Below are 56,027 nucleotides of genomic sequence, written 5' to 3'. Positions count from 1 at the left end.
TGGTTCATTCGGATCAGGGCAGTCAGTACACAAGCCATGAGTGGCAGTCGTTCCTGAAATCACACGGCCTGGAGGGTAGCATGAGCCGTCGCGGTAACTGCCATGATAATGCGGTTGCAGAAAGTTTTTTCCAGTTGTTGAAACGTGAACGGATAAAGAAAAAGATCTACGGAACGCGGGAAGAAGCCCGCAGTGATATTTTTGATTACATCGAAATGTTTTATAACAGTAAGCGTCGGCATGGTTCTAGCGAACAGATGTCACCGACAGAATATGAAAACCAGTATTATCAACGGCTCGGAAGTGTCTAGATTATCCGTGGCGATTCATTGTGGGCTTTCTATACATGGTGTGGCTATTTCGTCTGGGCAATGGCGCGATACATCTGGGTGATGAGCCGGATCCCCGATGCCCCCGTGTCGGGATTTGAAAGTGATTTAGGATCTACCGCGGGGAAGTGGTTAGGAGCATTGGTCGGATTTCTGTTTATGGCCCTGGTTGGTGCCTTGTTAGGCGGCATTGCATGGTACACCCGACCTCGTCCCGCACGTTGCAGACGCTATGAATAAAAACTGCTAAGGTTGAGACTCTTTGGCAACGGAGCGCGTATGGAGTTACAACACTGGCAGGCATAGTTCGAGAACTGGTTGAAAAACCATCATCAACATCAGGACGCGGCGCATGACCTGTGTCATTTTCGCCGTGTCTGGGCTACGGCACAGAAACTGGCGGCAGATGACGATGTCGATATGCTGGTGATTTTAACCGCCTGTTATTTTCACGATATCGTGAGCCTGGCGAAAAATCATCCGCAACGGCAGCGTTCTTCAATCCTGGCGGCAGAAGAGACGCGTCGCCTGCTCCGTGAAGAGTTCGTGCAATTTCCGGCGGAGAAAATTGAGGCCGTTTGTCATGCCATTGCCGCTCACAGTTTCAGCGCGCAAATCGCCCCCTTAACAACGGAAGCTAAAATCGTCCAGGATGCGGATCGGCTGGAAGCCCTGGGGGCGATTGGCCTGGCGCGCGTATTTGCCGTTTCAGGGGCATTGAGCTTGGCGCTGTTTGATGGCGAAGCTCGGTGCCGAACTGGCGGGGGAGAATGAAGGTATCGATCACAAGGTGATAGATGCGTTTTCACCCGCTGGCTGAGCGCGTGGCCCTAAACGGCAGTAATTATGTTAACCTGTCGGCCATCTCAGATGGCCGGTTAAATCTATGCAGGAAAATATATCAGTAACCGATTCATACAGCACCGGGAATGCCGCACAGGCAATGCTGGAGAAACTGCTGCAAATTTATGATGTTAAAATGCTGGTGGCGCAGCTTAATGGTGTGGGTGAGAATCACTGGAGCGCGGCAATTTTAAAACGTGCGCTGGCGAATGACTCGGCATGGCACCGTTTAAGTGAGAAAGAGTTTGCCCATCTGCAAACGTTGTTACCCAAACCACCGGAACATCATCCGCATTATGCGTTTCGCTTTATCGATCTATTTGCCGGAATTGGCGGCATCCGTCGTGGTTTTGAATCGATTGGTGGACAGTGCGTGTTTACCAGCGAATGGAACAAACATGCGGTACGCACTTATAAAGCCAACCATTATTGCGACCCGGCGACGCATCATTTTAATGAAGATATCCGCGACATCACCCTCAGTCATCAAGAAGGCGTGAGTGATGAGGCGGCGGCGGAACATATTCGTCAACACATTCCTGAACACGATGTTTTACTGGCCGGTTTCCCTTGTCAGCCATTTTCGCTGGCTGGCGTATCGAAAAAGAACTCGCTCGGGCGGGCGCACGGTTTTGCCTGCGATACCCAGGGCACGCTGTTCTTTGATGTGGTGCGCATTATCGACGCGCGTCGTCCGGCGATGTTTGTGCTCGAAAACGTCAAAAACCTGAAGAGTCACGATAAGGGAAAAACGTTCCGCATCATCATGCAGACGCTGGACGAACTGGGCTATGACGTTGCCGATGCAGAAGATAACGGGCCGGACGATCCGAAAATCATCGATGGTAAACATTTCCTGCCGCAGCACCGTGAACGCATCGTGCTGGTGGGTTTTCGTCGCGATCTGAATCTGAAAGCCGATTTTACTCTGCGTGATATCAGCGAATGTTTCCCTGCACAGCGAGTGACGCTGGCGCAGCTGCTGGACCCGATGGTTGAGGCGAAATATATCCTGACGCCGGTGCTGTGGAAGTACCTCTATCGATATGCGAAAAAACATCAGGCGCGCGGTAACGGCTTCGGTTATGGAATGGTTTATCCGAACAATCCGCAAAGCGTCACCCGTACGCTGTCTGCTCGTTATTACAAAGATGGCGCGGAAATTTTAATCGATCGCGGTTGGGATATGGCCACGGGTGAGAAAGACTTTGACGATCCGCTGAATCAGCAACATCGTCCACGTCGGTTAACGCCTCGTGAATGCGCGCGCTTAATGGGTTTTGAAGCGCCGGGAGAAGCGAAATTCCGCATTCCGGTTTCGGACACTCAGGCCTATCGCCAGTTCGGCAACTCGGTGGTCGTGCCGGTCTTTGCCGCGGTGGCAAAACTGCTTGAGCCAAAAATCAAACAGGCGGTGGCGTTGCGTCAGCAAGAGGCACAACATGGTCGACGTTCACGATAAGGCCACCCGCAGCAAAAATATGCGCGCGATTGCCACGCGTGATACGGCGATTGAGAAGCGCCTCGCCAGTTTGTTAACCGGGCAGGGCCTTGCGTTTCGCGTTCAGGACGCCAGTCTGCCCGGACGCCCGGATTTTGTCGTTGATGAATATCGCTGCGTGATATTTACCCACGGCTGCTTCTGGCATCATCATCACTGCTATCTGTTTAAAGTGCCTGCGACTCGAACTGAGTTCTGGCTGGAGAAGATAGGTAAAAATGTTGAACGCGATCGCCGCGATATCAGTCGCTTGCAGGAGCTCGGCTGGCGCGTACTGATTGTCTGGGAGTGTGCGTTACGTAGGCGCGAGAAGCTGACGGATGCGGCGCTTACCGAGCGTCTGGAAGAGTGGATCTGCGGCGAAGGTGCCAGCGCGCAGATCGACACGCAGGGGATTCATTTACTCGCTTGATGCATCCTGAATAACTGGCGCGACAACGGGTTTGGCCGGGAAGAGATATTTTCCCAACGTGACCAGTACCACCGCGAAAACAATTACGCCGAGCGCCAGCCATTCAATCTTCGACAGCGTTTCGCCACCCAGTCCCGTACCCAGCAAGACCGCGACCACCGGGTTAACGTAGGCGTAGCTGGTGGCGAGAGCCGGACTGACATTACGGATTAAATACATATAAGCGTTAATGGCGATAATCGAACCAAACAGCGCCAGATAGCCGACCGCAAGGAAGCCTGACAGGGAAGGGAGCGCCGTCAGTTTTTCACCCGCAATCATCGATGCGATCATTAACACCACGCCTGCCGCCAGCATCTCAATCGCACCCGCCATCATCCCTACAGGTAAGGTAATGCGCGAGCCATAAACTGAGCCAAACGCCCAGCTAATCGAGCCGATTAAAATCAGAATCGCGCCCCACGGATTGCCGCTTAAATTTCCACCGCTATTGAGCATGATGATTCCGGCAAGCCCAATGGCAATACCCACCCATTCCAGTTTGCGCGTTTTAATGCCAAACAGGCGACTGAAGCACAGGGTAAAGAGGGGCACGGTTGCAATCACTACGGCGGCGATGCCGGAAGGAACATTTTGATGTTCGGCAACCGTCACCATGCCATTACCGACAGCCAGCAATAACAGGCCAATCAGCGCGGCATTGAGCAGCGGACGTAGCGGGGGAAGTTTGTGTCCGCGCAGTAGCAAAAATGCCAGCAATAAAATACCGGCTGCCTGGAATCGAACGCCCGCCATCATTAACGGAGGCCAGCTTCCCACGCCAATCCGAATGACAAAATAGGTTGAGCCCCAAATGATATACAACGCAAACAGCGCGCCAAAAAGCGGTAACAACTGGCGGAAACGCATAATCCCTCACGGCGGAAATAAAAAGGTGGTTCATAGTAAACGTGAAAATCATTCTGCTGGCGAGAGATATAATTGCACTTGATTGTTAAATAAATGTTGACCTGTGAAGCAAGTATCAGAGCTGCCGTTTTTGCTTCATACTTACACCCTTCAACAATAAAAATGAGAGGGAATGCTTTTGGCCGGGAGTAGTTTACTGACGTTGCTCGATGATATCGCCACACTGCTGGACGATATCTCTGTGATGGGCAAACTGGCGGCGAAGAAAACCGCCGGTGTATTAGGGGATGATTTATCGCTCAATGCGCAACAAGTTTCAGGCGTGCGGGCCAACCGGGAACTTCCCGTGGTCTGGGGCGTGGCGAAAGGATCGCTGATCAATAAAGTGATTCTGGTGCCGCTGGCGCTGATCATCAGTGCGTTTATCCCGTGGGCGATTACGCCACTGTTGATGATTGGTGGCGCGTTTCTCTGCTTTGAAGGGGTAGAGAAAGTGCTGCATATGCTGGAGGCGCGTAAACATAAAGAAGATCCAGCGCAGAGCCAGCAGCGTCTGGAGAAGCTGGCGGCGCAGGATCCGCTGAAGTTTGAAAAGGACAAAATTAAAGGGGCGATTCGTACCGATTTTATTTTGTCTGCGGAAATCGTCGCCATCACGCTGGGGATTGTGGCAGAGGCGCCGTTGCTTAATCAGGTGCTGGTGCTTTCAGGCATCGCGCTGGTAGTGACCGTGGGCGTCTACGGTCTGGTAGGGGTTATCGTTAAGATTGATGACCTAGGGTATTGGCTGGCGGAAAAATCTAGCGCGCTGATGCAGGCATTAGGTAAAGGGTTATTGATTATCGCGCCTTGGCTGATGAAAGCATTATCGATTGTCGGCACGCTGGCGATGTTCCTCGTCGGCGGCGGGATTGTGGTACATGGTATTGCGCCGCTGCATCACGCTATTGAACATATCGCCGGGCAGCAAAGTGCAGTGGTGGCGATGATATTACCGACTGTTTTAAATCTGATTCTTGGATTTATCATCGGCGGCATCGTGGTGCTGGGAGTGAAAGCAGTAGCGAAAATGCGCGGTCAGGCACATTAATACTCGCACTGGCTATTATGCAAAATTCGCCATCTTCAACTAAGGTGAACAAGTTTCACTCGAAAAAAGGAGGCGAGTATGAGCTTTATGGTTAGTGAGGAAGTTACGGTTAAAGAGGGCGGCCCGCGGATGATTGTCACTGGATACTCCAGCGGTATGGTTGAGTGTCGTTGGTATGACGGTTACGGGGTCAAGCGGGAAGCTTTTCATGAAACCGATCTTGTTCCGGGGGAGGGGAGTCGTTCTGCGGAAGAAGTTTGAAAGGGTATCATTAACACCAGGCCGGATCACATCCGGCCTGGTGTCCCAATGCCTGCAATGAATGATAGTCGCGTCTTATCATGCCACCATTATAAAATTATCGCTGTTTTGCGGTACGCTATTGCCGGGTTATGCCAGAATCATAAAAAAGCAGGTTGGGAGTCGTCAGGGTGCAGCACGAGACAAAAATGGAAAACCAGAGCTGGTTGAAAAAACTCGCACGCCGCCTGGGGCCCGGTCATGTCGTTAATCTCTGCTTTATCGTGGTATTGCTTTTTTCCACCTTGCTCACCTGGCGTGAAGTGGTGGTGCTGGAAGATGCCTATATCTCCAGCTAGCGTAATCATCTGGAAAACGTAGCCAACGCGCTCGATAAGCATTTGCAGTATAACGTCGACAAACTGATCTTTTTGCGTAATGGCATGCGCGAAGCTCTCGTGGCGCCACTGGATTTCACCTCTCTGCGTAATGCCGTAACCGAGTTCGAACAGCATCGCGACGAGCACGCCTGGCAAATCGAACTCAACCGACGGCGCACCCTGCCAGTCAATGGCGTATCGGATGCATTAGTCAGCGAGGGGAATTTCCTGTCTCGCGAAAATGAAAGCCTCGACAATGAAATTACCGCTGCACTGGAAGTTGGTTACTTGCTGCGACTGGCGCACAACTCCTCGTCGATGGTTGAACAGGCGATGTATGTCTCGCGTGCTGGATTTTACGTTTCGACGCAGCCGACCTTGTTTACGCGCAATGTACCAACGCGTTATTACGGCTATGTCACCCAACCCTGGTTTATCGGCCATTCGCAACGAGAAAATCGTCACCGCGCGGTACGCTGGTTCACTTCGCAACCGGAACACGCCAGCAATACTGAACCGCAGGTTACCGTCAGTGTTCCGGTAGACAGTAATAACTACTGGTATGGCGTGCTGGGGATGAGTATTCCCGTGCGTACTATGCAGCAATTTTTAAGAAACGCCATCGATAAAAACCTCGATGGTGAGTATCAGCTCTATGACAGTAAGCTGAGATTTTTGACCTCTTCCAATCCTGACCATCCAACAGGGAATATTTTTGATCCTCGTGAACTGGCCTTGCTGGCGCAGGCAATGGAACATGACACGCGGGGCGGCATTCGTATGGACAGTCGCTATGTTAGCTGGGAACGTCTGGACCATTTCGACGGTGTGCTGGCGCGCGTCCATACGCTAAGCGAAGGCGTGCGCGGCGATTTCGGCAGTATCAGCATTGCATTAACCCTGCTGTGGGCGCTCTTTACCACCATGTTACTCCTCTCCTGGTATGTGATTCGCCGGATGGTCAGCAACATGTATGTTCTGCAAAGCTCGTTGCAGTGGCAGGCGTGGCACGACACCTTAACGCGTTTATATAACCGTGGCGCACTGTTCGAAAAAGCCCGTCCGCTCGCTAAATTGTGTCAGACGCACCAACATCCTTTTTCTGTCATTCAGGTCGATCTTGACCATTTTAAAGCGATTAATGACCGCTTTGGTCATCAGGCGGGCGACCGTGTTCTTTCTCATGCTGCCGGATTAATTAGCAGTTCCTTGCGTGCGCAGGACGTTGCCGGGCGGGTCGGTGGTGAGGAGTTTTGTGTGATTCTGCCAGGCGCGAATCTGACGCAGGCTGCGGAGGTCGCAGAACGTATTCGCCTGAAGTTAAATGAAAAAGAGATGCTGATCGCCAAGAGTACAACGATACGCATCAGTGCCTCGCTGGGGGTAAGTAGCAGCGAGGAAACCGGTGATTATGATTTTGAACAACTCCAGTCATTGGCCGACCGTCGGCTTTACCTCGCAAAACAGGCCGGGCGCAATCGGGTATTCGCGAGCGATAACGCTTAACGGGCGGAGAAAAAATGGTCCAGCCCTTCACGCCAGCCTTCCGGTCCTTCACGCTGCGTTCGCCAGACGCGGGCCGGATCCTCATCATGCAGATGTACCCCTTCACGGTTTAGCCCTTTCACAATCACCGCGTAATCCATTACCTCCAGTAAAGGCGCATCGTTTGGCCCATCGCCCAGGCCAAGTGTGGTTGGGCGTCTGCCTGACAATTGTTGATAGGTCGCGATAATCCAGTTGGCAGCCTGATCTTTTCCGGCAGAGGCATCCAGTACGTGCCAGAAGCGCGCACCCTGCATAAACTGCAAGCCCAGTTCGTTCAGACGAGCGATAAATTGTGCCATACGCTCGTCACTGTCGCGCCAGATTAGCGTTACCGACGCCTCATGCAGCTGCGTCAGCGCCGCCTAGCTACGGCTTAATCCCGTCCATTCGGCAATGGTTGCATCGTCGACATCATCAAAAGTCGTGAATTTAAAATGTTCTTTCTCGCGTAGCGTATTTAAAACCTGGCAGATTTCGCCATGGCTAATACCTGAGATGATGCGTGGAAAACCGTCTATATCCTGCCATTGTTCAGCAAGCTGGATCACTGCGCCATTCTCTGCAATCAGCGGTAAGCCTTGTAGCCCCAACATTTTTTGCAAGTACAGCATTTCCGCTAAAGTTTTACTGCTACAGAGAATGACGGGAATATTGGCTTCGTGTAAACGGCTGAGCCAGGGGGCTGCCGGTTGCCAGTCATAACTATGACTGTCCAGCAGGGTGCCATCAAGATCGCTAAAAACCAGTAGTGGTTGTTGAATTGAAAACATGGTCGCGCAGTACTCCCCTTACCAGGATGATTCTCAAAACAGCACAAATAATCAAAGATGATTTTTTCGGGAGCGATCCCGTTGACACCAGAGCCACCAAGGGGTGACGCGCGTCACATTTCTATTCATAAGTAGCGTTAATCATTCATAGCGCGAATATTTTCTTGTCAGCGAAAAAAATTGCAGATAAGGTGATGAACACATCAGATTTCCTGGTGTAACGAATTTTTTAAGTGCTTCTTGCTTAAGCAAGTTTCATCCCGACACCCTCAGGGTCGGGATTTTTTTATTGTGCATTCAACGATTCACTTCAGAGACGCTGAAGTCATGAATATCCAGTTCGAAGGCATCCGCCAATTCACGCCATGTATGATATTCACGTCCATCGACGCTAACGTGTTCAGAATCGTTCTGGCTGCGATGAACTTCGCTTTCGCTAATTTCATTGATCGCCGCCAGCAGGGCATCGACATCGACGCTGACCTCACGTTTTGCGGTATCGCTGTACACTTTTGCGGTTTTCATCATCTTTCCTCGCAACCGTTACTCTGTTGTTGCCGCCAGTCGTTAAGTCCGCCTGGCATCTCTTAAGTATAGACCGTCGAGAAAATCAGCACTCGCGCGCGCTTGGCGCTGCCAGAAAAACGAAATTGTTCTACACTGGCACAAAGCCACAGGAGGAAAACGATGAAGGTGAATGATCGGGTAACAGTCAAAACGGATGGCGGTCCGCGTCGTCCTGGAGTGGTACTGGCAGTTGAGGAGTTTAGTGAAGGCACAATGTACCTGGTTGCGCTGGAAGACTACCCGCTCGGCATCTGGTTCTTTAATGAAGCAGGGCATCAGGACGGTATCTTTGTTGAGAAAGCAGAGTAATCTTATTCAGCCTGACTGGTGGGAAACCACCAGTCAGAATGTGTTAGCGCATGTTGACAAAAATACCATTAGTCACATTATCCGTCAGTCGGACGACATGGTAGATAACCTGTTTATTATGCGTTTTGATCTTACGTTTAATATTACCTTTATGCGATGAAACGGTCTTGGCTTTGATATTCATTTGGTCGGAGATTTGAATGGTTCCCTGACCTGCCATCCACATTCGCAACATACTCGATTCGGTTCGGCTCAATGATAACGTCGGCATATTTAAAAACGAGGTTATCGTTGTCTCTTTTTTCAGAATATCGCCAAGGATATCGTCGAGAGATTCCGGTTTAATCGATTTAGAACTGATCAATAAATTTTTTCTGACCAATAGATATTCATCAAAATGAACATTGGCAATTGCCATAAAAACGATAAATAACGTATTGGGATGTTGATTAATGATGTGCTTGATGCGCTGACTGTTAGAAGCATCGTGGATGAAACAGTCCTCATTAATAAACACCACTGAAGGACGCTGTGAATCACAAGCTATGGCAAGGTCATCAACGGTTTCAATGTCGTTGATTTCTCTTTTTTTAACCCCTCTACTCAACAGATACCCGGTTAAACCTAGTCGGGTGTAACTACATAAATCCATAATAATCGTTGACATGGCATACCCTCACTCAATGCGTAACGATAATTCCCCTTACCTGAATATTTCATCATGACTAAACGGAACAACATGGGTCACCTAATGCGCCACTCTCGCAATTTTTCAGGCGGACTTACTATCCCGTAAAGTGTTGTATAATTTGCCTGGAATTGTCTTAAAGTAAATGTTGCGATATGTGAGTGAGCTTAAAACAAATATTTCGCTACAGGAGTATCCTGGAAGATGTTCGCAGATATTATTTTTCGGATAATCCTTAGGGTAGCATGATAAACGTTACGGAATTATATTAATGGTAATTCACTAATAATATCAGCCAGCAAATTAAAAATTTCACTGAATAAATGTTCGCAAAAAGGCGCAATTAACGGCATTAATGCCGCCATTAAAGAGATGCCGACAGTCAGAGTTAATGGAAATCCAATAACAAAAATGGATAATTGCGGGGCCATACGATTCAGTAAACCTAATGCCAGATTCAGGGTCAGCAACAGAGTAATGAGCGGTAACGCCAGCATCAGCCCGTTAAGGAAAATCAAACTCCCTGCTTTGGTGGGTGCCAGAAACGCATTGCTGTTCAACGGTTCGCTACCAATCGGCAGGGTGTGAAAGGTATCGACCAGCAGTGAAATCAACCATAAATGACCGTTAAATGTCAGGAACAGCAGTAATGCCAGCATATCCATGATGCGCGCTAAAACGGGCATATTGAGATGGCTGCCAGGATCGACAAATGTCGCAAATGACAGCCCCATTTGCAGACCGATAATTTCGCCAGCGGTTCGCACAGCGGCAAAGGCAAATTGCATGGTAAAACCAAGCGCAATGCCGATCAGGATCTGCTGTACGGCCAGCCACAGAGCAAAGAACGAAAAAACAGGAACATCGTTGGCAGGTAATGATGGGGCAATGGCGAACGTGATCATCATTGCCAGACCCAGTTTTACCCGTTTCGGCACGCTGCGTTCGCTCAGAATTGGCGCGGTAGAAATGAGCGCCAGCACGCGCAGTAACGGCCAGAAGTACAGGCTTAACCAGGAAAGCCATTGATCGCTTGTCTCCTGCATCATTGTACGGGCTACCCGATGATATACGGCAGGTTAGTGAACAAGGTGCGGACGTAATCCAGCAACAGATTGAGCATCCACGGTCCGGCAATAATGATGGCGATAAATACGGCGATGATTTTCGGAATAAACGACAGCGTCATTTCGTTAATCTGCGTGGCTGCCTGCAAAATACTGATGATAAGGCCCGTGACCAGCGCTACCAGCAACAGCGGGGCTGCCAGTGCCAGCGCGACTTTCATCGCTTCAGTTCCCATCATCATGACCGATTCAGGTGTCATTTTGCCTCTCTAGCTGTAAAAGCTCTGCGCCAGCGAACCGACCAGCAATTGCCAGCCATCCACCAGTACAAACAGCATCAGTTTAAAGGGCAGAGCAATGGTGGCGGGGGGAACCATCATCATCCCCAATGCCATCAACACGCTGGCAATCACCAGGTCGATAATCAAAAAAGGGATGAAAATCGTGAAGCCTATCTGAAATGCGGTTTTCAACTCGCTGGTCACGTAGGCCGGGAGCAAAATGCGCATCGGCACAGCTTCAGGCCCCTGCAACGGGCCGGTATTCGCCAGTCTGGCAAACAACCCTAAATCTGCCTCGCGGGTCTGACGCAGCATAAACTCACGCAGCGGCTGCGCCCCTTTTTCCAGCGCCTCCTGCATTGAGATTTTCTCTTCGCTGAATGGCTGGTACGCATCGACATAAATTTTGTCGATCACTGGCGACATAATAAAAAAGGTCAAAAACAGTGCCAGCCCCAGCAATACCTGGTTAGGTGGCGCGGAGGGCGTTCCCAGCGCGTTACGCAATAAACCAAAAACAATAATGATGCGGGTGAAACTGGTCATCATCAGTAAAATCGCTGGAATGAACGTCAACGAGGTGATGAACACCAGCGTCTGCACCGGGAGCGACCAGCTTTGTCCACCGCCAGGTAGCGGCTGGCTGGTGATACCCGGCAGTTGCGCGAAGGCGAGGGGCGTAATCAGCCAGAGAAGGACCGGTGCGACAGAAAACAAACGACGCATCAGGATCTCCCGCCACGCTTAAGCAAATTTTTCATGACCGACTGAAAATCGGTCTGCGGTATCTCTTCCGTTGGTGCTGAAGGGGGAAGTTTATGCAGCAGATTGATTTGCCCTGCGGTAACGCCGAGCACCAGCCGTGCATCTTCCACATCGACCACCACGACCCGTTCACGCGCGCCCAGCGAAGCACTGGCGCTAATTTTCAGACCGTTAACGCCAGTGCGTTTAGGGGCAAATCCCAGCCGTTTTACCAGCCAGGCAGCAGCGAGGATCAGGGCAATAATGGCGATGAGTGCGCCGCTCACCTGCAGCAGTGGCTCAGCAGAAACCGGCGCGGAAGATTGCACAGTAGCATGGTTATTCATCACTAACGGCTCAGGCGGCGCATCCGCTCGGACGGGGTAATGATATCGGTGATCCGCACGCCATATTTATCGGCAACAACCACCACTTCGCCCTGGGCGATTAAATAACCGTTGATCAGAATATCCAGCGGTTCGCCCGCCAGACCGTCCAGCGCCACGACTGACCCTTGCGTCAGACGCAACAGCTCTTTGATGGTCATCCGCGTACGGCCCAGCTCGACGGTCAGCTTGACCGGAATATCCATAATCAGGTCGATATCCTGCAACGTTCCGCTGACATCACCACCGCCAAATTGCTGGAACACCGCGTCGGCAGCGCTTTTTTCGCTGGTTGATTTTTGCTCGCTCAACGCTTCAGCCCACAGATCGTCCATTGCGCCGTTGTTGTCATCGGCCGGATTATTCATGTCACTCATTTGGGCTGTTCCTCGTTCAGAGAATTTAAAATCGGGTTAATCAAATGTTCTATCCGTAACGCATACTGACCGTTGAGAGTACCGTACTGACTGGTCAGAACCGGGACGCCGTCAACATGGGCGATGATGCGATCGGGTTTTTCTATCGGCAGGACGTCGCCGGGTTTCAGTTTTAAAATCTGCGACAGGCGTAGCGAGATATCGGCAAAGTTGGCCACCAGTTCCAGCTGTGAATGCTGCACCTGGCGCACCAGGTTATCGCGCCAGTTCTGATCTTCATTACGCGAGTTTTCCAGCGGCGGGTTAACCAACAATTCCCGTAGCGGCTCGATCATGCTGAATGGCAGGCAGATATTAAATTCGCCGGTCAGGTTGCCAATCTCCACATGGAACGGCGTGTTAACCACAATGTCGTTCGGCGAGGTGGTGATATTGGTAAATTCCACCTGCATTTCCGAACGCACGTACTCAACTTCCAGCGGATTAATCGCTTTCCAGGCGTCGCTATAGCCTTCCAGCGCCAGCTTCAACATACGGTTGATGACGCGCTGTTCAGTATGGGTAAACTCGCGACCTTCCACTTTGGTCGGGAAGCGTCCATCGCCGCCAAACAGGTTATCCACGGCGATAAACACCAGACTCGGCGAGAACACTACCAGCCCTGTGCCGCGTAGCGGTTTCAGGTGGATTAGGTTCAGGTTGGTCGGCACCGGCAGGTTGCGGGCAAATTCATGGTACGGCTGAATGCGGATGGCCCCGACGGTAATGTCCGGGCTACGGCGCAGCAGGTTGAACAGCCCCATACGAAAATGGCGGGCAAAGCGCTCATTAATGATTTCCAGCGCCTGCAAACGTTCGCGCACAACCCGTCGTTGGGTATTCGGATCGTACGGACGAATGTCACTTTCGCCGCTAATACTGGCTGTCGGTTCGTCTTTGACTTCGCTGTCACCATTCAACAGCGCATCAATTTCAGCTTGAGAAAGAATACTATCGCCCATGTCGTTATCGCAGAATAAAAGCGGTATACAGCACGTCGGTGACATCCTGTTTCGGTTGCCCGGCAACAAGCGGGGTGGAAAGTGTGGTTTTAATCTCGGCAATCAGGTTTTTCTTGCCTTCTTCTGTCGCCAGTACGGCAGCATCCTGACGTGAAAACAGTAACAGCAAGCGACTACGGACTTCCGGCAAATACTCACTCAGCCGCGAGCGGGTTGCTTCATCTTTCAGTCGCAGGGTTATGCCGATATAAAGCACGCGATCCGCATCGCCCAAATTGACCGTAAAGGTATCCAGCGCATAGAAGACCGGGGAGGGCACGACGCGTTGCTGCGCTTTGTCGTCAGCGGCAACCTGATGCGAATGCCAGTAGCTGTAACCTGCGCTGGCACAGGCCGCGAGGGTAATGAATACCAGAATCGGGATCCAAAGCGATCGCTTGCTTTTCTTGCTTATCGCGTAATCAGTCATGTGTTGCGGTCTTCCTGTGTCGCTACTGCTTATCGGCTAATTATCCTGCGTCTTGAGCGCAACAAAGCGGGGAAAAGACGCGGATTACGGTGCTACCTCTGACGTTAGGCGAAAATATCAACGCCGCTGTTACCTGTTACACGCCCTTGTAAAGAGACGGGAACCGGAAGCGTATCGTCGTCTTCCCCCGCCAGAGGTTCATGGTTTGCTGTGCGTTGGCTTTGCTGTTGCTGGGAAGCGGCCTGCTGCTGACCACTAAAGCTTTCGCCACTAATGTTGCTTTGCCCTAACTGAATGCCACTTTCGGCCAGCTGCGTACGCAGTACCGGCAGCGCTGCTTCCAGGGCGGCGCGTACGTGCTGATGCGGTGAAATCATCTGGATCTGCGCCTGGTTATCATCCACTTTGAGGGAAATTTGCACTTCACCTAAATCCTGTGGGTGCAGACGCAACTCTGCACTTTGTTGCCCCTGGCGGGTGAACAGCGAAATATGCTGGCTCAATGATTGTTGCCATTCGTGAGAACCCAGCGGTGCACTCAAAACAGGCGCGGCGACGGTGGGCAGTGGCTGTGTCTGGTGTGGAGTGATTAGCGGGCTGGCGTCAGCGGTCACCGGCGAAGGCGTGCTGATGACTTCCGCTTTACTCTGGGCTTCTGCTACCAGCGGTGTTAATGGCTGAGCTGGTGTGCCGGGGGCGTCATCAGGCTGTGCTGTAGTGAGTTGCGCAGAAGTCAGTTTTGTGAAGAGCGTTGGTTTCTCTGCCGGTAACACGGTTGACGGTGCATCAGTCACTTTGGGCGTATTGTCAAAACCCGGCAACATCGCAAAAAGGGCGCTCAGACTTGCGGTGACGTCTTCATTAAGATCATCCGCTTTTTCGTCTTTTGTCGTATTTTTGTCAGCCACCGCAGCCAACGTCATCGTCTGAGCGGTGGTTAACGGTGTTGATGTGGATTGTTCGTCGTTGATGACAGGAAGTGTTTCATCCACAGGGATCAGTAAATCCGCTTGTTGCGCATCGGCAAGAATATCGCTGACCAGCGGCTCGCCTTTTGTCGTGGGCTTATCTGTTGCTACCAGCAACTGGGGGGCCGCTTTGTCAGTTGTTGTCTCGCCTGCTAATGCTTCGCTCAACAACGTGAGAAAATCTTGTGCAGCATCGCTGGCTTTGCCGCCAGGCAATGTGGTGGTGTCAACGTCGGCGGTAATCAAGGGCGCTAAGCGAATCATTCAGGTTTCCTCATGGCGGCGCGCTGGGCGAACTCATCCATCTTTTTCTGATCGAGGCGGTTTTCTGCAAGCAGTGCCGCCGTGGATTGCCGTTCCTGCAGTGTCTGCCAGGCCTGCAAACGTTGTTTCTTTTCTCGCCAGCTGTTCAGGGCAATGTCAACTTTCTGCGTCCACTGATTAAGTTGCTGGCGATGCTGAGTAATGGCTTTTTCCAGCGTCTGGATAAACTGCTGATAGTTGATCCAGCGGTTGCTGGTCATCCCGGCACTCATATCGCTATTGAGGTTATTGCGATATTCATTCTGATAATCGATCAACATTTTGAGCTGTTCTTCCGCCATCTGCCGTTATCTCCTGGGTTATGACACTGTCGGGAAAATACGCTCCAGCCCCTGGAGAGACGCTTCCCAGTCCGCGCGTTCAAAAATGCCTTGTTGCAAATAGCCCTCCAGCTGCGGCCACAGGGCGATGGCTTTATCGAGCATCGGATCGCTGCCTTTGGCATACGCGCCGACGCTAACCAGATCGCGGTTACGCTGAAAACTCGACAACAGCTGTTTGAAGGTGCGCACTCGCGCGTAATGTTGCTCACTGATCAACGCCGTCATTGCGCGACTGATCGACGCTTCAATATCGATAGCCGGATAGTGCCCGGCTTCCGCCAGTCGGCGAGACAGCACAATGTGACCGTCGAGGATTGCCCGCGCGGAGTCAGCAATGGGGTCCTGCTGGTCATCGCCTTCGGTGAGCACGGTATAAAACGCGGTAATCGAGCCGCCGCCGCTAATGCCATTACCGGCACGCTCGACCAGTGCCGGTAATTTGGCAAACACCGACGGTGGATAACCTTTAGTGGCAGGTGGTTCGCCAATCGCCAGCGCAATTTCACGCTGGGCCATCGCGTAGCGGGTGAGGGAGTCCATAATCAGCAACACATGCTGACCACGATCGCGAAAATCTTCGGCAATGCGCGTGGCATAGGCGGCACCTTGCATTCGCAGGAGCGGAGAAACATCCGCCGGAGCGGCAATCACCACTGAGCGTGCACGTCCTTCGGCACCGAGGATATTCTCAATAAAATCTTTTACTTCGCGCCCACGTTCACCAATCAAACCCACGACAATGACATCGGCGCGGGTGTAGCGTGCCATCATCCCCAGCAGCACACTTTTACCAACGCCCGACCCGGCAAACAGCCCCATACGCTGCCCGCGTCCGACGGTAAGCAGGGCATTGATTGGGCGCACGCCGGTGTCCAGCACATGTTCAATCGGTGTACGTTGCAACGGGTTAAATGGCGGGGTAATCAGCGCACCGGTTTCCGTCGTATCGGGGAAGGGCAGGCCATCGAGCGGTTTACCGCTACCGTCCAGAACACGACCTAATAACGCCGGACCGAGCGGCAACTGCTTGCCGCTTTGCAGCCCTTCTGCCGAAATGTTTTTGGCATATACACGCGCGCCGGGCAGGACACCTTCCACTTCCTCCAGCGGCATTAAAAACAGCCGTTGACCGTTAAAGCCAACGACTTCGCTTTCTACTTCGTGCGTTTCGCTGCCGTTCTGGCGCTCAATGACACAGGTTGCGCCGAGCGGCAATTGTAATCCGGTGGCTTCCAGCACCAGCCCGGTAGCGCGGGTTAATCGCCCGTAGCGACGTACCGCAGGCAACTGCGCCATTTTGGCTTCAAAGTTATCCAGCGTGGTTAGCCAGCGAGTCAGGCGCGTGGTCATTACACCACTCCTGGTGCTGCCAGACGGCAGAGTTCTTGCCAGCGAGTGGCGACACTGGCGTCGAGATCGCCTTCATCGGCGGAGACTTTACATCCGCCAGGGTGGAGGGTGGGATCGCCCCGCAAGCGCCAGCCATGCAAACTTAAAGTTGCGCCGAGCATATCATCCACACGTTGCAGATCATCCGGGTGTACGCGCAGCTGTGGTTTCCCGCTGAATAACGGTTCTTGCTGCAACAACTGTTGGATCTGTTTGATCAGTGCCGAGTTATCCACCGTTGGTGTCTGACCGATCACCTGACGTGCTGCCTCCAGCGCCATCTGCATCAGGCGCGAAGCTATCACACTATCAAGCGCATCAAGGGTAGTTTGAAATTCGCTGACCAGTTGCTGCATCCGGGCATGAATTGGCGCTTGTTGAGCCTTCGCCTCTGCCAGACCTTGTTCCAGCCCCTGGGCCAGTCCTTCCTGATAGCCCTGTTCGTGACCTTGCTGGCGACCTTCGGCAATCCCCGCCTGATAACCCTGCTCGTGGGCCTGCATTTGCAGTTGCGCCAGTTGCTGCTCAAGGCTGGGTTCGGCCTCTTCAATAATGGTTTCTTCCGACTCGACCATTGGCACAAACTCTGCCGGTGGTGGCGCGAGATCGTCCGGCGTCCAGGTTTTCCACGGCAGATTATCAGACATAGGTATCCTCGCCGCTGCCAATCACCATCTCGCCAGTTTCGGCAAGACGGCGCACAATCAGCAGAATCGCTTTCTGTTCGTTTTCGACCTGCGACAGACGCACCGGACCACGCTTGGCGAGATCGTCGCGCAGAATATCGGCGGCACGCTGCGACATATTGCGCAGGAATTTCTCGCGCAGTGGCTGCTCGGCCCCTTTCAGCGCGATCAGCAGCGATTCGGAATCCACTTCCTGCAACAGACGCTGAATGCTGCGATCATCGACATCCACCAGATTCTCGAACAGGAACATCTCGTCGATGATTTTCTGCGCCAGCTCGCCGTCGAATTCACGCACGGCGGTAATAACGGCTTCTTCCTGCTGCGTTTTCATCAGGTTGATAATTTCGGCTGCCGTTCTCACGCCGCCCATTTTGCTGCGCTTGAGATTCTGACCGTCGAGCAAGCCATTCAGTACTTCGGTCAGTTCGGCCAGCGCGGCTGGCTGCACGCCGCCAAAGGTGGCGATACGCAACATCACGTCGTGGCGCAGACGTTCATCGAACAACGCCAGAATATCGGCGGCCTGGGCGCGCCTCAGATGCACCAGAATGGTGGCGATAATTTGCGGATGCTCATCGCGAATCAGATCGGCGGCGCTCTGCGGCTCCATAAAGTTGAGCGTTTCAATACCGCTGGCGGTATCGCGGGTTTCGAGAATATCTTCCAGCAGGCTGGCGGCACGTTCTTCACCCAGAGCTTTGACCAATACCGAACGCAGATAATCGTTGGCGTTGATATTCAGTGCAGCAAACTGTTCAGCTTCTTGCTCAAACTCCGCCAGCACATCGGTTAGCTGCTTGTTGGAGATCTGCGTGACGTTCGCCATTGCAGCGCTCAGGGTTTGCACTTCGCGCTGGGAGAGGTGCTTGAACACCTCTGCCGCCCGGTCTTCGCCAATGGTCATCAGCAGGATGACGCTTTTATCGGTGCCTGTCAGGTTACTCATGATCGTTATTTATCCACTGGCGAATGACCAGCGCCACCACGCGCGGATCGTTATCAGACATTTCACGGATACGCTGGCTCATGACTTCTGCCCCCAGTCGTTGGTTAGCGCGCCGTTGTTGGAGTTGTTCGTCTTTGCTCAGACGGACTTCCACCGCATCTTCCACTTCCTCGCGGGCCTGCGCCTGTTGCTGCACAGTCTTCACCGCCTCGGCGCGACGTGTTAGCTGCGGGCGTACCGCTTTCCGCCACAGCAACCACGCCACCAGCAGTACCAGCAACCAGCAACCAGCGACCGGCAGCCAGCAACTGATCGATAAACACTTGCTGTTGCCAAAACGGCAGTGCTCCGCCGCTTTCGTCACTGCTATTGAACGGCGAGTTAACAACATTGAGCGAATCACCGCGTTTTTCAGAAAAGCCCATCGCCTCGCGGGTCAGAGCTTCAATTTGCTTCATCTGTTCGTTGCTGAGAGGCAATGGTTTACCGTCTGGCAAGGTTTTGTAATTCACCACTACCGCGACTGACAGACGTTGCACATCGCCCACGTTCATTTTGGTATGACGAATGGTGCGATCGACTTCGTAGTTACTGGTTTCATTCCGCTGTGTGCTACGCGGCCCACTATTGCTGGTGGTGCTCGCCTGCTGCTGGCGGTTATTTTGATTTGTCGGAGGCGTGCTGATTGGCGCGTTATTCGCAGGTGCCGGTTGATTCGACAACGCCCCCGGTACGCCGCCCGGATAACCGGAACCGCTTTGCTCGCTCTCATTAAGCTGGCGTGAACGAAGCGCCGCATGAGATTCATCACCGTTAGGGCGATACTGTTCTTCCGTTTGTTCTTTACTGGCGAAGTCCAGTTGCGCCGTGACCTAGGCGTGAATATTACCGTTACCAACAATAGGTGACAGGATCGCTTCAATACGCTGCTGAATACGGCCTTCGACATCGCTGGCATATTTCAACTGAGCGTCATTAAGATCGCGCCCGCTGGTATTGGACTGGGTTAACAGATGCCCGCCCTGATCCACCAGCGTGACGTTTCCAGGCGGCAGACCAGCAACCGCGCTGGAAACCAGATGTACAATAGCGCTAATTTGCCCTTCATCGAGTGCGCGGCCGGGTAACAGATTTACCGTCACCGATGCAGAAGGGGATTTTTGTTCACGGACGAATAAAGACGGTTTCGGCATTGCCAGATGTACGCGCGCCCCTTTTACCGGGCCGATAGTTTCGATGGTACGAGAAAGCTCGCCTTCCAGCGCCCGCTGATAATTCACCTGTTCGCTGAACTGGCTGATACCAAACTTTTCCTGATCGAGCAGTTCGAAACCGACCGCGCCGCCTTTGGGCAAACCTTGTTGCGCCAGGCGCAGTTCGTGAACTTTATCTGCCGGAACCTCAATAGCGCCGCTGGCTTCGCTGAAGCGGTAAGGAATATTCATTTGCGTCAGTTGGCTGACAATTGCGCCACCATCCTGATCGGAAAGATTGCTGAATAATGTGCGGTAGTCGGGGGCTTTCGCCCACAGGATCAGTGCGACCATGACCGCCACTGCCGCGGAACCGGTAACAATCAATGGAATTTTCGGATTCGCACGCAGGCGATTAAGCCACTCAAGAGATTTTGTCTGGGCTGCAGTCGCATTCATCGCGCACTTCGTGGCTGATTATGGACGGCGTTATTGGCAAAGTGGAACAAGACTCACTCTCGGGTCAGCACACTCGAAAAATTGACGCTCCCATTATTTGTGCTTTCGTTTTTTCTATCCGCCAATAAACCAGTTTTTTTGTTGCTATTTAGCGCCTTTGTCTTATTGACTTACTGGTAGGCTTTGTTACCAGAAATTATCCGGGAGACGAAAATGTCAGCGATACAGGGGATTGAAGGGGTTATCAGCCAGTTACAGGCTACGGCGATGAGTGCGCGTGCGCAGGAATCACTGCCGCAACCGACCATTAGTTTTGCCGGGCAGCTGCACGCCGCGCTCGATCGCATAAGCGATACACAAACAGTCGCCCGCACGCAGGCAGAAAAATTCACCCTCGGTGAACCCGGCGTGGCGCTAAACGATGTGATGACCGATATGCAAAAAGCCTCAGTTTCTATGCAAATGGGGATTCAGGTGCGTAATAAGCTGGTGGCGGCGTATCAGGAAGTGATGTCCATGCAGGTGTAGGTTGTGTAACCTGTTGACTATGCTTGTTTAATTATATCCGATCCCACAGCGTGGGGCATGGATGGGGCAAACTCACTCAATTTCTGGTTTAAAATGGATACCTGATCCTGGTTGTTTTCTGCCATCCACGATCCGTAAACGCGATAACATGTTTTGTCTTCGCTTTGCTCCCAGGAAGAGTGAACTCATTCGTTAGCCTGGGGTTCCTTCTGATCATTATTGTTCCTGCCTTTATCTCTTGCCACGCCAGAGCCCCTTGGATACACATACACCAGGATGAAAACGGTGAGTTGTGTTCAAACTGTAGTACAATTCTCTCCAGTATGAACAGGAAAGAATATGCTATGAACCCTTATATTTATCTTGGTGGCGCAATACTTGCAGAGGTCATTGGTACAACCTTAATGAAGTTTTCAGAGGGGTTTACACGGTTATGGCCCTCTGTTGGCACAATTATTTGCTATTGTGCATCATTCTGGTTATTAGCTCAGACGCTGGCTTATATACCTACAGGGATTGCTTATGCTATCTGGTCAGGAGTCGGTATCGTTCTGATTAGTTTGCTTTCCTGGGGATTTTTTGGTCAACGACTGGACCTGCCAGCTATCATAGGCATGATGTTGATTTGTGCCGGTGTGTTAGTCATTAACTTGTTGTCACGAAGTGCACCGCATTAAAAAATAATTCTCCTTGAGATAACAGGAATCTGATTTGTGCATATTATGGCTAATGTTCGGGGCACCTTTATAATTATGATTGCATTTGCGCGATCATTGCGCCTTTATGCATAATGAGATCAAGGCACATCAAATAAAATAACGATAGGTCACAACAATGAGGTTTTTATGAAAAAACTTATCGTTTCAAGTGTATTGGCATTCATAACATTTTCTGCGCAGGCCGCAGCATTTCAGGTCACTAGTAATGAAATAAAAACAGGAGAGCAACTTACAACGTCTCATGTATTTTCTGGATTTGGGTGTGAAGGTGGTAATACATCGCCCTCATTAACCTGGTCTGGTGCTCCTGAAGGCACCAAAAGCTTTGCCGTAACTGTGTATGATCCAGATGCTCCTACAGGCAGTGGATGGTGGCACTGGACTGTTGCTAATATTCCAGCAACTGTAACATATTTGCCCACTGATGCAGGAAGACGTGATGGTACAAAACTTCCGACTGGTGCTGTTCAAGGCCGAAATGATTTTGGTTATGCAGGATTTGGTGGAGCATGTCCTCCCAAAGGAGATAAACCCCATCATTACCAGTTTAAAGTATGGGCTCTAAAAACTGATAAGATTCCTGTGGATTCTAATTCCAGCGGAGCGTTAGTTGGTTATATGCTTAATGCCAATAAAATTGCAACCGCTGAGATAACACCAGTTTATGAGATAAAATAGGGTAAGAGTATGCTGGCAAGAGATAAGTCTAACCTAAAGATTGAAGAAATACGGATGCATAAACATCATGAGATTCACAGGGTTAAGCCTCTTATGCCAGCTTTATGTCGTATCCGTCAGGGAAAAAAAGTTATCAATTGGGAGACGCATAGTCTAACTGTTGATAATAATCAGATAATATTATTTCCCTGTGGATATGAATTTTATATTGTGAATTATCCAGAAGCAGGTCTTTATCTTGCAGAAATGCTTTATTATCCCATTGATCTAATTGAAAAGTTTCAAAAATTTTATGCGATAACTGATCAAATTCGTAACACGACAGGTTTCTGCTTACCTCAGAACCCCGAGTTAATATATTGTTGGGAGCAACTAAAAACATCTATTTCCCGAGGCTTCTCAACGCAAATTCAGGAACACTTAGCAATGGGCGTTCTACTTTCATTAGGAGCACATCATGTTAATTGTTTACTTTTATCAGATAGTAAACAATCATTAATAAGTCGTTGTTATAACCTAATGCTATCCGAACCTAGAACAAAATGGACAGCAAACAAGGTAGCGAGATATCTCTACATTTCTGTTTCCACATTGCATCGCCGTCTGGCAAGCGAGGGAATAAGTTTTCAAAGTATATTGGACGACGTGAGGTTAAATAATGCGTTGTCCTGCTATACAAACGACAGTAAAACCCATCAGCGAGATTGCCAGGGAAAATGGTTACAAGTGTCCTTCTCGTTTTACTGAAAGGTTCCATAATCGTTTTAATATAACACCAAGAGAGCTAAGAAAAGCGTCCAGAGAGTAAAAGTATTTTATTAAGGAGCAACAGCATCGATTTTTATTTTGGAAAATAAATACGACATACTCAACCTATTGGAGCCTGAACAATCCGGTGACTTCTGTGCCAATCGGGAACGTTTATAAGCACATATAATTGATACTCACTTCCTCCATCACAATTTCAGAGATGCACGTATGATTTTTTTTGCATCCGGCGTTTGGGCTATGTGGAGCTCAAGAGTGGGAAATTTACAAGAGGTTGAGGGGATAATTAAAGGGATGCTTATGACATTAGATATCAGGTTAGGTACGGATATCGTTGTTATTAAATCTAATTGATACGTTAATTGTTCACTGAGTATTATTAAAAATGGGGCGTTGAAACGTCCCAGAAAATAAAGGGTAATTTATATAGTCAGAAGCAAGATAGTGCTTCTAAGGAAAGTGGCTTGAGAGCGCCACTTATATGTTGGGGAGGCAAAGCCTCCCACAACATATCTTTGAGTAATCAGATTAGAACTGGTAAACCAATCCTACAGCAACGATATCATCGGTAGCAACGCCAGATGCTTTCGTGAAATCGCTCTTATCAATCAGGTTGATTTTGTAATCAACAAAAGTGGACATATTTTTGTTGAAGTAATAGGTTGCACCTACATCAATATATTCAATCAGGTCCTGATCACCCCACGCACCCAAGTCTTTTCCTTTAGATTGCAGGTAAGCAACGGACGGACGCAGACCGAAGTCGAACTGATATTGTGCAACTACTTCGAAGTTTTGTGCTTTGTTGGCAATATGGTTATTACCAAAAACAGTCATGTTCTGGGTTTCAGAATAGGTGGTAGCCAGATAGATGTTGTTCGCATCATATTTCAGACCAGCTGCCCATACTTCAGCATTTTGACCAGATGCATTCAGGCTGTTGTTACCGTAGATAACCTGATCATTAGTGCGGTCAGATTTAGCATAGGTTGCACCTACACCGAATCCTTCATACTCATAAGTAGTGGAGAAACCGAAACCATCACCGTTAGCTTCAGTTACGTCAGTGCGGTCATTTTTACCCTGATACTGAGCAGCAAAGTTCAGACCATCAACCAGACCAAAGAAGTCGTTGTTACGATAGGTTGCAACACCTGTGGTGCGACCAGTCATGAACACATCTGTTTGGGTCCAGGTATCGCCACCGAATTCTGGCAGAACGTCGGTCCATGCACCGATATCGTATGCTACACCGTAGTTACGGCCATAATCGATGGAGCCGTAGTCACCGAATTTCAGGCCAGCGAAGGCAAGACGGGTTTTATCTTTGGAAGAACCTTGAGATTCAGCACGGTTGCCTTTGAATTCATATTCCCACTGACCGAAACCAGTCAGTTGATCGTTGATTTGAGTTTCGCCTTTGAAGCCCAGACGAACATAAGTTGTGTCGCCATCATCTGCATCGTTAGAAGAGAAGTAGTGCTTAGCATTAACTTTTCCGTACAGATCCAGCTTGTTACTGTCTTTATTGTAAATCTCTGCTGCCTGAGCAGACATCGCCATCAGTACTGATGCAGCTACAGCAGAAATTGCCACTGTTAATTTTTTCATCGTGAGCCCTTTTATTTGAACTATTATTTAAAAATGATGTCACTGCACTACAAATATTCATCCAATCAATGAGATTATTTCAAGATGTAAGTTTTAGTTTCTCATTTAAATTGTGAAGTAGATCCCTATTTTTATCTGAACTGTTTCTATTGCACACAATGCATGACTATTTTGTGAACGAATATAAATTTGGTAGTCAAATTATATTAAAGGTTGTTATTTATGATTGACTCATAATTTATTTTTTTAATTTAAATAGCCTAAAAATAACCATGGAAATTATTTGCATGATATTTATTTAGATTTATTAATGTAATTGAGGTGGTTTTATTTAATACGCAATATAGCGCCGCTTGATATTAGTTCTATTTTTTTTGCGTAAGATAGATGAGACAAACTGAGACGCATAATGGTTTGCAAGGCTCTAATACTTTGATGTTGAGGATGTGATGGAGCATGTACGGGGCATAGTACAATGATGTCCATGCAGGTGTAGATAATCTCCAGGCTTATCCAGTGCACCGTAAAAGCCCGTCCTTCAGGGCGGGGATATAAGGCTCGTTTTTTCATCTGACCAGGTGTTTGCTGTTGTTCAATGTATTGGCGGATGACGGATATTGGCGCACCTCCGCAGCTACTGGCAAAATAGCCGGGACGCCACAAAACATCTTTGCGGTAATACCTGGCAGCAATATCTGGTCGATCCCGTCGCAGTAACCTACCCGATACGCCTTTGAGGCTGTTTGTTTACCAGACTGGATATCGCCAGTTTGGGGGGATAGTTAATTAACAGATGGACGTGATCTGGTTCGCCATCCATTTCAACCAGTTCAGCTTCAAAATAAGCACATACATTTGAAAAGTAAGTGCGTAGTTTTTCTGTCGCGTCATGGTCAAAAATCTGGCGTCGGTACTTGGTAACAAAGACCCGGTGAGCATGCATCAGGAAAACACAGTGCCTTCCGCGTCGGATATCAGTTTTTTTCACAGACCAAAGTATAATTTGCCCTGTGAAACGACTACAGGTATTCAAATTCCGGTTAAGACCCGGTGGTCAACAGGCGCGTGAAATGAGGCGCTTCGCAGGCGCATGTCGTTTCGTTTTCAGTCGTACTCTGGCACGTCAGAATGAGAATCATAAGGCCGGTAACAAAGACATCCCTTACGCGAAAATGGCTTCCTGATTGGTTGAGTGGAAAAATGCCACTGAAACGCAATGGATTAAAGATGCTCCGTCACAGCCATTGCAACAGTCACTGAAAGACCCTGAGCAGGCCTGCAAAAACTTTTTCCAGAAGCGCTCGGCGTTCCCCTGATTCAAAAAGCGGTGACAGAATGATGCATTCCGCTATCCGCAGGGCGTTAAGCTCGCTCAGGAAAACAGCCGTATTTTTCTGCCAAAACTTGGCTGGATGCGCTACCGGAACAGCCGTCAGGTCACGGGTGTTGTGAAAAATGTCACTGTCAGCCAGTCCTGCGGTAAGTGGTACATCAGTATTCAGGCAGAAAGTGAAGTATCAACTCCGGTTCACCCTTCAGCATCAATGGTCGGGCTGGATGCTGGCGTGGCTAAACTTGCCTCGCTGTCAGATGGCACAGTCTTTGAGCCTGTAAACAGTTTTCAGAAAAACCAGAAGACGCTGGCGAGACTTCAGCGACAGTTAAGCCGCAAGGTCAAATTCAGCAACAACTGGCAGAAGCAGAAACGCAAAATACAGCGACTGCATTCCTGTATCGCAAATATCCGCAGGGACTACCTTCACAAAGTCACAACGACCGTCAGCAAAAACCACGTAATGATAGTCATTGAGGATTTGAAGGTCAGCAACATGTCAAAGTCAGCAGCGGGTACGGTCAGCCAGCCGGGGCGCAATGTCCGGGCAAAATCAGGTTTAAACCGTTCGATACTGGATCAGGGCTGGTATGAAATGCGCCGCCAGCTTGAGTACAAGCAGCTCTGGCGTGGCGGTCAGGTGCTTGCTGTTCCGCCAGCGTACACAAGCCAGCGTTGCGCGTGCTGTGGTCATACAGCGAAAGAAAATCGCCTGTCACAAAGTAAATTCAGATGCCAGGTATGTGGATATACAGCGAACGCCGATGTAAATGGAGCTCGTAACATTTTAGCGGCGGGGCACGCCGTTCTTGCCTGTGGAGAGATGGTGCAGTCAGGCCGCTCGTTGAAGCAGGAACCCACCGAAATGATTCAGGCGACAGCCTGAACGTAGCAGGGGTCCTCGTCATTCAGGGCGTGGAGGATGTCAACAAACAGGTTGAATTAACTCCGCGCCCTGGTTTTTGACATTACCCACCGTGCGCGACACAGGGTGCCAGGTGAACTGGTTTGCTGGCACACAGCTTCTGGTAGCGATTTCTGAGGCTTCTTTACCACCAATGTCTTGCCGCATCCATTCCCGTGCAGCTTCTGGCGACAGAACCAGCGGGCGGCGGTCATGAATATCTACCAGACCTTGATCTGCCGCCGCAGTGACGATCAAAAATCCTTCGGCTTCGTCACCACGCTCAAACGGTATGCTACCTATCGCGGCCATAAAAACAGGTTGTCCGTCAGCGCGATAGATAAAATAAGGCTTTTTTTGTCGCCTTCTTTTTTCCACTCAAACCAGCCATCGGCAAAACAGATTGCCCGACCATGTTGCCAGAGCGGTTTAAACATGCGACTGGTTGAGGCAGTTTCTACGCGGGCGTTAATCAGCGGCGGTTTATCCCACCATCCGGGAGCATATCCCCAGAAAACCGGATCCAGATGAAGGTGTTCATCACGTTCACTGAGCAGAAGAACTTTGGTTCCCGGCGCGACATTGTATCTGCCAATGGGTTCGGGATCGTAGGGAATATCGCGTTCAATATCTTCCGCGAGAAGCGCAAGGTAATCCTCACGCGTTTGGGATTGGGCAAAGCGTCCACACATAGCAACCTCCTGAGATCATACTGAAAAGAATAGGAGAGGGGGCGGGTAAAATCTATGTGTCAGAGGTAACGATGTTCCCGCTGTGGGCCACAGCGGGAATGAGGGATTACTTCTGAATTAAATAACGAATGGTCGGCCCGTCTTGCTGAATATCCAGCACCGTGTAGCCGTGATTACGCGCATCCAGTGGAATATTATTGATCGACTGCGGACAGTCGCTCACCACTTCCAGGATCTCACCTTTTTTTAATTGCGGCATCGCCTCAAGGGTTGCGACTGCCGGATAAGGGCAGGGTTCACCCACCATATCAAGGCGGTAATCAGGAACGATATTTTTCATGCGATCTCCTTAGCAGTCTGCGGTGCCTCACGGCGGAAGAAGCGTTTTTCCCAGCCGATAATCAACATCAGCGCAGCAAACAGCAGCAAATATGTCACCAGCAGGCCTCCCATCGGACCAAAAGTTTTCAGCAGGTTGATTTTGTCCCAGTCGGTGGCCAGCGCCGGAGCGAAATCATCCCAGTAATACGCCAGAATCGTTGAGCCGATCACGTTGCCCAGACCGACCCACCAGTAGTGCACCTGGCCTTCTACCGCGCGGTACATCCAGCCGGTTTCGCAGCCGCCTGCCAGCACGATGCCAAAACCAAAAAGTAAACCACCAATTACCGCATTTGGTCCCGCCCACATGATTTTAGGTTCAACGCCTAACTGTACGTAACTGAAGATCCCGATGGCACTCACCGCCATACCGATAATGATTGCTTTCGCCATATGGGTACGTCCGGTGATCCACATATCGCGGAACGCCGAAGTAAAGCAGATTTGCGCACGTTCAATCAGTAAACCAAAGCCGACGCCAAACAGCATTGCCAGCCCCAGTTTTGGTTGGTTCATCGCCGTGAGCAGCGCCCAGCCCAGCATGCCGAAAAAGACCAGCATCCCGAGACGAAAACGACGCCGCGCCTGATCCGGTTTTTGCGTCAGCGGTGAGGCGGCAGAAACTTTCTGCATTTTCACGGGAATACGGAAGATGGGCAGCAGGGTAAAGCGCGCGCCAAACCATGAACCAATGGCAGTGGCGATGGCAAAGAACCAGGCATGCAGCGAGAACTGAGGAATGCCGGTAAAGAACGCCGCCAGGTTACAGCCCATTGCCAGACGCGCGCCAAAACCGGCGATAATGCCGCCAATGATGGCCTGCATAATGCGGATACGGCTGCGTGGCATGCGTAGTTTGACATTGTTGGCCCACAGCGCAGCAGCAAAGCAGCCGCCAAACATACCGAGGATCATCATGCCGTCGATCCGGGTTAATGGCGATCCTTCCAGATGGATAATTTTAAAATAACCCCACTCTTCAGCATGGACGCCAAACAGCTGCAGGAGCTGACCGCCCCAACGGGTAAATTCACCCGTGACAGCCCAAAAGGTGCCAGTAATGCCAAAATAGTAAGTGGAGAGAATACCCGCCGCGATGACCGCAGGGATGGGTGCCCAGAATTTAATCAACCAGGCGTGTTTGAATTGCTGCCATGACATGAATGTAGCCTCTGAACTCAGAAGGTTTGAAACAAGAGCCGCGAATCATACACCATGCAAATTTATTTTCGGGGTAATAATTCACAAAAATAATAGTTAGATCAAATTTCTCTCTGAACCTGGAAAGGCTGGCGACATCAGAGCTTTAATGCCACAATCCTCTTTTCTTCTCATGCAGGACGAATGATGAAAAAACTCGCAATTGCAGGCGCGCTCATGTTGCTGGCGGGCTGTGCCGAAGTCGAAAACTATAACAATGTCGTGAAAACCCCCGCGCCGGACTGGCTGGCGGGCTACTGGCAGACCAAAGGGCCGCAACGTGCGCTGGTCAGTCCGGAAGCGATAGGCAGCCTGATTGTCACTAAAGAGGGCGATACCTTGGATTGCCGTCAGTGGCAGCGGGGGATTGCCGTGCCGGGTAAGTTGACATTGATGTCTGATGATCTCACTAACGTTACCGTAAAACGTGAGCTGTACGAGGTTGAGCGTGACGGTAACACCATTGAGTACGATGGTATGACGATGGAGCGTGTGGATCGCCCGACGGCAGAGTGTGCCGCCGCGCTGGATAAAGCGCCGTTACCGACGCCACTGCCGTAATGAAATCTCCCCGGCTTGCCGCCGGGGATGGATTTAAATCACCTCTTCGATAACCCACACGCTGACGCTGCCGCCGTTGCAAAAGAAGGTCGCTTCGCCGTTTTCGTCTGTCACTACGCTCTCTTGCCGGTTCCCCAGAAAATCACGCCAGGTTTTATTGCCGTAATTCTCTCCCAGATGAATGGTTTTTTCGCCATCATCTCCGTTCGACATGACCACCACGCAGCCGGGATATTCGTCGGTGCCACTGCGGCTAAAGGCAATGCAGTTCGGATGGTCGAAAAATAATGTCTGTACACCGTGGGCGAAACGCTGACGGGCGAGAATTAACTCATCAAGCTGTTCGATTATTGGCATATCTATCGGATAGGTTTGCCCGTCACCACCGACATCTTCGTAATGTGCACCGTAGAGGTCCGGATAGAACACCGAAGGAACGCCATTTTCCCGCAACAAAATTAAGGCATACGCCAGCGGTTTAAACCACGGTTCGACCGGTGCTTCGAGGGCTTGCAACGGTTGGGTGTCGTGGTTGGCAACGAGGGTTACGGCGTGAAAAGGATCGGCTTCCACCAGCGTCCCAGTGAAGATCTGCGTCATGTCGTAGTCGCGACCCATGCGCGATGCTTCATGGAATTTCATCTGCAGCGGCGCATCAAACAGCATGGTTTTGCCTTCCACCTGATCAATATACGTTTGCAGTTTATCGACTTCATGCGACCAGCATTCAGCCACAATAAACAGCGGCTTTGGCGCAACTTCCTGTACGTGTTCGATCCACTCTTTATAAAACCATGCCGGAATATGTTTGACCGCATCAAGACGAAAGCCGTCGCATTGCGTTTGTTCCATCACCCAGCGCGCCCAGTATTTAATCTCTTCCGTCACGGCATGATTGCGAAAATCGATATTCTCACCCATCAGATAATCGAAATTACCGAGTTCATCATCAACCTGATCGTTCCAGCCTTCTCCGGTATAGTCGTTAACAATTTTAAAAATGCCATCTTCATCAGGGTGTTCGATATGGTCGATACCGCTAAAACATTTGAAATCCCAGATAAACTGCGAGTATTGCCCGGCACGAGCGGGGAAGGTGTAACGCGTCCAGCCTTCACACTCAATGATTTCTTCGTCAATTTGCGTACGGTCATCAGCATTTACACGCTGCACGCGAATAGCTTCTTTTTCATCCGCGCCCATTTTGTGGTTGACTACCACGTCCAGCAGCACCGCAATGTCATTACGTTTCAGGGCGTCAATGGCGGCCAGCAGTTGTGCTTTATCACCATATTTAGTAGGGATGCTGCCTTTCTGATCAAACTCACCTAGATCAAATAAATCATAGGAGTCGTAGCCGACCGAATAGCCGCCCGATGCGCCTTTATAGGCGGGCGGCAACCAGACCATATTGATACCAATATCATTAAAACCGTCTGCGCGCTCGGCCAGTTCAGGCCAGAGCTTACCGCCTTCCGGGTAATACCAGTGAAAACATTGTAACAGCGTGGGATTACGCATTCTTCGACTCCATTCAAGGGGAATATTAGAAGCGTAGCCGTAATCGGATTATTCGCGAGCCATCGGCTCATTAAGATTCAAAAGAGGTTATCCTGCGGAGCCAGCACAAAGCCGCCCTGATCGCCATAGGCACTTAACACCGATTTTTGCACCGATGACTGACCGACCAGTTTCGCCAGTTCATCCATCCGAATCTGTAATAACTGCTTTACCTTGCTTTCGTTGTCGAGAATCAGGTGCAGCATCGGGCGGAGCTGCTCCTGCATCGTAGTGGACGGGGCAACCTCTTCAGTCAGGTGTGCGATCTCCTGCACCGCATTCACATACGCCATTTCGCTAGCGATGAGTTCGTCCCATTGTTCTTCCGTTGCCAGGCGTAACATGAGCTGGCTTTTTTCGACGAGTTGTTGCCAGGCGAAATACAAATGCGGTGCATTGTTCATCAGACTGGGTCCTGAATCGAAGAAGGGGAGAGTAAAGACTCTTTCCAGGCATCGGCAATATTACGCATTAATGCTTCCACCTCTTCGACTGCTGAGACATCGTTGCGTAAATTGGCTTGCAGCAAACGCCTGACCATATAGCTATAAAGAGCAATTAAGTTTTGGGTTAATTCGTCTTTGCTCTCTTCATCAAGACTCACCCGCAGTCCGTTCTCAATGATGTTGATCGCTTTTGACAAAGAGACGCCTTTGCCTTGCTGATTGTTGTCCTGCATAAACAGTCGCGCTCTAACCAGTGCGCTCAGCACTCCATCAAATAGCATGGTGACCAACTGCTGTTGGCTGGCGCTCATTACGGTGCTTTCGACGCCAATTTGTGCATAGGCCTGGGTGCCTTTTGCCGCGTACATGACCTGTCTCCCGATGAATAATGATTACTTGGAATTACTGTTGTTTTCGAACTGCTGCGTTAAGTAGCTGCTGGTGCTGTTTAACGAGGTCATTAAAACGTCCAGTTGGGTAAATTGTTCTTTGTAGCGCGCGACCTGCGCATCAATGCGATCGCTGGCGGCGTTGTAGTCTTTAGTTAACTTATTCAGGGTTTTACTAACGCCATCGGTAGCGGCTTTAATAATGCCCGTTGTCGAAAGCCAACTGGTCAGGTTGCTGCCGATGGTGGTTGTGATGCCGGTTTTTTTACCATCGCCAACAATCAATGCACCTACGCCGCTGGCATCTTTTTTCAGTGCAGCGGTGAGTTTGTCGGCATCCAGTTCCAGTTTGCCATCGCTGGGATCGGTCGTGATACCAATCTGCGCCAGCGTTTTATAGCTGGAAGAACTGACGGTATTACTCAGCATCGACTTCAACTGCGTCTGAATCGTCCGCAGCGTGGAGTCGCCGAGCAGTGCGCCATTGCTAGAACTCTGGCTATCAGCTCCCGCATCTACGGCGGTGTATTTGGTCAGGCTGCTGAAGGTATCTATTAGCGAGTTATAGGCATTCACCCAGTCTTTAATCGCCGTTTGCACTTTGGAGGTGTCCTGAGTGATGGTTAGCGTCTGGTTGCCCGTGGTGACATCGTTCAGGTTCAGAGTGATGTTTTCCAGCGCGTCGCTGATAGTGTTGCTGCTGTTCTCGATGGCGACGTTGTTGACCGTCAGCTGCGCATTCTGGGCGGCGACCGAGACCTCCATACCGTTGCTGCTGGCACTGGCGTCATAGCCCATAAAACTTTGTAGCGCATCATCACCGCTGACCGAGAGTGTCATCGCATTATCAAGGCCGGTGTCATTTGATGTGACTGACAGACGATATTCACCGTTACCCACGTTAATGATGCTCGCACTTACGCCCGCTTTTGCGTTGTTGATGGCATCACGGATCCCGCTTAACGATGAGTTAGCCGCGCTGATATCAATGGTAATCGGATCTTTGTCGTCGCCTTGTTGAATGGTGAGTTTGCTGTCGCTGGTGGCGATCGCCGTTTTCGTATCATCTCTGGTGGTGCGCGTGGTCAGGGTTTGCGCCTGCGCCAGATGGGTGACGCTGATGGTGTATTTCCCGGCGATGGCGTTACCCGCGGTGGTGGCACTGAACGCGGTGGTGCTGCTGGTGGTGCTGGTGGCGGAAAAAAGATCGGCTTTAGACAATGCAGTATTGGCGGTCTGGAAAGTCGTCAGCGCGCTTTTCAGCGTACCGTAGGCGCTAAGTTTAGCGGTAAACGACGATTGCTGATTTGAAATAGGGGTTAGCGTCGCTTTTTGCGCGGCGGTGAGGCTATCAAGGATTGAACTTAAATCCAGACCTGACCCGACTCCCAGCGATGAAATACTTGCCATGCGATTTCCTTTTATCTTTCGACACGTAAAACGAATACCGGGGTTATCGGCCTGAATTGCGCAAAGTTTACGTTTAATTGTTTTTTTTAATAGCGGGAATAAGGGGCAGAGAAAAGAGTATTTCGTCGACTAACAAAAAATGGCTGTTTGTGAAAAAAATTCTAAAGGTTGTTTTACGACAGACGATAACAGGGTTGACGGCGATTGAGCCGACGGGTGGAAACCCAAAACGTAATCAACGACTTGCAATATAGGATAACGAATCATGGCACAAGTCATTAATACCAACAGCCTCTCGCTGATCACTCAAAATAATATCAACAAGAACCAGTCTGCGCTGTCGAGTTCTATCGAGCGTCTGTCTTCTGGCTTGCGTATTAACAGCGCGAAGGATGACGCCGCGGGTCAGGCGATTGCTAACCGTTTTACTTCTAACATTAAAGGCCTGACTCAGGCTGCACGTAACGCCAACGACGGTATTTCTGTTGCACAGACCACTGAAGGCGCGCTGTCCGAAATCAACAACAACTTACAGCGTATCCGTGAGCTGACGGTTCAGGCTTCTACCGGGACTAACTCTGATTCGGATCTGGACTCCATTCAGGACGAAATCAAATCCCGTCTCGACGAAATTGACCGCGTATCCGGTCAGACCCAGTTCAACGGCGTGAACGTACTGGCAAAAGACGGTTCGATGAAAATTCAGGTTGGTGCGAATGACGGCCAGACTATCACTATTGATCTGAAGAAAATTGACTCTGATACGCTGGGGCTGAATGGGTTTAATGTGAATGGTGGCGGGGCTGTGGCTAATACTGCTGCATCTAAAGCTGACTTGGTAGCTGCTAATGCAACAGTGGTCGGCAACAAATATACTGTGAGTGCGGGTTACGATGCTGCTAAAGCGTCTGATTTGCTGGCTGGAGTTAGTGATGGTGATACTGTTCAGGCAACCATTAATAACGGCTTCGGAACGGCGGCTAGTGCAACGAATTACAAGTATGACAGTGCAAGTAAGTCATACTCTTTTGATACCACAACGGCTTCAGCTGCCGATGTTCAGAAATATTTGACCCCGGGAGTTGGTGATACCGCTAAGGGCACTATTACTATCGATGGTTCTGCACAGGATGTTCAGATCAGCAGTGATGGTAAAATTACGGCAAGCAATGGAGATAAACTCTACATTGATACAACTGGGCGCTTAACGAAAAACGGCTCTGGTGCTTCTTTGACTGAGGCTAGTCTGTCCACACTTGCAGCCAATAATACCAAAGCGACAACCATTGACATTGGCGGTACCTCTATCTCCTTTACCGGTAATAGTACTACGCCGGACACTATTACTTATTCAGTAACAGGTGCAAAAGTTGATCAGGCAGCTTTCGATAAAGCTGTATCAACCTCGGGAAACAATGTTGATTTCACTACTGCAGGTTATAGCGTCAACGGCACAACTGGCGCTGTAACAAAAGGTGTTGATTCGGTTTATGTTGATAACAACGAGGCGTTGACCACATCTGATACTGTAGATTTTTACCTACAGGATGATGGTTCAGTGACTAACGGCAGCGGTAAGGCAGTTTATAAAGATGCTGATGGTAAATTGACGACAGATGCTGAAACAAAAGCAGCTACGACAGCCGATCCCCTGAAAGCTCTGGATGAAGCCATCAGCTCCATCGACAAATTCCGCTCCTCCCTGGGTGCGGTGCAAAACCGTTTGGATTCCGCAGTCACCAACCTGAACAACACCACTACCAACCTGTCTGAAGCGCAGTCCCGTATTCAGGACGCCGACTATGCGACCGAAGTGTCCAACATGTCGAAAGCGCAGATTATCCAGCAGGCCGGTAACTCCGTGCTGGCAAAAGCCAACCAGGTACCGCAGCAGGTTCTGTCTCTGCTGCAGGGTTAATCGTCTGAATGCCTCTCAAACCCCGCCACCGGCGGGGTTTTTTACATTCGGCTTTTTGCGTAACCCCCAAATAACCCCTCATTTCACCCACTAATCGTCCGATTAAAAACCCTGCAGAAACGGATAATCATGCCGATAACTCATATAACGCAGGGCTGTTTATCGTGAATTCACTCTATACCGCTGAAGGTGTAATGGATAAACACTCGCTGTGGCAGCGTTATGTCCCGCTGGTGCGTCACGAAGCATTGCGCCTGCAGGTTCGACTGCCCGCGAGCGTGGAACTTGACGATCTGCTACAGGCGGGCGGCATTGGGTTACTTAATGCTGTCGAACGCTATGACGCCCTACAAGGAACGGCATTTACAACTTACGCAGTGTAGCGTATCCGTGGCGCTATGCTGGATGAACTTCGCAGCCGTGACTGGGTGCCGCGCAGCGTGCGACGCAACGCGCGTGAAGTGGCACAGGCAATAGGGCAACTGGAGCAGGAACTTGGCCGCAACGCCACGGAAACTGAGGTAGCGGAACGTTTAGGGATCGATATTGCCGATTATCGTCAAATGCTGCTCGACACCAATAACAGCCAGCTCTTCTCCTACGATGAGTGGCGTGAAGAGCACGGCGATAGCATCGAACTGGTTACTGATGATCATCAGCGAGAAAACCCGCTACAACAACTGCTGGACAGTAATCTGCGCCAGCGGGTGATGGAAGCCATCGAAACGTTGCCGGAGCGCGAAAAACTGGTATTAACCCTCTATTACCAGGAAGAGCTGAATCTCAAAGAGATTGGCGCGGTGCTGGAGGTCGGGGAATCGCGGGTCAGTCAGTTACACAGCCAGGACATTAAACGGTTACGCACTAAACTGGGTAAGTTATAACGTCAGTAAATGCCGCACTTTAACTTTGACTACCAGGAGTTCTTAATGATGGTGCAGCACCTGAAAAGACGGCCATTAAGCCGCTATCTTAAAGACTTTAAACACAGCCAGACCCATTGCGCGCATTGCCGTAAATTACTCGATCGCATTACCTTAGTTCGCGACGGCAAAATAGTGAATAAAATCGAGATTTCCCGCCTGGACACGCTGCTTGATGAAAAAGGCTGGCAAACGGAACAACAATCATGGGCGGCATTGTGCCGATTTTGCGGTGATTTACATTGCAAAACGCAGAGTGATTTTTTCGATATTATCGGCTTTAAGAAATTTCTTTTTGAGCAAACTGAAATGAGCCCAGGTACGGTGCGTGAATATGTCGTTCGTCTGCGCCGTTTGGGTAATCATCTACATGAGCAAAATATTTCCCTCGATCAGCTGCAGGACGGTTTCCTTGATGAAATCCTCGCCCCGTGGCTGCCCACCACCAGCACCAACAATTACCGCATCGCATTACGGAAGTATCAACACTATCAGCGCCAAACCTGTACCGGACTTGTGCAGAAATCCTCCAGCCTGCCTGCTTCTGATATATATTAAATAAGAATAAGATGTAGCGGAGTTGTTTTTGTGTTTACAAACAATGGCTCTACACTGCAAACAGACATAACAACATTCGGGGTGAATATGAAATTAGCACATCTGGGACGTCAGGCATTGATGGGTGTGATGGCCGTGGCGCTGGTTGCGGGCATGAGCGTTAAAAGTTTTGCAGATGAAGGTCTGCTTAATAAAGTCAAAGAGAGCGGCACGCTGCTGGTAGGGCTGGAAGGCACTTATCCGCCGTTCAGTTTTCAGGGGGATGACGGCAAATTAACCGGTTTTGAAGTGGAATTTGCCCAACAGCTGGCAAAACATCTTGGCGTTGAGGCGTCACTAAAACCGACCAAATGGGACGGTATGCTGGCGTCGCTGGACTCTAAACGCATTGATGTGGTGATTAATCAGGTCACCATTTCTGACGAGCGCAAGAAAAAATACGATTTCTCTACCCCTTACACCATTTCCGGTATTCAGGCGCTGGTGAAAAAAGGTAACGAAGGCACCATTAAAACGGCTGCTGATCTGAAAGGCAAAAAAGTGGGTGTCGGTCTGGGCACCAACTATGAAGAGTGGCTGCGGCAGAATGTTCAGGGTGTCGATGTGCGTACCTATGATGATGACCCGACCAAATATCAGGATCTGCGCGTAGGGCGTATCGATGCGATCCTCGTTGATCGTCTGGCGGCGCTGGATCTGGTGAAGAAAACCAACGATACGCTGGCAGTAACCGGTGAAGCATTCTCCCGTCAGGAGTCTGGCGTGGCGCTGCGTAAAGGAAATGAAGACCTGCTGAAAGCGGTGAATGATGCAATTGCGGAAATGCAAAAAGACGGCACTCTGCAAGCTCTTTCCGAAAAATGGTTTGGTGCTGATGTGACCAAATAATCAGCATAATGACAAAAAAGGGCGCTTTCACTAGCGCCTTTTTTATTTACGCGTTTTCAGCGTGCATAATAAGAAAATCACAACAACACACATCGGAGGCTGTTATGCCACTGCATAATTTAACCCGTTTTCCACGGTTGGAGTTTATCGGCGCGCCAACGCCGCTCGAATATCTGCCGCGCTTTTCTGATTATCTTGGACGGGAAATTTTCATCAAACGGGATGAGGTCACCCCCATGGCAATGGGCGGCAATAAATTACGTAAGCTGGAATTTCTCGCGGCAGATGCCCTGCGCGAAGGTGCCGATACGCTGATTACTGCCGGCGCGATCCAGTCTAACCATGTGCGCCAGACTGCCGCAGTCGCGGCGAAACTCGGTCTGCACTGCGTGGCGCTGCTGGAAAATCCTATTGGCACAACCGCAGAAAACTATTTAACCAACGGCAATCGTTTGTTGCTGGATCTGTTCAATACCCAGATTGAAATGTGCGACGCACTGACCGATCCCAATGCCCAACTGGAAGAACTGGCGACGCGAGTCGAAGCACAAGGCTTTCGCCCGTATGTCATTCCGGTTGGCGGTTCTAATGCTCTTGGCGCGCTAGGTTATGTGGAGAGTGCGCTGGAAATCGCGCAACAGTGTGAAGGGGCGGTTAATATTTCGTCGGTGGTAGTCGCATCGGGCAGTGCCGGAACTCACGCCGGACTGGCTGTTGGGCTGGAACACCTGATGCCTGAAAGCGAACTGATTGGCGTGACCGTGTCGCGTTCCGTTGCCGATCAATTGCCGAAAGTGGTTAACCTACAACAGGCGATTGCGAAAGAACTGGAGCTGACCGCATCAGCGGAAATTTTACTCTGGGATGACTATTTTGCACCTGGCTACGGCGTGCCGAACGACGAAGGCATGGAAGCAGTGAAATTGCTGGCGCGTCTGGAAGGCATTCTGCTTGATCCTGTGTATACCGGAAAAGCGATGGCGGGGCTGATTGACGGTATCAGTCAGAAACGCTTCAAAGATGAAGGGCCGATTCTGTTTATTCATACCGGCGGCGCGCCTGCGCTGTTCGCCTATCATCCCCACGTTTAGCTCCGGGAACGCTCATGCAAGAAAGTATACAACTGGTTATTGATTCCTTGCCGTTCCTGTTGAAAGGGGCTGGGTATACCCTGCAACTCAGTATCGGCGGCATGTTTTTTGGCTTACTACTCGGGTTTATTCTCGCGCTGATGCGCCTGTCGCCAATCTGGCCCGTGCGCTGGCTGGCGCGTTTTTATATCTCTATTTTTCGTGGTACGCCGCTCATCGCACAACTGTTTATGATCTATTACGGCCTGCCGCAGTTTGGTATCGAATTAGATCCCATTCCGTCAGCAATGATTGGTCTGTCGCTGAACACTGCCGCCTATGCCGCCGAAACGCTGCGCGCCGCCATTTCTTCTATTGATAAAGGTCAGTGGGAAGCCGCTGCCAGTATTGGTATGACGCCGTGGCAGACCATGCGTCGCGCGATTTTGCCACAGGCGGCGCGGGTGGCGTTGCCGCCGCTGTCGAACAGCTTTATCAGTCTGGTAAAAGATACGTCGCTGGCCGCGACAATCCAGGTGCCGGAGCTGTTCCGTCAGGCGCAGTTGATTACCTCGCGCACGCTGGAGGTGTTCACCATGTACCTGGCGGCTTCGCTCATCTACTGGATCATGGCGACTGTGTTATCGACGTTGCAGAACCATTTTGAGAATCAACTTAATCGCCAGGAGAGAGAACCAAAATGAGTGCCATTGAAGTTAAGAACCTGGTGAAAAAATTCCACGGTCAGACGGTGCTGCACGGTATCGACCTCGAGGTAAAGCCTGGCGAAGTGGTGGCAATTATCGGTCCGAGTGGTTCCGGCAAAACCACATTGCTACGTAGCATAAATCTGCTGGAACAACCGGAAGCGGGAACGATCACCGTTGGCGATATCACTATTGATACTGCACGTTCATTAAGTCAGCAAAAATCGCTGATTCGCCAGTTGCGTCAGCACGTCGGGTTTGTCTTCCAGAACTTTAATTTGTTTCCGCATCGTACGGTGCTGGAAAACATTATTGAAGGGCCGGTGATCGTCAAAGGCGAACCGAAAGAAGAGGCCACGGCGCGCGCTCGCGAGCTGCTGGCGAAAGTTGGGCTGGCCGGTAAAGAAACCAGCTATCCACGTCGTTTGTCTGGCGGTCAACAGCAGCGTGTTGCGATTGCGCGTGCACTGGCAATGCGTCCTGAGGTGATTTTGTTTGACGAGCCAACGTCGGCGCTGGATCCAGAGCTGGTGGGCGAAGTCCTGAACACCATCCGCCAGCTGGCGCAGGAAAAGCGCACGATGGTGATTGTGACACACGAAATGAGCTTTGCCCGGGATGTTGCGGACCGGGCGATCTTTATGGACCAGGGGCGGATAGTCGAGCAGGGGGCAGCAAAAGCGTTATTTGCCGATCCCCAGCAGCCTCGCACCCGCCAGTTCCTCGAGAAGCTTCTGCTGCAATAATAAGAAAAAATCAGCCCCGACGATTCACCTGTCGGGGCGGGACGCCATTTCAAGCGTGATAAAACTGCTTAACAAATCAGCATAACTCATTAATAACATAAGAGAATGCGATGGCTTGCAAAAGTAATTCATTGCCTGAATAATATAAATTATATATAAATCTTATTTATGTGATAGTTTGAATTATCATTATAAATGATACTCACTCTCAGGGGCGTTGCGGTTTACTATGCAGGATACGGATTTTTTCAGCTGGCGTCGCACGATGCTGTTGCGTTTTCAGAGGATGGAGGCCGCAGAAGAGGCCTACCATGAAATAGAGCTTCAGGCTCAGCAGCTGGAGTACGATTACTATTCGTTATGTGTTCGCCACCCGGTACCATTCACGCGACCTAAAGTGGCTTTCTACACCAATTACCCTGAGTCGTGGGTTAGTTATTATCAGGCAAAAAATTTTCTCGCAATTGATCCTGTGCTGAACCCTGAAAACTTTAGTCAGGGCCATTTAATGTGGAATGATGACTTATTCAGCGAAGCACAGCCATTATGGGAAGCCGCGCACGCACATGGTTTACGCCGCGGTGTCACTCAGTATTTAATGCTGCCAAATCGGGCGCTGGGCTTTTTGTCCTTTTCCCGTTGCAGCACGCGCGAAATACCCATTCTTAGTGATGAACTGCAATTAAAAATGCAGTTACTGGTGCGCGAAAGTCTGATGGCTCTGATGCGTTTAAATGATGAAATAGTGATGACGCCAGAGATGAATTTCAGCAAGCGCGAAAAAGAAATTCTGAAATGGACGGCGGAAGGGAAGACATCAGCAGAGATAGCGATGATTTTGTCAATAACCGGCTGAAAGGCACGCTCTCAGCCGGTTTTATATTACTGACGGTAGGCTTGTTTAATTTGCTTAACCGTTTTGGAAAATACTGCAGCCTGGGTTTCGTCTTCGATCAGCGCAAGCTGTTTTTCCATCTTTAACATCACGCGGCCCGCGTCAGCTTGTCCCATCGCCTGCAGCATCAGCGTCAGCATCGCTTTCAGGCAGGAGACTTCATTTGCCAGTTCTTGATTATTCTCGGCAGTAGAAAAATCAGGCGTACTCATTTATTTTCCTCGTCATGTTGCAATGAAAATTTGTGGTGAAAAATGTTAAGGCGGCGGAGTATACCATAAGCTTTGCTAAAAATAGCAGTGGTTGTTTTTTGAGCGTGATATCGGCAGTGCTATAAAATACGTTAATATAATGACCAATAAATATTTTTATCATGAATGTTTTTTGCCCGTATTGTTCGGGTTAATTAATGTTACATATTCAGCGGGCTGATTTTCATTTTTGCTGAATAAAGTCAATTTTTGTCACATTTCATCGTAGGGCTTACTGTGAAACGATCCGGTAAGCCGTTGGTGACGGGCGTGACCATAACTGTGGACAATCGAATTGACAAAAACGAGAGAAAAATCGAATACCCACCATTTTTAACGTTTCAAAGTTGCAATAAAAACCGCTAATATACGAATGACTAACTATCAGTAGCGTTATCCCTATTTCTGGAGATATTCCTTTGATCAACGTTCTACTTGTTGATGACCACGAACTGGTGCGCGCAGGGATACGACGCATTCTGGAAGATATTAAGGGTATAAAAGTCGTCGGAGAGGCATCGTGCGGTGAAGACGCCGTTAAGTGGTGCCGGACAAATGCCGTTGACGTGGTGCTAATGGACATGAGTATGCCGGGCATTGGCGGTCTTGAGGCGACGCGTAAAATCGCGCGTTCCACAGCTGATGTTAAAATCATCATGCTTACGGTCCATACAGAAAACCCTTTACCAGCGAAAGTCATGCAGGCAGGTGCTGCTGGCTACCTCAGCAAAGGCGCGGCTCCGCAGGAAGTCGTGAGTGCGATTCGTTCTGTCTATTCAGGGCAGCGTTACATTGCTTCTGATATCGCTCAACAAATGGCGTTAAGCCAGATCGAACCAGAAAAAACAGAAAGCCCATTTGCCAGTTTGTCTGAACGTGAATTGCAGATTATGCTGATGATCACTAAGGGCCAGAAGGTCAATGAGATCTCAGAACAGCTCAATCTCAGTCCGAAAACGGTGAACAGCTACCGCTATCGTATGTTCAGTAAACTAAACATTCATGGCGATGTTGAGCTGACTCACCTGGCAATTCGCCATGGTCTGTGTAATGCGGAGACATTATCAAGTCAGTGAGTGATCAGTTTGACGCAAAAGCGTTTTTAAAAACCGTAACCAGCCAGCCAGGCGTTTATCGCATGTACGATGCTGGTGGTACGGTTATCTATGTCGGCAAAGCGAAAGACCTGAAAAAACGGCTTTCCAGCTATTTCCGCAGCAACCTCGCTTCGCGCAAAACCGAAGCGCTGGTCGCCCAGATCCAGCAAATTGATGTAACGGTTACGCATACAGAAACCGAAGCGCTGTTGCTGGAACACAACTACATCAAACTCTATCAGCCGCGTTACAACGTTTTGCTACGCGATGATAAATCTTATCCTTTTATCTTCCTGAGTGGCGATACCCACCCGCGTCTGGCGATGCATCGTGGTGCAAAGCATGCCAAAGGTGAATATTTCGGCCCGTTCCCGAATGGCTATGCCGTACGTGAAACACTGGCGCTACTGCAAAAGATTTTCCCCATTCGCCAGTGCGAAAATAGTGTTTATCGCAATCGCTCGCGTCCGTGTCTGCAATACCAGATAGGGCGCTGTCTGGGACCGTGCGTTGAAGGACTGGTGAGTGAAGAAGAATACGCTCAGCAGGTCGAGTATGTGCGCCTGTTTTTGTCTGGCAAAGATGATCAGGTGCTTACGCAACTCATTAGCCGTATGGAAACTGCCAGCCAGAATCTGGAGTTTGAAGAAGCGGCATGTATTCGCGACCAAATTCAGGCGGTGCGACGCGTCACCGAAAAACAGTTTGTTTCCAATACCGGCGACGACCTTGACGTTATTGGTGTGGCGTTCGATGCGGGCATGGCTTGTGTCCACGTATTGTTCATTCGTCAGGGCAAAGTGCTCGGCAGCCGCAGCTATTTCCCGAAAGTGCCTGGCGGTACGGAACTGAGCGAGGTGGTAGAAACCTTCGTAGGTCAGTTCTATTTACAAGGCAGCCAGATGCGCACCTTACCGGGTGAGATCCTGCTCGATTTTAATCTTAGCGATAAAACGCTGCTCGCCGATTCCCTTTCAGAACTGGCGGGACGCAAGATTAATGTTCAAACCAAACCTCGCGGCGATAGGGCGCGTTATCTGAAACTCGCGCGCACCAATGCGGCGACGGCCTTAACCAGCAAACTTTCGCAGCAATCTACCGTTCACCAGCGACTGACCGCGCTTGCCAGCGTGTTGAAATTGCCGGAAGTGAAGCGGATGGAGTGCTTTGACATCAGCCATACCATGGGCGAACAAACCGTCGCTTCCTGTGTGGTGTTTGATGCTAACGGCCCGCTGCGTGCGGAGTATCGGCGCTATAACATTACAGGCATCACGCCGGGCGATGATTATGCGGCGATGAATCAGGTGCTGCGTCGGCGTTATGGTAAAGCCATTGACGACAGTAAGATCCCGGATGTGATCCTTATCGACGGCGGCAAAGGCCAGCTTGCGCAGGCGAAAAATGTCTTCGCCGAACTGGATGTCTCATGGGATAAAAATCATCCGCTGCTACTTGGCGTTGCCAAAGGAGCAGATCGTAAGGCTGGACTGGAAACGCTGTTCTTTGAGCCGGAAGGTGAGGGATTTAGTTTGCCGCCAGATTCACCCGCGCTGCATGTTATCCAGCATATTCGCGATGAATCACATGATCACGCGATTGGCGGGCACCGTAAAAAACGGGCGAAGGTCAAAAATACCAGTTCCCTGGAAACCATTGAAGGCGTCGGGCCAAAACGTCGGCAAATGTTGTTGAAATATATGGGCGGTTTGCAAGGTTTACGTAACGCCAGCGTCGAGGAAATTGCAAAAGTGCCGGGTATTTCGCAAGGTCTGGCAGAAAAGATCTTCTGGTCGTTGAAACATTGATGTCTCTGTAGCAACATAGGGGTAATCTTACTGACAACAGATAGTTACCCGTCATTATGCAATTTAATATCCCTACGTTGCTTACACTGTTCCGTGTCATCCTTATCCCATTCTTTGTATTGGTCTTTTATCTGCCTGTCACCTGGTCGCCGTTTGCCGCCGCGCTCATTTTCTGCGTCGCGGCGGTGACTGACTGGTTCGATGGTTTTCTGGCACGCCGCTGGAACCAGAGTACCCGGTTTGGTGCTTTCCTTGACCCTGTGGCAGATAAAGTTCTCGTGGCTATCGCCATGGTGCTGGTAACCGAGCATTATCACAGCTGGTGGGTGACATTACCGGCGGCAACGATGATCGCCCGTGAAATTATTATTTCTGCGCTACGCGAATGGATGGCGGAGTTGGGTAAACGCAGTAGCGTGGCCGTCTCCTGGATTGGGAAAGTGAAAACCACTGCCCAGATGGTGGCGTTGGCCTGGCTGCTGTGGCGTCCGAACATTTGGGTTGAGTACGTCGGTATTGCACTTTTCTTTGTGGCTGCGGTACTGACTCTGTGGTCAATGTTGCAATATTTGAGCGCTGCGCGTGCAGATTTGCTTGATCAGTGATCGTTTCGGCGTAATTTTCAGCAAACGATCAAAAGTGGTGAAAAATATCGTTGACTCATCGCGCCAGGTAAGTAGAATGCAACGCATCGAACGGCGGCACTGATTGCCAGACGATAATAAAATCAAGTGATTAACTGATTGCTTGATGAATGCGGGAATAGCTCAGTTGGTAGAGCACGACCTTGCCAAGGTCGAGGTCTCGAGTTCGAGTCTCGTTTCCCGCTCCAGTTTAAAAGACATCGGCGTCAAGCGGATGTCTGGCTGAAAGGCCTGAAGAATTTGGCGCGTTAACAAAGCGGTTATGTAGCGGATTGCAAATCCGTCTAGTCCGGTTCGACTCCGGAACGCGCCTCCACTTTCTTCCCGAGCCCGGATGGTGGAATCGGTAGACACAAGGGATTTAAAATCCCTCGGCGTTCGCGCTGTGCGGGTTCAAGTCCCGCTCCGGGTACCATGGGAAAGATAAGAATAAAATCAAAGTAATAAGCAGTGTCGTGAAACCACCTTCGGGTGGTTTTTTTGTGCCTGCAACTTGTCGTTACACCCTCCTTAATTTTTAATCACCGGCAAAGCCACTCAAAAAGTATCTCTGATACGGACCGGCATGTAAGATAGGTGCTGGCGAGTTGAGATCCACAAGGAAAAGCGTATGAAAACGGGACCGTTAAACGAAAGTGAGTTGGAATGGCTGGACGATATTCTGACCAAATACAACACTGACCACGCCATCCTTGATGTGGCGGAGCTGGACGGTTTATTGACGGCGGTGTTGAGTTCTCCGCAAGAGATTGAACCAGAACAGTGGCTGGTTGCCGTGTGGGGTGGGGCTGACTATGTGCCGCGTTGGGCGTCAGAGAAAGAGATGACGCGCTTTATGAACCTGGCTTTTCAACATATGGCCGATACCGCAGAGCGTCTGAACGAATTCCCGGAGCAGTTTGAGCCGTTATTCGGCTTGCGAGAAGTTGATGGCAGCGAGCTGACGATTGTTGAGGAGTGGTGCTTTGGCTATATGCGGGGCGTGGCACTTTCTGACTGGTCAACGTTGCCCGATTCTTTAAAACCAGCGCTGGAGGCGATTGCGCTGCACGGTACTGAGGAAAACTTCGAGCGGGTAGAGAAAATGTCGCCAGAAGCGTTTGAAGAGAGCGTAGATGCCATTCGACTGGCGGCGCTTGATTTACATGCATACTGGATGGCGCATCCGCAGGAAAAAGCTGTTCAGCAACCGATCAAAGCAGAAGAGAAACCGGGGCGTAACGATCCTTGTCCGTGCGGCAGTGGTAAGAAATTTAAGCAGTGCTGCCTGCATTAAGAGGTCACATTGGGTGTCAGCGTTAATTCTGGCACCCAATAAGGAATTTGAGGCTATCTGATCACCCCACTTCTGGTAACAACCCTGCCGCAATCAAAAATTGCACGCCAATCACAGCAATACCACAGAGAAACACCACCACCAGCGCCGGACGACCACCTTTGACCCGGTAACCCGCCTGAGGATTGTGCTTTCTGCTTTGCCAGGTCAATAGTGAAGGGATAATCAATGCCAGTACCGCCAGCGCCACACCGGCGTAACCCAGCGCCATCACAAATCCTCGTGGATAAAACAGTGCAAACGCCAACGGCGGCAGAAAGGTAATTGCACCAGTTTGCAATCGTCCACCAACGGTATTTGAACGCTGAAACAAATCAGCCAGATAATCAAATAAGCCTAACGCAACGCCGAGAAATGACGTGGCGAGGGCTAAATCAGCAAATAAATGCACCGCCAGCTCAACATGCGGAGAGGCCACCATTTCGCGTAACGCCTGTAACAGCCCGTTTAATCCAGCATGATTAGCCAGCAATCCCATAAAGGTTGTTGAATCAATGCTGCCAAGCGTCGCCACCTGCCAGAAAATATATGCCACCAGGGGGATGGCACTACCGATTATAAACACCCAGCGTAGCTTACGAATGTTGCCATCCATATAGCTGACAATACTCGGCACGCTACCGTGAAAACCAAACGACGTAAAAATCACCGGGATTGCAGACAGTGCCAGCCCCTGTTGCAACGGCAGGGTTAAAAGATTCACTTTGTGAATATGCGGTAGCAGCAATACCAGCATCACCACCAGAAAAATAATTTTGGCGCTGAACAGAAAACGGTTAAATAAATCGACCAGCGATGTTCCAACACAAACCACGCCACCGGCAACAAAAGTGAACAACAGCACGCCAGCGGTTGCCGACATTGAAATACCTGTCCAGTCGCTGATGCTGGAGGCCAACAATTCACCGGCACCGCTGATGTATGCTGCAGTCAGAGCATACATTAAGAACATCATACTGAAGCCCGTCAGCCATTGACCGTAGCGTCCCAGATAGCGTTTTGCCAGCGTGCCCAGACCGGTATCTGCCGGAACATGCTGGTACACCTCCAGCAGTAATAGCGCCGTGTAGCACATCAACGCCCAAAGCCCAATCAACAAGATTAACGTAACGCTAAAACCAACACCGGCCGCAGCCAGCGGCATTGCCAGCATGCCTGCGCCAATTGTGGTTCCCGCCACGATAAAAACACTTCCCAGGGTTCTGTTTTTCACGCTTTCTTCTGTCCTGACGATCTTTATGAGTGATATCTGCGGCGCAGGTTAAGGCATAACGGCTGCTTCGTCAAACCGACGTTACATATTGTGTAAATATAAATGTACAATAAAAGCATTCAGTCCTGCGCTGGCGCAAAGTCTTCATAAGCGGTAATCGCTACGCTAGGCTTTTTTTGAGGAGGAACGATGGACTCTATTCACGGTCATGAAGTGTTAAATATGATGATTGAATCAGGCGAGCAATATACGCATGCCAGTCTGGAAGCTGCGATTAAAGCGCGTTTTGGTGAACAGGCACGTTTTCACACGTGCTCGGCAGAAGGGGTGACAGCGGGAGAGCTGGTAGCGTTTCTGGCAGCAAAAGGCAAATTTATACCTTCAGAAGAAGGTTTTTCGACCGATCAGAGTAAGATTTGCCGTCACTGATTTGAAACGGCGGCAGAAACCTGCCGCCGGAGAGCATTAGTTTTGTGTGTCGAGGGTAGAGAGTTCTTTGTCGATAAAATACAGACCTTCGCCGCTTTTGCCTGCCAGGCTTAATTTATCAATAATCGATTTGAACAGTTTCTCTTCTTCATGCTGCTCAGAAACATACCACTGCAGGAAATTAAATGTTGGGTAGTCCTGATTGGTCATTGCAGCATGAGCCAGTTCGTTAATTTTCTGGGTGATTAATTGTTCGTGTTTATAGGTTTCCTGGAATAATTCATCAAGTGAGGAATATTCAGCAAACGGAGATTCAACGGTATTAATACGCGGTAAATTGCCGGTATCAGTCAGGTAATCAAACAGACGCTGCATATGCGTCATCTCTTCCTGGGCGTGACGGCGCAGGAACGCGGCAGCACCTTCGAAGGTATGATAGCTGCACCAGGCGCTCATTTGCTGATAAAGCAGTGAAGAGTACAGTTCCAGGTTCATCTGCTCATTAAGTTTTTCAATCATTTCTGGTTTCAGCATGATAGTGCTCCACAAAGGTTATATTTGTTGCTGTGGCGTCACTATAATTTGTTATTTTATTATTTGCAAAAGGTAAAATATAAACTTCAATTATTAAAAATACGAATGGGAATAAAACGCATTACCGCTATTTCTTTAATCAGCGAAGATCCCCTCGCTGATTAAAATATTTAGAGAAAGACAGGGAAGGCGGAATGATGGCACTGATATGACAAAGTGAATTCCGTATTCAAACATAAGGAACCCGCAAAAAGGCTACAGTTGCCTACTGGCTGACCAAAGGGGATCGCGTGGGTATAGCCTTCCTGCTGGCATGCGCGATCGGCGATCCCGCGACTGACATAACGATCGGTATGGGCATGCTGCAAAAAAGCCTGGTCATAAACCAACCGTACAATACCTGTTGCCGCGTCAACTTCGCTCACATGGGCCTGGCGAGTAACCGTACACCCCGCCAGCGTTATTAATGAAAGAGTCAGAATCAGAAGTCTCATGGTCCAGCCAGAAGAGTAAGAGAAAGCACTATTTTACGCGTTACAGCGCTGCGACAATGGCCGGAAAAGACGCCTGGCAGGCGCTATTTCTTGCCATCTGTAGGTGTCAGAAATAGGGGGGCTGTTTTTTGATTATCATTTTTATAACATTAAAGGGGTATTTATGTGATTTGTATCACATAAAGATTGATTTTTGTGATGGTTGTCATATTATAAGCGCAAAGACAATAACACCTGTATAACAAATGGTCGGAGTGCCGCGATGAAACTGCGCAAAATCCTGAAAAGTATGTTCAATAACTATTGCAAGACGTTCAAAGACGTACCGCCAGGCAATATGTTCCGATAACAAAAAACCTGCTCCGGCAGGTTTTTTTGTGTCCTGATGACGGTGGATGTGACTATCGCTGAAGATGTGAAGCCGCTACTATAACGGCTTTCAAAATGCTATCAGGAGTTTACGATGTCCCAGCCGCTGAATGCCGATCAGGAACTGGTTTCTGATGTGGTAGCTTGCCAGTTGGTTATCAAACAAATTCTGGATGTTCTCGATGTAATCGCGCCCGTTGAAGTTCGTGAAAAAATGTCCAGTCAGCTGAAGAATATCGACTTTACTCATCATCCCGCTGCCGCAGACCCGGTCACCATGCGGGCAATCCAAAAAGCCATCGCGCTGATTGAACTCAAGTTTACCCCACAGGGTGAATCCCATTAAAAAAACCGCTGCTTCAAACAGATGAGGCAGCGGTTTCTCAAAAACTTCATCGGCGCAATGTATTAGCGCCGATGTATGATCAATGCAGCTGGTGTGACACGACATTCAGAACATGTTGGTCGGTCTGCACAGGGCACATACCCGCAAGTTTCGCACTGCGCACTTCATCAAGAATGGTTTGCAGCAACAGGCCATCATGCTGCTGTTCTTTTTCCAGATCGCGCAGGAAATTGACGGTTGAATCATCATTCAGTTCTTTCGCTTCATCGGCTAACTGCGCCAGAGTGCTTGAACGTTGCTCGTATTCTTCCATCGTTTTTTGGAACAGTTCTTCCAGAGAGTTCAGTTTTTCACCTGGAACATCAATGGCTTTAACGATGGGGGTAGCGCCGACACTCTTCATAAAGTTAAACATGCGCATCATTTGGGTCACATTACTCTGTGCCTGGGCGCGAAGGAAAGTGGCGGTGCCGTTCAGACTCTGTTCAGAACACCAGTTACTCAGGTGAAGGTAGAGATTGGATGCGTAAAACTCGCGGTTCATTTGAGAGTTGAGTTTGAGAAGCATTCCAGCGGTTGCCATACCTAATATCCTTATATCCAGAAGTGGAGAGGTGCAAGATAAATCAAAACACCATAATTACTGTTTGCAGAATAATTCCTTTCTGCCGGTCCGAAATGTGATCGTGGAGTCAATTCTGACGATGATCTGAAATAAGAATAACGTCTGAACGGTTATAAGAAAATGCTTAAATCATCAAGTTTATATATTTTTACATTTCATTGGTGAAATCAATGTAAATGCAATGAATTTTAATGATAGTGCTTTTTGTATCTTGTTGATATTAATCGATGAATTTGAATTCATGATGAAGTGATGATTTTATAAAACGTTTTTTCATTTTTGCGAGATGGCTCTCATTATACGTGTTCTGTTAATTAATGAGCACAGTGATAATTAATGGCGAAATGAATGACGCGCATTTTCCACATCTTTGAGTTGTGGTTATTACACCATTTCAAAAACTCAACGCCAGGTAATGCGGCCTATTGACTGGTTAAAAAGAAGACATCCCGCATGGGTACCGAAGACAACAAGGATTTCCAGGCTAATCTTATGGATTAATCTGCTGTGCATTCAACAATTTGTCTGACAAATTGGCTTTTCCTTATGTCTTTTCCCGCTAAATTTATGCACGTTCTCACTGTAATTCTGCGATGTGATATTGCTCTCCTATGGAGAATTAATTTCTCGCTAAAACTATGTCAACACGGTCACTTATCTTTTAGATAAAAGGTAATGCTTTGTTTTCCGATTAATTTAACGAATGTCATTCGTTTTTGCCCTACACAAAACGACACTAAAGCTGGAGAGAACCATGCACAAATTTACTAAAGCCCTGGCAGCCATTGGTCTGGCAGCCGTTATGTCACAATCCGCTATGGCGGAGAACCTGAAGCTCGGTTTTCTGGTGAAGCAACCGGAAGAGCCGTGGTTCCAGACCGAATGGAAGTTTGCCGATAAAGCCGGGAAGGATTTAGGGTTTGAGGTTATTAAGATTGCCGTGCCGGATGGCGAAAAAACATTGAACGCGATCGACAGCCTGGCAGCCAGTGGCGCAAAAGGTTTCGTTATTTGTACTCCGGACCCGAAACTCGGCTCTGCCATCGTCGCGAAAGCGCGTGGCTACGATATGAAAGTCATTGCAGTGGATGACCAGTTTGTTAACGCCAAAGGTAAGCCAATGGATACCGTTCCTCTGGTGATGATGGCGGCGACTAAAATTGGCGAACGTCAGGGCTAGGAACTGTATAAAGAGATGCAGAAACGTGGCTGGGATGTCAAAGAAAGCGCAGTGATGGCGATTACCGCCAACGAACTGGATACCGCCCGCCGCCGTACAACGGGTTCTATGGACGCACTGAAAGCTGCAGGATTCCCGGAAAAACAAATTTATCAGGTACCTACCAAATCTAACGACATCCCGGGGGCATTTGACGCTGCCAACTCAATGCTGGTTCAACATCCGGAAGTTAAACATTGGCTGATCGTCGGTATGAACGACAGCACCGTACTTGGCGGCGTACGTGCAACCGAAGGTCAGGGCTTTAAAGCAGCCGATATCATCGGTATTGGTATTAACGGTGTGGATGCAGTAAGCGAACTGTCTAAAGCACAGGCAACCGGCTTCTACGGTTCCCTGCTGCCAAGCCCGGACGTACATGGCTATAAATCCAGCGAAATGCTTTACAACTGGGTAGCAAAAGACGTTGAAACGCCAAAATTTACCGAAGTTACAGACGTGGTACTGATCACGCGTGACAACTTTAAAGAAGAACTGGAGAAAAAAGGTTTAGGCGGTAAGTAATTTGCCGGAAAAATTCCCCTCTGCATGATGCAGAGGGGGTGTGAACGACCAGTGATTCACGGAGACGTTATGCAACAGTCTACCCCGTATCTCTCATTTCGCGGCATCGGTAAAACGTTTCCCGGCGTTAAGGCGCTGACGGATATTAGTTTTGACTGCTATGCCGGTCAGGTTCATGCGTTGATGGGTGAAAATGGCGCAGGAAAATCAACTCTCTTAAAAATCCTCAGCGGCAACTATGCGCCAACCACGGGTTCTGTAGTGATTAATGGGCAGGAAATGTCCTTTTCCGACACGACCGCAGCACTTAACGCGGGTGTGGCGATTATTTACCAGGAACTGCATCTCGTGCCGGAAATGACCGTCGCGGAAAACATCTATCTCGGCCAGCTGCCGCATAAAGGCGGCATTGTGAATCGCTCATTGCTGAATTATGAGGCGGGTTTACAACTTAAACATCTTGGTATGGATATTGACCCGGACACGCCGCTGAAATATCTCGCCATTGGTCAGTGGCAGATGGTTGAAATCGCCAAAGCGCTGGCGCGTAACGCTAAAATTATCGCCTTTGATGAGCCAACCAGCTCCCTTTCTGCCCGCGAAATCGGCAATCTTTTCCGCGTTATTCGTGAACTGCGAAAAGAGGGGCGGGTGATCTTATACGTTTCTCACCGTATGGAAGAAATATTTGCCCTCAGCGATGCCATCACTGTCTTTAAAGATGGACGTTATGTCAAAACCTTTACCGATATGCAGCAGGTTGACCACGACGCGCTGGTGCAGGCGATGGTCGGGCGCGACATTGGCGATATCTACGGCTGGCAACCTCGTAGTTATGGCGAGGAGCGCCTGCGTCTTGATGCTGTGAAAGCACTAGGCGTGCGTACGCCAATAAGTCTGGCGGTTCGCAGTGGTGAAATTGTTGGGCTGTTTGGTCTGGTAGGGGCGGGGCGTAGCGAATTAATGAAAGGCTTGTTTGGCGGGACGCAAATCACCGCCGGTCAGGTTTATATCGACCAACAGCCGATCGATATTCGTAAACCGAGCCACGCCATTGCCGCAGGCATGATGCTCTGCCCGGAAGCTCGCAAAGCGGAAGGCATTATTCCCGTGCACTCCGTTCGCGACAATATCAACATCAGTGCCAGACGCAAACATGTGCTCGGCGGTTGTGTAATCAACAACAGTTGGGAAGAAAACAATGCCGATCAGCACATTCGTTCGCTCAACATCAAAACGCCGGGCGCGGAGCAACTGATCATGAATCTCTCAGGCGGAAATCAGCAAAAAGCCATTCTGGGCCGCTGGTTATCGGAAGAGATGAAGGTCATTTTGCTGGATGAACCTACGCGCGGCATTGATGTTGGCGCTAAGCACGAAATATATAACGTAATTTATGCGCTGGCGGCGCAGGGCGTGGCGGTGCTGTTTGCCTCCAGCGACTTACCTGAAGTCCTCGGCGTTGCCGACCGGATTGTGGTGATGCGGGAAGGCGAAATCGCCGGTGAATTGTTACACGAGCAGGCAGATGAGCGTCAGGCACTGAGCCTTGCGATGCCTAAAGTCAGCCAGGCAGTTGCCTGAGTAAGGAGAGTATGATGTCTTCTGTTTCTACATCGGGGTCTGGCGCACCTAAGTCGTCATTCAGCTTCGGGCGTATCTGGGATCAGTACGGCATGCTGGTGGTGTTTGCGGTGCTCTTTATCGCCTGTGCCATTTTTGTCCCAAATTTTGCCACCTTCATTAATATGAAAGGGTTGGGCCTGGCAATTTCCATGTCGGGGATGGTGGCGTGTGGCATGTTGTTCTGCCTTGCTTCCGGTGACTTTGACCTTTCTGTCGCCTCCGTAATTGCCTGTGCGGGTGTCACCACGGCGGTGGTTATCAACCTGACTGAAAGCCTGTGGATTGGCGTGGCAGCGGGTTTGTTGCTGGGCGTTCTCTGTGGCCTGGTCAATGGCTTTGTTATCGCCAAACTGAAAATAAATGCTCTGATCACGACACTGGCAACGATGCAGATTGTTCGAGGTCTGGCGTACATCATTTCAGACGGTAAAGCGGTCGGTATCGAAGATGAAAGCTTCTTTGCCCTTGGTTACGCTAACTGGTTCGGTCTGCCTGCGCCAATCTGGCTCACCGTCGCGTGTCTGATTATCTTTGGTTTGCTGCTGAATAAAACCACCTTTGGTCGTAATACCCTGGCGATTGGCGGGAACGAAGAGGCTGCGCGTCTGGCGGGTGTACCGGTTGTTCGCACCAAAATTATTATCTTTGTTCTCTCTGGCCTGGTATCTGCGATAGCCGGAATTATTCTGGCTTCACGTATGACTAGTGGGCAGCCAATGACGTCGATTGGTTATGAGCTTATTGTTATCTCCGCCTGCGTTTTAGGTGGCGTTTCTCTGAAAGGTGGCATCGGAAAAATCTCATATGTGGTGGCGGGTATCTTAATTTTAGGCACCGTGGAAAACGCCATGAACCTGCTTAATATTTCTCCTTTCGCGCAGTACGTGGTTCGCGGCTTAATCCTGCTGGCAGCGGTGATCTTCGACCGTTACAAGCAAAAAGCGAAGCGCACTGTCTGATGCTTTTTTCCACAACAACTTAACGTTTTTTCCCACCACAGCCAGCCGCCACAACGGTTGGCTGTTCTTCGTTGCAAATGGCGACCTCCGTCACACTGTCTATACTTACATGTCTGTAAAGCGCGGTCTGCGCAACACAATAAGAAAAGAGAAGGAGGAGAGCCGGGTGACAGAACCGTTAACCGAAACCCCTGAACTATCCGCGAAATATGCCTGGTTTTTTGATCTTGATGGAACGCTGGCGGAAATCAAACCGCATCCCGATCAGGTCGTCGTGCCTGACAATATTCTGCAAGGACTACAGCTACTGGCAACCGCAAGTGATGGTGCATTGGCATTGATATCAGGGCGCTCAATGGTGGAGCTTGACGCACTGGCAAAACCTTATCGCTTCCCGTTAGCGGGCGTGCATGGGGCGGAGCGCCGTGACATCAATGGTAAAACACATATCGTTCATCTGCCGGATGCGATTGCGCGTGATATTAGCGTGCAACTGCATACGGTCATCGCTCAGTATCCCGGCGCGGAGCTGGAGGCGAAAGGGATGGCTTTTGCGCTGCATTATCGTCAGGCTCCGCAGCATGAAGACGCATTAATGACATTAGCGCAACGTATTACTCAGATCTGGCCACAAATGGCGTTACAGCAGGGAAAGTGTGTTGTCGAGATCAAACCGAGAGGTACCAGTAAAGGTGAAGCGATTGCAGCCTTTATGCAGGAAGCTCCTTTTATCGGGCGAACGCCCGTATTTCTGGGCGATGATTTAACCGATGAATCTGGCTTCGCAGTCGTTAACCGACTGGGCGGAATGTCAGTAAAAATTGGCACAGGTGCAACTCAGGCATCATGGCGACTGGCGGGTGTGCCGGATGTCTGGAGCTGGCTTGAAATGATAACCGCCGCATTACAACAAAAAAGAGAAAATAACAGGAGTGATGACTATGAGTCGTTTAGTCGTAGTATCTAACCGGATTGCACCACCAGACGAGCACGCCGCCAGTGCCGGTGGCCTTGCCGTTGGCATACTGGGGGCACTGAAAGCCGCAGGCGGACTGTGGTTTGGCTGGAGTGGTGAAACAGGGAATGAGGATCAGCCGCTAAAAAAGGTAACATTACGTGGGCCTCTTTTAACCTCAGCGAACAGGACCTTGACGAATACTACAACCAATTCTCCAATGCCGTTCTCTGGCCCGCTTTTCATTATCGGCTCGATCTGGTGCAATTTCAGCGTCCTGCCTGGGACGGCTATCTACGCGTAAATGCGTTGCTGGCAGATAAATTACTGCCGCTGTTGCAAGACGATGACATTATCTGGATCCACGATTATCACCTGTTGCCCTTTGCGCATGAATTACGCAAACGTGGGGTGAATAATCGCATTGGTTTTTTGGTAATGACTCCAACTTACTGATAGTGTTTTATGTTCAGATAATGCCCGATGACCTTGTCATGCAGCTCCACCGAT

The 56,027-nt window shown here is 49.9% G+C and carries 55 protein-coding genes, 3 tRNA genes and 14 pseudogenes; 38 read left to right on the top strand and 34 right to left on the bottom strand.

Going from position 1 to position 56,027, the window contains the following annotated elements; genetic code table 11:
* The 5 genes and pseudogenes from ABZJ92_RS05290 to vsr form a co-directional block, all read left to right on the top strand.
* Positions 1–311, top strand: a 311-nt coding sequence (locus ABZJ92_RS05290; protein ID WP_152029267.1) for an IS3 family transposase, incomplete at its 5' end; no start/stop codon positions are given.
* Positions 312–569 carry a cell division protein DrpB gene (drpB, locus tag ABZJ92_RS05285; protein WP_032155863.1) on the top strand — a complete coding sequence of 86 codons (258 nt, stop codon included), beginning with the start codon at positions 312–314 and terminating at the stop codon, positions 567–569. It abuts the gene before it with no gap.
* A gap of 78 nt (positions 570–647) precedes the next feature.
* Positions 648–1,149, top strand: a pseudogene (locus tag ABZJ92_RS05280) (HD domain-containing protein).
* Between the two features lie 66 nt (positions 1,150–1,215).
* Positions 1,216–2,634, top strand: a complete 1,419-nt coding sequence (gene dcm, locus ABZJ92_RS05275; protein ID WP_001157215.1) for a DNA-cytosine methyltransferase — start codon at positions 1,216–1,218, stop codon at positions 2,632–2,634.
* Complete coding sequence (gene vsr / locus ABZJ92_RS05270) at positions 2,615–3,085, top strand: VSPR family DNA mismatch endonuclease (RefSeq protein WP_000228688.1); 471 nt, start codon at positions 2,615–2,617, stop codon at positions 3,083–3,085. Before dcm ends, vsr begins: the two co-directional genes overlap by 20 nt.
* Here vsr and yedA read toward each other — a convergent pair.
* Positions 3,074–3,994, bottom strand: coding sequence for a drug/metabolite exporter YedA (gene yedA / locus ABZJ92_RS05265; protein ID WP_001212270.1), 921 nt, complete (start codon positions 3,992–3,994; stop codon positions 3,074–3,076). The two genes, vsr and yedA, sit on opposite strands and share 12 nt — an antisense overlap.
* Positions 3,995–4,166: 172 nt before the next feature.
* Here yedA and ABZJ92_RS05260 point away from each other — a divergent pair, with 172 nt between their 5' ends.
* The 3 genes and pseudogenes from ABZJ92_RS05260 (at position 4,167) to dgcQ (ending at position 7,210) form a co-directional block, all read left to right on the top strand.
* On the top strand, positions 4,167–5,084 hold the full coding sequence (locus tag ABZJ92_RS05260; RefSeq protein ID WP_000922688.1) for a DUF808 domain-containing protein: 918 nt from the start codon (positions 4,167–4,169) through the stop codon (positions 5,082–5,084).
* A gap of 78 nt (positions 5,085–5,162) precedes the next feature.
* Positions 5,163–5,345 (top strand): YodC family protein, encoded by a 183-nt coding sequence (locus ABZJ92_RS05255; protein WP_000009302.1) that lies wholly within the window; start codon positions 5,163–5,165, stop codon positions 5,343–5,345.
* A 170-nt stretch (positions 5,346–5,515) separates the two neighbouring features.
* Positions 5,516–7,210, top strand: a pseudogene (gene dgcQ / locus ABZJ92_RS05250) (cellulose biosynthesis regulator diguanylate cyclase DgcQ).
* Here the strand turns inward: dgcQ and ABZJ92_RS05245 are convergent.
* Positions 7,207–8,022, bottom strand: a pseudogene (locus ABZJ92_RS05245) (mannosyl-3-phosphoglycerate phosphatase-related protein). The pseudogenes dgcQ and ABZJ92_RS05245 overlap by 4 nt on opposite strands.
* 297 nt (positions 8,023–8,319) lie before the next feature.
* Entirely contained in the window at positions 8,320–8,547 is a 228-nt protein-coding gene (yodD, locus tag ABZJ92_RS05240; protein ID WP_005048789.1) for a peroxide/acid resistance protein YodD, read from the bottom strand.
* A 162-nt stretch (positions 8,548–8,709) separates the two neighbouring features.
* On the opposite strand from yodD, the gene dsrB reads away from it, so the two are divergent.
* The gene (dsrB, locus tag ABZJ92_RS05235) at positions 8,710–8,898 is read left to right on the top strand and encodes a protein DsrB (RefSeq protein ID WP_000867216.1); all 189 of its coding nucleotides are present in this window, start codon (positions 8,710–8,712) and stop codon (positions 8,896–8,898) included.
* A 43-nt stretch (positions 8,899–8,941) separates the two neighbouring features.
* On the opposite strand, the gene rcsA is transcribed toward dsrB, so the two are convergent.
* The 14 genes and pseudogenes from rcsA to fliF all read right to left on the bottom strand — a co-directional run bounded on the left by rcsA (position 8,942) and on the right by fliF (position 20,202).
* Complete coding sequence (gene rcsA / locus ABZJ92_RS05230; RefSeq protein WP_000103994.1) at positions 8,942–9,565, bottom strand: transcriptional regulator RcsA; 624 nt, start codon at positions 9,563–9,565, stop codon at positions 8,942–8,944.
* A 284-nt stretch (positions 9,566–9,849) separates the two neighbouring features.
* Entirely contained in the window at positions 9,850–10,635 is a 786-nt protein-coding gene (fliR, locus tag ABZJ92_RS05225; protein ID WP_000983188.1) for a flagellar biosynthetic protein FliR, read from the bottom strand.
* Positions 10,636–10,643: 8 nt separating this feature from the next.
* Positions 10,644–10,913 (bottom strand): flagellar biosynthesis protein FliQ, encoded by a 270-nt coding sequence (fliQ, locus tag ABZJ92_RS05220; RefSeq protein WP_000187358.1) that lies wholly within the window; start codon positions 10,911–10,913, stop codon positions 10,644–10,646.
* A gap of 9 nt (positions 10,914–10,922) precedes the next feature.
* Complete coding sequence (gene fliP, locus ABZJ92_RS05215) at positions 10,923–11,660, bottom strand: flagellar type III secretion system pore protein FliP (protein ID WP_001253318.1); 738 nt, start codon at positions 11,658–11,660, stop codon at positions 10,923–10,925.
* Positions 11,660–12,025 carry a flagellar biosynthetic protein FliO gene (gene fliO / locus ABZJ92_RS05210; protein WP_001298519.1) on the bottom strand — a complete coding sequence of 122 codons (366 nt, stop codon included), beginning with the start codon at positions 12,023–12,025 and terminating at the stop codon, positions 11,660–11,662. The genes fliP and fliO overlap by 1 nt, the downstream gene beginning before the upstream one ends.
* A 2-nt stretch (positions 12,026–12,027) precedes the next feature.
* Positions 12,028–12,441 carry a flagellar motor switch protein FliN gene (gene fliN, locus ABZJ92_RS05205; RefSeq protein WP_001282086.1) on the bottom strand — a complete coding sequence of 138 codons (414 nt, stop codon included), beginning with the start codon at positions 12,439–12,441 and terminating at the stop codon, positions 12,028–12,030.
* Positions 12,438–13,442 (bottom strand): flagellar motor switch protein FliM, encoded by a 1,005-nt coding sequence (fliM, locus tag ABZJ92_RS05200; RefSeq protein ID WP_005048779.1) that lies wholly within the window; start codon positions 13,440–13,442, stop codon positions 12,438–12,440. The genes fliN and fliM overlap by 4 nt, the downstream gene beginning before the upstream one ends.
* Before the next feature lie 4 nt (positions 13,443–13,446).
* Complete coding sequence (fliL, locus tag ABZJ92_RS05195; RefSeq protein ID WP_000133106.1) at positions 13,447–13,911, bottom strand: flagellar basal body-associated protein FliL; 465 nt, start codon at positions 13,909–13,911, stop codon at positions 13,447–13,449.
* Between the two features lie 104 nt (positions 13,912–14,015).
* The gene (locus ABZJ92_RS05190) at positions 14,016–15,143 is read right to left on the bottom strand and encodes a flagellar hook-length control protein FliK (RefSeq protein ID WP_000620124.1); all 1,128 of its coding nucleotides are present in this window, start codon (positions 15,141–15,143) and stop codon (positions 14,016–14,018) included.
* Positions 15,140–15,487, bottom strand: a pseudogene (gene fliJ / locus ABZJ92_RS05185) (flagellar export protein FliJ); the annotation flags it as partial. The gene ABZJ92_RS05190 and the pseudogene fliJ, both read right to left, overlap by 4 nt.
* A 15-nt stretch (positions 15,488–15,502) precedes the next feature.
* Positions 15,503–16,876: a flagellar protein export ATPase FliI gene (gene fliI, locus ABZJ92_RS05180; protein WP_000213277.1), complete on the bottom strand. Its 1,374-nt coding sequence runs from the start codon at positions 16,874–16,876 to the stop codon at positions 15,503–15,505.
* Positions 16,876–17,562 (bottom strand): flagellar assembly protein FliH, encoded by a 687-nt coding sequence (fliH, locus tag ABZJ92_RS05175; protein ID WP_001282677.1) that lies wholly within the window; start codon positions 17,560–17,562, stop codon positions 16,876–16,878. The genes fliI and fliH overlap by 1 nt, the downstream gene beginning before the upstream one ends.
* Entirely contained in the window at positions 17,555–18,550 is a 996-nt protein-coding gene (gene fliG / locus ABZJ92_RS05170; protein ID WP_000067956.1) for a flagellar motor switch protein FliG, read from the bottom strand. Before fliG ends, fliH begins: the two co-directional genes overlap by 8 nt.
* Positions 18,543–20,202: pseudogene (gene fliF, locus ABZJ92_RS05165) on the bottom strand (flagellar basal-body MS-ring/collar protein FliF). Before fliF ends, fliG begins: the two are co-directional and overlap by 8 nt.
* 213 nt (positions 20,203–20,415) lie before the next feature.
* Between fliF and fliE the strand changes: the two are divergent.
* The 4 genes and pseudogenes from fliE (at position 20,416) to ABZJ92_RS05145 (ending at position 22,935) form a co-directional block, all read left to right on the top strand.
* A complete protein-coding gene (gene fliE / locus ABZJ92_RS05160; protein ID WP_001274301.1) occupies positions 20,416–20,730 on the top strand; it encodes a flagellar hook-basal body complex protein FliE in 315 nt (104 codons plus the stop codon).
* A 344-nt stretch (positions 20,731–21,074) separates the two neighbouring features.
* On the top strand, positions 21,075–21,407 hold the full coding sequence (emrE, locus tag ABZJ92_RS05155) for a multidrug efflux SMR transporter EmrE (protein WP_001070440.1): 333 nt from the start codon (positions 21,075–21,077) through the stop codon (positions 21,405–21,407).
* A 168-nt stretch (positions 21,408–21,575) separates the two neighbouring features.
* Positions 21,576–22,127, top strand: coding sequence for a Raf kinase inhibitor-like protein YbcL (gene ybcL, locus ABZJ92_RS05150; RefSeq protein ID WP_001313946.1), 552 nt, complete (start codon positions 21,576–21,578; stop codon positions 22,125–22,127).
* Between the two features lie 9 nt (positions 22,128–22,136).
* Positions 22,137–22,935: pseudogene (locus ABZJ92_RS05145) on the top strand (helix-turn-helix transcriptional regulator).
* Between the two features lie 488 nt (positions 22,936–23,423).
* On the opposite strand, the gene ompC reads toward ABZJ92_RS05145, so the two are convergent.
* Together ompC and tnpA are read right to left on the bottom strand one after the other, a co-directional pair.
* A complete protein-coding gene (ompC, locus tag ABZJ92_RS05140) occupies positions 23,424–24,506 on the bottom strand; it encodes a porin OmpC (protein ID WP_000737286.1) in 1,083 nt (360 codons plus the stop codon).
* A 573-nt stretch (positions 24,507–25,079) separates the two neighbouring features.
* Positions 25,080–25,509 (bottom strand): annotated as a pseudogene (gene tnpA / locus ABZJ92_RS05135) (IS200/IS605 family transposase); the annotation flags it as partial.
* 7 nt (positions 25,510–25,516) lie between these two features.
* Between tnpA and ABZJ92_RS05130 the strand changes: the two are divergent.
* A pseudogene (locus ABZJ92_RS05130) lies at positions 25,517–26,725 on the top strand (RNA-guided endonuclease InsQ/TnpB family protein).
* A gap of 39 nt (positions 26,726–26,764) precedes the next feature.
* On the opposite strand, the pseudogene ABZJ92_RS05125 reads toward ABZJ92_RS05130, so the two are convergent.
* From ABZJ92_RS05125 to yedE, 3 genes and pseudogenes are all read right to left on the bottom strand, one after another.
* Positions 26,765–27,435, bottom strand: a pseudogene (locus ABZJ92_RS05125) (SOS response-associated peptidase).
* A 106-nt stretch (positions 27,436–27,541) separates the two neighbouring features.
* Complete coding sequence (gene yedF / locus ABZJ92_RS05120) at positions 27,542–27,775, bottom strand: sulfurtransferase-like selenium metabolism protein YedF (protein ID WP_000790504.1); 234 nt, start codon at positions 27,773–27,775, stop codon at positions 27,542–27,544.
* Entirely contained in the window at positions 27,772–28,977 is a 1,206-nt protein-coding gene (gene yedE / locus ABZJ92_RS05115; RefSeq protein WP_000118898.1) for a selenium metabolism membrane protein YedE/FdhT, read from the bottom strand. Before yedE ends, yedF begins: the two co-directional genes overlap by 4 nt.
* A gap of 186 nt (positions 28,978–29,163) precedes the next feature.
* On the opposite strand from yedE, the gene yedD reads away from it, so the two are divergent.
* The gene (yedD, locus tag ABZJ92_RS05110) at positions 29,164–29,577 is read left to right on the top strand and encodes a lipoprotein YedD (protein WP_001392280.1); all 414 of its coding nucleotides are present in this window, start codon (positions 29,164–29,166) and stop codon (positions 29,575–29,577) included.
* Between the two features lie 33 nt (positions 29,578–29,610).
* On the opposite strand, the gene amyA is transcribed toward yedD, so the two are convergent.
* The 4 genes from amyA to fliD all read right to left on the bottom strand — a co-directional run bounded on the left by amyA (position 29,611) and on the right by fliD (position 33,382).
* Positions 29,611–31,098: an alpha-amylase gene (gene amyA / locus ABZJ92_RS05105; RefSeq protein WP_001245690.1), complete on the bottom strand. Its 1,488-nt coding sequence runs from the start codon at positions 31,096–31,098 to the stop codon at positions 29,611–29,613.
* Between the two features lie 77 nt (positions 31,099–31,175).
* On the bottom strand, positions 31,176–31,541 hold the full coding sequence (fliT, locus tag ABZJ92_RS05100; RefSeq protein WP_001057836.1) for a flagella biosynthesis regulatory protein FliT: 366 nt from the start codon (positions 31,539–31,541) through the stop codon (positions 31,176–31,178).
* Entirely contained in the window at positions 31,541–31,951 is a 411-nt protein-coding gene (fliS, locus tag ABZJ92_RS05095; protein WP_000270672.1) for a flagellar export chaperone FliS, read from the bottom strand. Before fliS ends, fliT begins: the two co-directional genes overlap by 1 nt.
* Positions 31,952–31,975: 24 nt before the next feature.
* On the bottom strand, positions 31,976–33,382 hold the full coding sequence (gene fliD, locus ABZJ92_RS05090; protein ID WP_000146764.1) for a flagellar filament capping protein FliD: 1,407 nt from the start codon (positions 33,380–33,382) through the stop codon (positions 31,976–31,978).
* 265 nt (positions 33,383–33,647) lie between these two features.
* Between fliD and fliC the strand changes: the two genes are divergently transcribed.
* From fliC to sdiA, 8 genes and pseudogenes are all read left to right on the top strand, one after another.
* On the top strand, positions 33,648–35,300 hold the full coding sequence (gene fliC / locus ABZJ92_RS05085; protein WP_000079690.1) for a flagellin FliC: 1,653 nt from the start codon (positions 33,648–33,650) through the stop codon (positions 35,298–35,300).
* Positions 35,301–35,464: 164 nt separating this feature from the next.
* Positions 35,465–36,184: pseudogene (fliA, locus tag ABZJ92_RS05080) on the top strand (RNA polymerase sigma factor FliA).
* A 45-nt stretch (positions 36,185–36,229) separates the two neighbouring features.
* Positions 36,230–36,781: a flagella biosynthesis regulatory protein FliZ gene (gene fliZ / locus ABZJ92_RS05075; protein WP_005048734.1), complete on the top strand. Its 552-nt coding sequence runs from the start codon at positions 36,230–36,232 to the stop codon at positions 36,779–36,781.
* 87 nt (positions 36,782–36,868) lie between these two features.
* A complete protein-coding gene (gene tcyJ / locus ABZJ92_RS05070; protein WP_005048730.1) occupies positions 36,869–37,669 on the top strand; it encodes a cystine ABC transporter substrate-binding protein in 801 nt (266 codons plus the stop codon).
* A 104-nt stretch (positions 37,670–37,773) separates the two neighbouring features.
* The gene (gene dcyD, locus ABZJ92_RS05065) at positions 37,774–38,760 is read left to right on the top strand and encodes a D-cysteine desulfhydrase (protein ID WP_001128248.1); all 987 of its coding nucleotides are present in this window, start codon (positions 37,774–37,776) and stop codon (positions 38,758–38,760) included.
* 14 nt (positions 38,761–38,774) lie between these two features.
* The gene (gene tcyL / locus ABZJ92_RS05060; protein WP_001158220.1) at positions 38,775–39,443 is read left to right on the top strand and encodes a cystine ABC transporter permease; all 669 of its coding nucleotides are present in this window, start codon (positions 38,775–38,777) and stop codon (positions 39,441–39,443) included.
* Entirely contained in the window at positions 39,440–40,192 is a 753-nt protein-coding gene (tcyN, locus tag ABZJ92_RS05055; protein WP_001272995.1) for an L-cystine ABC transporter ATP-binding protein TcyN, read from the top strand. The genes tcyL and tcyN overlap by 4 nt, the downstream gene beginning before the upstream one ends.
* 229 nt (positions 40,193–40,421) lie before the next feature.
* Positions 40,422–41,042: pseudogene (gene sdiA / locus ABZJ92_RS05050) on the top strand (transcriptional regulator SdiA); the annotation flags it as partial.
* Positions 41,043–41,074: 32 nt separating this feature from the next.
* On the opposite strand, the gene yecF reads toward sdiA, so the two are convergent.
* From yecF to ABZJ92_RS05035, 3 genes and pseudogenes are all read right to left on the bottom strand, one after another.
* The gene (gene yecF / locus ABZJ92_RS05045; RefSeq protein ID WP_000106474.1) at positions 41,075–41,299 is read right to left on the bottom strand and encodes a DUF2594 family protein YecF; all 225 of its coding nucleotides are present in this window, start codon (positions 41,297–41,299) and stop codon (positions 41,075–41,077) included.
* Entirely contained in the window at positions 41,286–41,462 is a 177-nt protein-coding gene (gene yecU / locus ABZJ92_RS05040; RefSeq protein ID WP_032155628.1) for a protein YecU, read from the bottom strand. The genes yecF and yecU overlap by 14 nt, the downstream gene beginning before the upstream one ends.
* 82 nt (positions 41,463–41,544) lie before the next feature.
* A pseudogene (locus ABZJ92_RS05035) lies at positions 41,545–41,616 on the bottom strand (transcriptional regulator); the annotation flags it as partial.
* Positions 41,617–41,757: 141 nt separating this feature from the next.
* On the opposite strand from ABZJ92_RS05035, the gene uvrY reads away from it, so the two are divergent.
* The 7 genes from uvrY (at position 41,758) to yecA (ending at position 46,163) form a co-directional block, all read left to right on the top strand.
* The gene (gene uvrY / locus ABZJ92_RS05030) at positions 41,758–42,414 is read left to right on the top strand and encodes a UvrY/SirA/GacA family response regulator transcription factor (protein WP_000611335.1); all 657 of its coding nucleotides are present in this window, start codon (positions 41,758–41,760) and stop codon (positions 42,412–42,414) included.
* Positions 42,411–44,243 (top strand): excinuclease ABC subunit UvrC, encoded by a 1,833-nt coding sequence (gene uvrC, locus ABZJ92_RS05025; protein WP_001283406.1) that lies wholly within the window; start codon positions 42,411–42,413, stop codon positions 44,241–44,243. Before uvrY ends, uvrC begins: the two co-directional genes overlap by 4 nt.
* A gap of 56 nt (positions 44,244–44,299) precedes the next feature.
* Positions 44,300–44,848, top strand: a complete 549-nt coding sequence (gene pgsA, locus ABZJ92_RS05020) for a CDP-diacylglycerol--glycerol-3-phosphate 3-phosphatidyltransferase (RefSeq protein ID WP_001160190.1) — start codon at positions 44,300–44,302, stop codon at positions 44,846–44,848.
* A gap of 151 nt (positions 44,849–44,999) precedes the next feature.
* Positions 45,000–45,075: transfer RNA gene (locus ABZJ92_RS05015), tRNA-Gly, on the top strand.
* A gap of 54 nt (positions 45,076–45,129) precedes the next feature.
* Positions 45,130–45,203: transfer RNA gene (locus ABZJ92_RS05010), tRNA-Cys, on the top strand.
* A gap of 12 nt (positions 45,204–45,215) precedes the next feature.
* A tRNA-Leu gene (locus ABZJ92_RS05005) sits at positions 45,216–45,302 on the top strand.
* Between the two features lie 195 nt (positions 45,303–45,497).
* Positions 45,498–46,163 (top strand): UPF0149 family protein YecA, encoded by a 666-nt coding sequence (yecA, locus tag ABZJ92_RS05000; RefSeq protein WP_000847902.1) that lies wholly within the window; start codon positions 45,498–45,500, stop codon positions 46,161–46,163.
* Between the two features lie 61 nt (positions 46,164–46,224).
* Here the strand turns inward: yecA and tyrP are convergent, their stop codons facing one another.
* Positions 46,225–47,436 carry a tyrosine transporter TyrP gene (gene tyrP / locus ABZJ92_RS04995; RefSeq protein ID WP_000797560.1) on the bottom strand — a complete coding sequence of 404 codons (1,212 nt, stop codon included), beginning with the start codon at positions 47,434–47,436 and terminating at the stop codon, positions 46,225–46,227.
* A gap of 189 nt (positions 47,437–47,625) precedes the next feature.
* Here tyrP and ABZJ92_RS04990 point away from each other — a divergent pair, with 189 nt between their 5' ends.
* Positions 47,626–47,865, top strand: a complete 240-nt coding sequence (locus tag ABZJ92_RS04990; protein ID WP_000377229.1) for a YecH family metal-binding protein — start codon at positions 47,626–47,628, stop codon at positions 47,863–47,865.
* Positions 47,866–47,901: 36 nt separating this feature from the next.
* Here ABZJ92_RS04990 and ftnA read toward each other — a convergent pair whose 3' ends face one another.
* Together ftnA and ABZJ92_RS04980 are read right to left on the bottom strand one after the other, a co-directional pair.
* On the bottom strand, positions 47,902–48,399 hold the full coding sequence (gene ftnA, locus ABZJ92_RS04985) for a non-heme ferritin (protein ID WP_000917208.1): 498 nt from the start codon (positions 48,397–48,399) through the stop codon (positions 47,902–47,904).
* Positions 48,400–48,569: 170 nt separating this feature from the next.
* Positions 48,570–48,893, bottom strand: coding sequence for a YecR-like family lipoprotein (locus ABZJ92_RS04980; RefSeq protein ID WP_001237866.1), 324 nt, complete (start codon positions 48,891–48,893; stop codon positions 48,570–48,572).
* 262 nt (positions 48,894–49,155) lie between these two features.
* Here ABZJ92_RS04980 and azuC point away from each other — a divergent pair, with 262 nt between their 5' ends.
* On the top strand, positions 49,156–49,242 hold the full coding sequence (azuC, locus tag ABZJ92_RS04975; protein ID WP_010723106.1) for a stress response protein AzuC: 87 nt from the start codon (positions 49,156–49,158) through the stop codon (positions 49,240–49,242).
* A gap of 114 nt (positions 49,243–49,356) precedes the next feature.
* Positions 49,357–49,608, top strand: a complete 252-nt coding sequence (gene yecJ / locus ABZJ92_RS04970) for a DUF2766 family protein YecJ (protein WP_000082120.1) — start codon at positions 49,357–49,359, stop codon at positions 49,606–49,608.
* Positions 49,609–49,687: 79 nt separating this feature from the next.
* On the opposite strand, the gene ABZJ92_RS04965 is transcribed toward yecJ, so the two are convergent.
* Entirely contained in the window at positions 49,688–50,191 is a 504-nt protein-coding gene (locus tag ABZJ92_RS04965) for a non-heme ferritin-like protein (RefSeq protein WP_000179469.1), read from the bottom strand.
* Positions 50,192–50,987: 796 nt separating this feature from the next.
* Here ABZJ92_RS04965 and araF point away from each other — a divergent pair.
* From araF to ABZJ92_RS04940, 5 genes and pseudogenes are all read left to right on the top strand, one after another.
* Positions 50,988–51,977 (top strand): annotated as a pseudogene (araF, locus tag ABZJ92_RS04960) (arabinose ABC transporter substrate-binding protein AraF).
* 69 nt (positions 51,978–52,046) lie between these two features.
* Positions 52,047–53,561 carry an arabinose ABC transporter ATP-binding protein AraG gene (araG, locus tag ABZJ92_RS04955; protein WP_001187792.1) on the top strand — a complete coding sequence of 505 codons (1,515 nt, stop codon included), beginning with the start codon at positions 52,047–52,049 and terminating at the stop codon, positions 53,559–53,561.
* Between the two features lie 14 nt (positions 53,562–53,575).
* Positions 53,576–54,562, top strand: a complete 987-nt coding sequence (araH, locus tag ABZJ92_RS04950; RefSeq protein WP_000100205.1) for an arabinose ABC transporter permease AraH — start codon at positions 53,576–53,578, stop codon at positions 54,560–54,562.
* A gap of 166 nt (positions 54,563–54,728) precedes the next feature.
* Entirely contained in the window at positions 54,729–55,529 is an 801-nt protein-coding gene (otsB, locus tag ABZJ92_RS04945; protein WP_005048706.1) for a trehalose-phosphatase, read from the top strand.
* Positions 55,504–55,964: pseudogene (locus tag ABZJ92_RS04940) on the top strand (trehalose-6-phosphate synthase); the annotation flags it as partial. The gene otsB and the pseudogene ABZJ92_RS04940, both read left to right, overlap by 26 nt.
* Before the next feature lie 2 nt (positions 55,965–55,966).
* Here the strand turns inward: ABZJ92_RS04940 and ABZJ92_RS04935 are convergent.
* On the bottom strand, positions 55,967–56,027 hold a 61-nt coding region (locus ABZJ92_RS04935; RefSeq protein WP_071528444.1), incomplete at its 5' end, for an IS1 family transposase.

Source organism: Shigella sp. FJ200513 (assembly GCF_040495915.1).
Classification (GTDB): domain Bacteria; phylum Pseudomonadota; class Gammaproteobacteria; order Enterobacterales; family Enterobacteriaceae; genus ECMA0423.
Note: the sequence above shows the minus strand (reverse complement) of the source record. Positions and strands in the feature narration are given on the sequence as shown.

Coding starts and splice junctions, on each gene's coding strand:
- rcsA (WP_000103994.1), bottom strand. CDS start 9,565: ATGTCAACGATTATTATGGATTTATGTAGTTACACCCGACTAGGTTTA.
- yedA (WP_001212270.1), bottom strand. CDS start 3,994: ATGCGTTTCCGCCAGTTGTTACCGCTTTTTGGCGCGCTGTTTGCGTTG.
- yecU (WP_032155628.1), bottom strand. CDS start 41,462: ATGATAAAAATATTTATTGGTCATTATATTAACGTATTTTATAGCACT.
- yedF (WP_000790504.1), bottom strand. CDS start 27,775: ATGAAAAATATCGTTCCTGATTACCGCCTTGATATGGTGGGTGAACCC.
- fliG (WP_000067956.1), bottom strand. CDS start 18,550: ATGAGTAACCTGACAGGCACCGATAAAAGCGTCATCCTGCTGATGACC.
- fliM (WP_005048779.1), bottom strand. CDS start 13,442: ATGGGCGATAGTATTCTTTCTCAAGCTGAAATTGATGCGCTGTTGAAT.
- ABZJ92_RS05260 (WP_000922688.1), top strand. CDS start 4,167: ATGCTTTTGGCCGGGAGTAGTTTACTGACGTTGCTCGATGATATCGCC.
- fliZ (WP_005048734.1), top strand. CDS start 36,230: ATGATGGTGCAGCACCTGAAAAGACGGCCATTAAGCCGCTATCTTAAA.
- yecA (WP_000847902.1), top strand. CDS start 45,498: ATGAAAACGGGACCGTTAAACGAAAGTGAGTTGGAATGGCTGGACGAT.
- dsrB (WP_000867216.1), top strand. CDS start 8,710: ATGAAGGTGAATGATCGGGTAACAGTCAAAACGGATGGCGGTCCGCGT.
- azuC (WP_010723106.1), top strand. CDS start 49,156: ATGAAACTGCGCAAAATCCTGAAAAGTATGTTCAATAACTATTGCAAG.
- ABZJ92_RS04990 (WP_000377229.1), top strand. CDS start 47,626: ATGGACTCTATTCACGGTCATGAAGTGTTAAATATGATGATTGAATCA.
- fliR (WP_000983188.1), bottom strand. CDS start 10,635: ATGATGCAGGAGACAAGCGATCAATGGCTTTCCTGGTTAAGCCTGTAC.
- yodD (WP_005048789.1), bottom strand. CDS start 8,547: ATGAAAACCGCAAAAGTGTACAGCGATACCGCAAAACGTGAGGTCAGC.
- fliS (WP_000270672.1), bottom strand. CDS start 31,951: ATGTACGCGGCAAAAGGCACCCAGGCCTATGCACAAATTGGCGTCGAA.
- ftnA (WP_000917208.1), bottom strand. CDS start 48,399: ATGCTGAAACCAGAAATGATTGAAAAACTTAATGAGCAGATGAACCTG.
- ompC (WP_000737286.1), bottom strand. CDS start 24,506: ATGAAAAAATTAACAGTGGCAATTTCTGCTGTAGCTGCATCAGTACTG.
- amyA (WP_001245690.1), bottom strand. CDS start 31,098: ATGCGTAATCCCACGCTGTTACAATGTTTTCACTGGTATTACCCGGAA.
- yedD (WP_001392280.1), top strand. CDS start 29,164: ATGAAAAAACTCGCAATTGCAGGCGCGCTCATGTTGCTGGCGGGCTGT.
- araG (WP_001187792.1), top strand. CDS start 52,047: ATGCAACAGTCTACCCCGTATCTCTCATTTCGCGGCATCGGTAAAACG.
- ABZJ92_RS04965 (WP_000179469.1), bottom strand. CDS start 50,191: ATGGCAACCGCTGGAATGCTTCTCAAACTCAACTCTCAAATGAACCGC.
- araH (WP_000100205.1), top strand. CDS start 53,576: ATGTCTTCTGTTTCTACATCGGGGTCTGGCGCACCTAAGTCGTCATTC.
- fliD (WP_000146764.1), bottom strand. CDS start 33,382: ATGGCAAGTATTTCATCGCTGGGAGTCGGGTCAGGTCTGGATTTAAGT.
- fliH (WP_001282677.1), bottom strand. CDS start 17,562: ATGTCTGATAATCTGCCGTGGAAAACCTGGACGCCGGACGATCTCGCG.
- tcyN (WP_001272995.1), top strand. CDS start 39,440: ATGAGTGCCATTGAAGTTAAGAACCTGGTGAAAAAATTCCACGGTCAG.
- tcyL (WP_001158220.1), top strand. CDS start 38,775: ATGCAAGAAAGTATACAACTGGTTATTGATTCCTTGCCGTTCCTGTTG.
- fliL (WP_000133106.1), bottom strand. CDS start 13,911: ATGACTGATTACGCGATAAGCAAGAAAAGCAAGCGATCGCTTTGGATC.
- ybcL (WP_001313946.1), top strand. CDS start 21,576: ATGAAAAAACTTATCGTTTCAAGTGTATTGGCATTCATAACATTTTCT.
- fliC (WP_000079690.1), top strand. CDS start 33,648: ATGGCACAAGTCATTAATACCAACAGCCTCTCGCTGATCACTCAAAAT.
- emrE (WP_001070440.1), top strand. CDS start 21,075: ATGAACCCTTATATTTATCTTGGTGGCGCAATACTTGCAGAGGTCATT.
- ABZJ92_RS05190 (WP_000620124.1), bottom strand. CDS start 15,143: ATGATTCGCTTAGCGCCCTTGATTACCGCCGACGTTGACACCACCACA.
- fliO (WP_001298519.1), bottom strand. CDS start 12,025: ATGAATAACCATGCTACTGTGCAATCTTCCGCGCCGGTTTCTGCTGAG.
- fliP (WP_001253318.1), bottom strand. CDS start 11,660: ATGCGTCGTTTGTTTTCTGTCGCACCGGTCCTTCTCTGGCTGATTACG.
- dcm (WP_001157215.1), top strand. CDS start 1,216: ATGCAGGAAAATATATCAGTAACCGATTCATACAGCACCGGGAATGCC.
- vsr (WP_000228688.1), top strand. CDS start 2,615: ATGGTCGACGTTCACGATAAGGCCACCCGCAGCAAAAATATGCGCGCG.
- fliI (WP_000213277.1), bottom strand. CDS start 16,876: ATGACCACGCGCCTGACTCGCTGGCTAACCACGCTGGATAACTTTGAA.
- fliT (WP_001057836.1), bottom strand. CDS start 31,541: ATGAACAATGCACCGCATTTGTATTTCGCCTGGCAACAACTCGTCGAA.
- ABZJ92_RS04980 (WP_001237866.1), bottom strand. CDS start 48,893: ATGAGACTTCTGATTCTGACTCTTTCATTAATAACGCTGGCGGGGTGT.
- fliE (WP_001274301.1), top strand. CDS start 20,416: ATGTCAGCGATACAGGGGATTGAAGGGGTTATCAGCCAGTTACAGGCT.
- dcyD (WP_001128248.1), top strand. CDS start 37,774: ATGCCACTGCATAATTTAACCCGTTTTCCACGGTTGGAGTTTATCGGC.
- pgsA (WP_001160190.1), top strand. CDS start 44,300: ATGCAATTTAATATCCCTACGTTGCTTACACTGTTCCGTGTCATCCTT.
- yecJ (WP_000082120.1), top strand. CDS start 49,357: ATGTCCCAGCCGCTGAATGCCGATCAGGAACTGGTTTCTGATGTGGTA.
- ABZJ92_RS05255 (WP_000009302.1), top strand. CDS start 5,163: ATGAGCTTTATGGTTAGTGAGGAAGTTACGGTTAAAGAGGGCGGCCCG.
- fliQ (WP_000187358.1), bottom strand. CDS start 10,913: ATGACACCTGAATCGGTCATGATGATGGGAACTGAAGCGATGAAAGTC.
- fliN (WP_001282086.1), bottom strand. CDS start 12,441: ATGAGTGACATGAATAATCCGGCCGATGACAACAACGGCGCAATGGAC.
- yecF (WP_000106474.1), bottom strand. CDS start 41,299: ATGAGTACGCCTGATTTTTCTACTGCCGAGAATAATCAAGAACTGGCA.
- tcyJ (WP_005048730.1), top strand. CDS start 36,869: ATGAAATTAGCACATCTGGGACGTCAGGCATTGATGGGTGTGATGGCC.
- yedE (WP_000118898.1), bottom strand. CDS start 28,977: ATGTCATGGCAGCAATTCAAACACGCCTGGTTGATTAAATTCTGGGCA.